The sequence below is a fragment of the Pseudoalteromonas sp. N1230-9 genome, assembly GCF_032716425.1.
GTDB lineage: Bacteria > Pseudomonadota > Gammaproteobacteria > Enterobacterales > Alteromonadaceae > Pseudoalteromonas.
Map to the genome: position 1 here is coordinate 2,297,401 of NZ_CP090419.1, position 57,671 is coordinate 2,355,071.

52 protein-coding genes and 14 tRNA genes (2 of these 66 only partly in view) are annotated in these 57,671 nt (G+C 40.2%); 28 read left to right on the plus strand and 38 right to left on the minus strand.

The window, feature by feature from the left end; genetic code table 11:
• The 7 genes from LY624_RS10670 to LY624_RS10700 all read right to left on the minus strand — a co-directional run.
• Window positions 1-67, minus strand: a tRNA-Glu gene (locus LY624_RS10670); it reaches 9 nt to the left of the window's first position.
• 78 nt (window positions 68-145) lie between these two features.
• Window positions 146-221: transfer RNA gene (locus tag LY624_RS10675), tRNA-Glu, on the minus strand.
• Window positions 222-390: 169 nt separating this feature from the next.
• Window positions 391-466 (minus strand) — tRNA-Glu (locus tag LY624_RS10680).
• A gap of 78 nt (window positions 467-544) precedes the next feature.
• A tRNA-Glu gene (locus tag LY624_RS10685) sits at window positions 545-620 on the minus strand.
• 78 nt (window positions 621-698) lie between these two features.
• Window positions 699-774, minus strand: a tRNA-Glu gene (locus LY624_RS10690).
• Between the two features lie 129 nt (window positions 775-903).
• A tRNA-Glu gene (locus LY624_RS10695) sits at window positions 904-979 on the minus strand.
• A 39-nt stretch (window positions 980-1,018) separates the two neighbouring features.
• Window positions 1,019-1,094: transfer RNA gene (locus LY624_RS10700), tRNA-Ala, on the minus strand.
• A gap of 647 nt (window positions 1,095-1,741) precedes the next feature.
• Here LY624_RS10700 and LY624_RS10705 point away from each other — a divergent pair.
• The 10 genes from LY624_RS10705 (at window position 1,742) to LY624_RS10750 (ending at window position 7,787) form a co-directional block, all read left to right on the plus strand.
• Window positions 1,742-1,817 (plus strand) — tRNA-Val (locus LY624_RS10705).
• A 36-nt stretch (window positions 1,818-1,853) separates the two neighbouring features.
• Window positions 1,854-1,929, plus strand: a tRNA-Val gene (locus LY624_RS10710).
• Between the two features lie 26 nt (window positions 1,930-1,955).
• A tRNA-Val gene (locus tag LY624_RS10715) sits at window positions 1,956-2,031 on the plus strand.
• 38 nt (window positions 2,032-2,069) lie between these two features.
• Window positions 2,070-2,145, plus strand: a tRNA-Val gene (locus tag LY624_RS10720).
• A 43-nt stretch (window positions 2,146-2,188) separates the two neighbouring features.
• Window positions 2,189-2,264 (plus strand) — tRNA-Val (locus tag LY624_RS10725).
• 113 nt (window positions 2,265-2,377) lie between these two features.
• Window positions 2,378-2,453, plus strand: a tRNA-Val gene (locus LY624_RS10730).
• A gap of 24 nt (window positions 2,454-2,477) precedes the next feature.
• Window positions 2,478-2,553: transfer RNA gene (locus tag LY624_RS10735), tRNA-Val, on the plus strand.
• A gap of 265 nt (window positions 2,554-2,818) precedes the next feature.
• Complete coding sequence (locus tag LY624_RS10740; RefSeq protein WP_341802967.1) at window positions 2,819-4,453, plus strand: response regulator; 1,635 nt, start codon at window positions 2,819-2,821, stop codon at window positions 4,451-4,453.
• A gap of 23 nt (window positions 4,454-4,476) precedes the next feature.
• Entirely contained in the window at window positions 4,477-5,841 is a 1,365-nt protein-coding gene (locus LY624_RS10745) for an extracellular solute-binding protein (protein ID WP_341802968.1), read from the plus strand.
• A 74-nt stretch (window positions 5,842-5,915) separates the two neighbouring features.
• Window positions 5,916-7,787 (plus strand): ATP-binding protein, encoded by a 1,872-nt coding sequence (locus tag LY624_RS10750; protein WP_341802969.1) that lies wholly within the window; start codon window positions 5,916-5,918, stop codon window positions 7,785-7,787.
• On the opposite strand, the gene msrB is transcribed toward LY624_RS10750, so the two are convergent.
• The 11 genes from msrB to LY624_RS10805 form a co-directional block, all read right to left on the minus strand.
• Window positions 7,784-8,227 (minus strand): peptide-methionine (R)-S-oxide reductase MsrB, encoded by a 444-nt coding sequence (msrB, locus tag LY624_RS10755; RefSeq protein ID WP_130150679.1) that lies wholly within the window; start codon window positions 8,225-8,227, stop codon window positions 7,784-7,786. The genes LY624_RS10750 and msrB overlap by 4 nt on opposite strands.
• Before the next feature lie 64 nt (window positions 8,228-8,291).
• Complete coding sequence (locus LY624_RS10760) at window positions 8,292-8,735, minus strand: hypothetical protein (RefSeq protein WP_341802970.1); 444 nt, start codon at window positions 8,733-8,735, stop codon at window positions 8,292-8,294.
• 1 nt (window position 8,736) lies between these two features.
• Complete coding sequence (locus tag LY624_RS10765) at window positions 8,737-9,228, minus strand: DUF2919 domain-containing protein (RefSeq protein WP_130150677.1); 492 nt, start codon at window positions 9,226-9,228, stop codon at window positions 8,737-8,739.
• The gene (locus LY624_RS10770) at window positions 9,228-9,572 is read right to left on the minus strand and encodes a DUF3392 family protein (RefSeq protein ID WP_062569962.1); all 345 of its coding nucleotides are present in this window, start codon (window positions 9,570-9,572) and stop codon (window positions 9,228-9,230) included. The genes LY624_RS10765 and LY624_RS10770 overlap by 1 nt, the downstream gene beginning before the upstream one ends.
• The gene (ligA, locus tag LY624_RS10775; RefSeq protein ID WP_130150675.1) at window positions 9,565-11,586 is read right to left on the minus strand and encodes an NAD-dependent DNA ligase LigA; all 2,022 of its coding nucleotides are present in this window, start codon (window positions 11,584-11,586) and stop codon (window positions 9,565-9,567) included. The genes LY624_RS10770 and ligA overlap by 8 nt, the downstream gene beginning before the upstream one ends.
• A gap of 84 nt (window positions 11,587-11,670) precedes the next feature.
• Window positions 11,671-12,411 (minus strand): cell division protein ZipA, encoded by a 741-nt coding sequence (zipA, locus tag LY624_RS10780; RefSeq protein WP_130150674.1) that lies wholly within the window; start codon window positions 12,409-12,411, stop codon window positions 11,671-11,673.
• Between the two features lie 36 nt (window positions 12,412-12,447).
• Window positions 12,448-15,849 (minus strand): chromosome segregation SMC family protein, encoded by a 3,402-nt coding sequence (locus LY624_RS10785; RefSeq protein ID WP_341802971.1) that lies wholly within the window; start codon window positions 15,847-15,849, stop codon window positions 12,448-12,450.
• Window positions 15,850-15,909: 60 nt separating this feature from the next.
• Window positions 15,910-16,641 carry an RNA methyltransferase gene (locus tag LY624_RS10790; RefSeq protein ID WP_063706992.1) on the minus strand — a complete coding sequence of 244 codons (732 nt, stop codon included), beginning with the start codon at window positions 16,639-16,641 and terminating at the stop codon, window positions 15,910-15,912.
• 118 nt (window positions 16,642-16,759) lie between these two features.
• Window positions 16,760-17,206 (minus strand): flavodoxin, encoded by a 447-nt coding sequence (locus tag LY624_RS10795; RefSeq protein ID WP_105175164.1) that lies wholly within the window; start codon window positions 17,204-17,206, stop codon window positions 16,760-16,762.
• The gene (gene truC, locus LY624_RS10800; RefSeq protein WP_341802972.1) at window positions 17,193-17,966 is read right to left on the minus strand and encodes a tRNA pseudouridine(65) synthase TruC; all 774 of its coding nucleotides are present in this window, start codon (window positions 17,964-17,966) and stop codon (window positions 17,193-17,195) included. Before truC ends, LY624_RS10795 begins: the two co-directional genes overlap by 14 nt.
• A 1-nt stretch (window position 17,967) precedes the next feature.
• On the minus strand, window positions 17,968-18,282 hold the full coding sequence (locus LY624_RS10805; RefSeq protein WP_341802973.1) for a YqcC family protein: 315 nt from the start codon (window positions 18,280-18,282) through the stop codon (window positions 17,968-17,970).
• A 106-nt stretch (window positions 18,283-18,388) separates the two neighbouring features.
• Here LY624_RS10805 and LY624_RS10810 point away from each other — a divergent pair, with 106 nt between their 5' ends.
• Entirely contained in the window at window positions 18,389-19,417 is a 1,029-nt protein-coding gene (locus LY624_RS10810; RefSeq protein WP_341802974.1) for a DUF3549 family protein, read from the plus strand.
• On the plus strand, window positions 19,418-19,717 hold the full coding sequence (locus LY624_RS10815; protein ID WP_062569953.1) for a DUF3301 domain-containing protein: 300 nt from the start codon (window positions 19,418-19,420) through the stop codon (window positions 19,715-19,717).
• A gap of 656 nt (window positions 19,718-20,373) precedes the next feature.
• On the opposite strand, the gene LY624_RS10820 is transcribed toward LY624_RS10815, so the two are convergent.
• A complete protein-coding gene (locus LY624_RS10820) occupies window positions 20,374-21,021 on the minus strand; it encodes a GNAT family N-acetyltransferase (protein ID WP_371353856.1) in 648 nt (215 codons plus the stop codon).
• A 146-nt stretch (window positions 21,022-21,167) separates the two neighbouring features.
• Between LY624_RS10820 and LY624_RS10825 the strand changes: the two genes are divergently transcribed.
• From LY624_RS10825 to LY624_RS10835, 3 genes are all read left to right on the plus strand, one after another.
• Entirely contained in the window at window positions 21,168-21,398 is a 231-nt protein-coding gene (locus LY624_RS10825) for a DUF2789 domain-containing protein (RefSeq protein WP_036969581.1), read from the plus strand.
• A 154-nt stretch (window positions 21,399-21,552) separates the two neighbouring features.
• Window positions 21,553-21,819 (plus strand): hypothetical protein, encoded by a 267-nt coding sequence (locus LY624_RS10830; protein WP_062569950.1) that lies wholly within the window; start codon window positions 21,553-21,555, stop codon window positions 21,817-21,819.
• Entirely contained in the window at window positions 21,819-22,592 is a 774-nt protein-coding gene (locus LY624_RS10835; protein WP_341802975.1) for a Zn-ribbon-containing protein, read from the plus strand. Before LY624_RS10830 ends, LY624_RS10835 begins: the two co-directional genes overlap by 1 nt.
• 61 nt (window positions 22,593-22,653) lie before the next feature.
• On the opposite strand, the gene syd is transcribed toward LY624_RS10835, so the two are convergent.
• Window positions 22,654-23,193, minus strand: coding sequence for a SecY-interacting protein (gene syd, locus LY624_RS10840; protein ID WP_341802976.1), 540 nt, complete (start codon window positions 23,191-23,193; stop codon window positions 22,654-22,656).
• Between the two features lie 59 nt (window positions 23,194-23,252).
• Between syd and queF the strand changes: the two genes are divergently transcribed.
• Window positions 23,253-24,098: an NADPH-dependent 7-cyano-7-deazaguanine reductase QueF gene (gene queF, locus LY624_RS10845; protein WP_341802977.1), complete on the plus strand. Its 846-nt coding sequence runs from the start codon at window positions 23,253-23,255 to the stop codon at window positions 24,096-24,098.
• Window positions 24,099-24,159: 61 nt separating this feature from the next.
• Here the strand turns inward: queF and LY624_RS10850 are convergent, their stop codons facing one another.
• Both LY624_RS10850 and LY624_RS10855 read right to left on the minus strand, forming a co-directional pair.
• Window positions 24,160-25,194: an isoaspartyl peptidase/L-asparaginase family protein gene (locus LY624_RS10850; RefSeq protein WP_237118256.1), complete on the minus strand. Its 1,035-nt coding sequence runs from the start codon at window positions 25,192-25,194 to the stop codon at window positions 24,160-24,162.
• Between the two features lie 125 nt (window positions 25,195-25,319).
• On the minus strand, window positions 25,320-26,024 hold the full coding sequence (locus LY624_RS10855; protein WP_130150662.1) for a SapC family protein: 705 nt from the start codon (window positions 26,022-26,024) through the stop codon (window positions 25,320-25,322).
• Window positions 26,025-26,270: 246 nt separating this feature from the next.
• On the opposite strand from LY624_RS10855, the gene LY624_RS10860 reads away from it, so the two are divergent.
• Window positions 26,271-26,981: a DUF6445 family protein gene (locus LY624_RS10860; RefSeq protein ID WP_341802978.1), complete on the plus strand. Its 711-nt coding sequence runs from the start codon at window positions 26,271-26,273 to the stop codon at window positions 26,979-26,981.
• A gap of 34 nt (window positions 26,982-27,015) precedes the next feature.
• Here the strand turns inward: LY624_RS10860 and LY624_RS10865 are convergent, their stop codons facing one another.
• From LY624_RS10865 to pgi, 5 genes are all read right to left on the minus strand, one after another.
• On the minus strand, window positions 27,016-28,530 hold the full coding sequence (locus LY624_RS10865) for a tryptophan halogenase family protein (protein ID WP_341802979.1): 1,515 nt from the start codon (window positions 28,528-28,530) through the stop codon (window positions 27,016-27,018).
• A 76-nt stretch (window positions 28,531-28,606) separates the two neighbouring features.
• A complete protein-coding gene (locus LY624_RS10870) occupies window positions 28,607-31,201 on the minus strand; it encodes a TonB-dependent receptor (protein WP_341802980.1) in 2,595 nt (864 codons plus the stop codon).
• A 607-nt stretch (window positions 31,202-31,808) separates the two neighbouring features.
• Window positions 31,809-32,519: a 6-phosphogluconolactonase gene (gene pgl, locus LY624_RS10875; RefSeq protein WP_193987536.1), complete on the minus strand. Its 711-nt coding sequence runs from the start codon at window positions 32,517-32,519 to the stop codon at window positions 31,809-31,811.
• A gap of 5 nt (window positions 32,520-32,524) precedes the next feature.
• Window positions 32,525-33,997, minus strand: a complete 1,473-nt coding sequence (zwf, locus tag LY624_RS10880) for a glucose-6-phosphate dehydrogenase (RefSeq protein ID WP_341802981.1) — start codon at window positions 33,995-33,997, stop codon at window positions 32,525-32,527.
• A 262-nt stretch (window positions 33,998-34,259) separates the two neighbouring features.
• Entirely contained in the window at window positions 34,260-35,906 is a 1,647-nt protein-coding gene (gene pgi / locus LY624_RS10885) for a glucose-6-phosphate isomerase (protein ID WP_341802982.1), read from the minus strand.
• Window positions 35,907-36,259: 353 nt separating this feature from the next.
• On the opposite strand from pgi, the gene LY624_RS10890 reads away from it, so the two are divergent.
• A complete protein-coding gene (locus LY624_RS10890; RefSeq protein ID WP_130150655.1) occupies window positions 36,260-37,288 on the plus strand; it encodes a LacI family DNA-binding transcriptional regulator in 1,029 nt (342 codons plus the stop codon).
• 101 nt (window positions 37,289-37,389) lie between these two features.
• On the opposite strand, the gene LY624_RS10895 is transcribed toward LY624_RS10890, so the two are convergent.
• Window positions 37,390-39,645, minus strand: coding sequence for an aminotransferase class V-fold PLP-dependent enzyme (locus LY624_RS10895; protein WP_341802983.1), 2,256 nt, complete (start codon window positions 39,643-39,645; stop codon window positions 37,390-37,392).
• Window positions 39,646-39,774: 129 nt separating this feature from the next.
• Window positions 39,775-40,845, minus strand: coding sequence for an AI-2E family transporter (locus LY624_RS10900; RefSeq protein WP_341802984.1), 1,071 nt, complete (start codon window positions 40,843-40,845; stop codon window positions 39,775-39,777).
• 366 nt (window positions 40,846-41,211) lie between these two features.
• Here LY624_RS10900 and LY624_RS10905 point away from each other — a divergent pair, with 366 nt between their 5' ends.
• Genes LY624_RS10905 through LY624_RS10925 form a run of 5 tightly spaced genes read left to right on the plus strand, consistent with a single transcriptional unit; the run spans window position 41,212 to window position 44,747 of the window.
• The gene (locus tag LY624_RS10905) at window positions 41,212-41,877 is read left to right on the plus strand and encodes a hypothetical protein (protein ID WP_130150651.1); all 666 of its coding nucleotides are present in this window, start codon (window positions 41,212-41,214) and stop codon (window positions 41,875-41,877) included.
• Between the two features lies 1 nt (window position 41,878).
• Window positions 41,879-43,339, plus strand: coding sequence for a beta-barrel assembly-enhancing protease (locus LY624_RS10910; RefSeq protein ID WP_130150650.1), 1,461 nt, complete (start codon window positions 41,879-41,881; stop codon window positions 43,337-43,339).
• A 54-nt stretch (window positions 43,340-43,393) separates the two neighbouring features.
• Window positions 43,394-43,741, plus strand: a complete 348-nt coding sequence (gene arsC, locus LY624_RS10915; RefSeq protein ID WP_062569933.1) for an arsenate reductase (glutaredoxin) — start codon at window positions 43,394-43,396, stop codon at window positions 43,739-43,741.
• Window positions 43,741-44,295, plus strand: coding sequence for an NAD(P)H:quinone oxidoreductase (gene wrbA, locus LY624_RS10920; RefSeq protein WP_062569932.1), 555 nt, complete (start codon window positions 43,741-43,743; stop codon window positions 44,293-44,295). Before arsC ends, wrbA begins: the two co-directional genes overlap by 1 nt.
• Entirely contained in the window at window positions 44,292-44,747 is a 456-nt protein-coding gene (locus LY624_RS10925; protein ID WP_130150649.1) for a DUF2069 domain-containing protein, read from the plus strand. Before wrbA ends, LY624_RS10925 begins: the two co-directional genes overlap by 4 nt.
• 61 nt (window positions 44,748-44,808) lie before the next feature.
• Here the strand turns inward: LY624_RS10925 and LY624_RS10930 are convergent, their stop codons facing one another.
• A complete protein-coding gene (locus LY624_RS10930; RefSeq protein WP_341802985.1) occupies window positions 44,809-46,146 on the minus strand; it encodes an ankyrin repeat domain-containing protein in 1,338 nt (445 codons plus the stop codon).
• A gap of 299 nt (window positions 46,147-46,445) precedes the next feature.
• On the minus strand, window positions 46,446-47,039 hold the full coding sequence (locus LY624_RS10935; RefSeq protein ID WP_062569929.1) for an MlaC/ttg2D family ABC transporter substrate-binding protein: 594 nt from the start codon (window positions 47,037-47,039) through the stop codon (window positions 46,446-46,448).
• Between the two features lie 235 nt (window positions 47,040-47,274).
• On the opposite strand from LY624_RS10935, the gene LY624_RS10940 reads away from it, so the two are divergent.
• Both LY624_RS10940 and LY624_RS10945 read left to right on the plus strand, forming a co-directional pair.
• Window positions 47,275-47,811 (plus strand): acyloxyacyl hydrolase, encoded by a 537-nt coding sequence (locus LY624_RS10940; protein WP_341802986.1) that lies wholly within the window; start codon window positions 47,275-47,277, stop codon window positions 47,809-47,811.
• Window positions 47,812-47,850: 39 nt separating this feature from the next.
• Complete coding sequence (locus tag LY624_RS10945; protein WP_237118251.1) at window positions 47,851-47,988, plus strand: DUF2897 family protein; 138 nt, start codon at window positions 47,851-47,853, stop codon at window positions 47,986-47,988.
• 35 nt (window positions 47,989-48,023) lie between these two features.
• Here the strand turns inward: LY624_RS10945 and LY624_RS10950 are convergent, their stop codons facing one another.
• Complete coding sequence (locus LY624_RS10950; protein WP_341802987.1) at window positions 48,024-49,391, minus strand: YjiH family protein; 1,368 nt, start codon at window positions 49,389-49,391, stop codon at window positions 48,024-48,026.
• A gap of 71 nt (window positions 49,392-49,462) precedes the next feature.
• Window positions 49,463-50,524, minus strand: coding sequence for an outer membrane protein assembly factor BamC (bamC, locus tag LY624_RS10955; RefSeq protein ID WP_130150644.1), 1,062 nt, complete (start codon window positions 50,522-50,524; stop codon window positions 49,463-49,465).
• A 372-nt stretch (window positions 50,525-50,896) separates the two neighbouring features.
• On the opposite strand from bamC, the gene LY624_RS10960 reads away from it, so the two are divergent.
• Together LY624_RS10960 and bcp are read left to right on the plus strand one after the other, a co-directional pair.
• Window positions 50,897-51,430, plus strand: a complete 534-nt coding sequence (locus LY624_RS10960) for a glycine cleavage system protein R (RefSeq protein ID WP_130150643.1) — start codon at window positions 50,897-50,899, stop codon at window positions 51,428-51,430.
• A 10-nt stretch (window positions 51,431-51,440) separates the two neighbouring features.
• Window positions 51,441-51,920, plus strand: coding sequence for a thioredoxin-dependent thiol peroxidase (gene bcp, locus LY624_RS10965; protein ID WP_130150642.1), 480 nt, complete (start codon window positions 51,441-51,443; stop codon window positions 51,918-51,920).
• Window positions 51,921-51,991: 71 nt separating this feature from the next.
• Here bcp and queE read toward each other — a convergent pair whose 3' ends face one another.
• Entirely contained in the window at window positions 51,992-52,657 is a 666-nt protein-coding gene (queE, locus tag LY624_RS10970; protein WP_130150641.1) for a 7-carboxy-7-deazaguanine synthase QueE, read from the minus strand.
• A gap of 145 nt (window positions 52,658-52,802) precedes the next feature.
• On the opposite strand from queE, the gene queC reads away from it, so the two are divergent.
• Window positions 52,803-53,459, plus strand: a complete 657-nt coding sequence (gene queC, locus LY624_RS10975; RefSeq protein WP_058586246.1) for a 7-cyano-7-deazaguanine synthase QueC — start codon at window positions 52,803-52,805, stop codon at window positions 53,457-53,459.
• 40 nt (window positions 53,460-53,499) lie between these two features.
• Here the strand turns inward: queC and LY624_RS10980 are convergent, their stop codons facing one another.
• The 4 genes from LY624_RS10980 to LY624_RS10995 form a co-directional block, all read right to left on the minus strand.
• A complete protein-coding gene (locus LY624_RS10980; RefSeq protein ID WP_341802988.1) occupies window positions 53,500-55,674 on the minus strand; it encodes an exonuclease domain-containing protein in 2,175 nt (724 codons plus the stop codon).
• Window positions 55,675-55,738: 64 nt separating this feature from the next.
• A complete protein-coding gene (locus LY624_RS10985) occupies window positions 55,739-55,927 on the minus strand; it encodes a DUF3185 family protein (RefSeq protein WP_341802989.1) in 189 nt (62 codons plus the stop codon).
• A gap of 64 nt (window positions 55,928-55,991) precedes the next feature.
• Window positions 55,992-57,398 (minus strand): sensor histidine kinase, encoded by a 1,407-nt coding sequence (locus LY624_RS10990; protein ID WP_341802990.1) that lies wholly within the window; start codon window positions 57,396-57,398, stop codon window positions 55,992-55,994.
• On the minus strand, window positions 57,398-57,671 hold the final stretch of the coding sequence (locus tag LY624_RS10995; protein WP_130150638.1) for a response regulator transcription factor. The gene runs 401 nt beyond the window's last position; the window shows 274 of its 675 coding nt (coding positions 402-675); the start codon falls outside the window, past its right edge — the gene reads right to left on this strand; it ends in the stop codon at window positions 57,398-57,400. Before LY624_RS10995 ends, LY624_RS10990 begins: the two co-directional genes overlap by 1 nt.

Here is a 57,671-nt window from a genome sequence, read left to right on the forward strand (position 1 = left end):
CAAGGGGATTCGAACCCCTGTTACCGCCGTGAAAGGGCGGTGTCCTAGGCCTCTAGACGATGGGGACACAAAATGTGTCACTAGGACAACTGAATAGTTAGACTCGATTCAGACGAGCTTTTAATAACACAACACTTTTAGTAAGTGGCGTCCCCAAGGGGATTCGAACCCCTGTTACCGCCGTGAAAGGGCGGTGTCCTAGGCCTCTAGACGATGGGGACACAAAATGTGTCACTAGGACAACTGAATAGTTAAACTCGATTCAGACGAGCTTTTAATAACACAACACTTTTAGTAAGTGGCGTCCCCAAGAGATTCGTACTCTTGATAACGTCGTGCATAGATTGCGCGGTGTTCACCGTCCCACTACACATAACCTACTTAGATAAGTGGCGTCCCCAAGGGGATTCGAACCCCTGTTACCGCCGTGAAAGGGCGGTGTCCTAGGCCTCTAGACGATGGGGACACAAAATGTGTCACTAGGACAACTGAATAGTTAAACTCGATTCAGACGAGCTTTTAATAACACAACACTTTTAGTAAGTGGCGTCCCCAAGGGGATTCGAACCCCTGTTACCGCCGTGAAAGGGCGGTGTCCTAGGCCTCTAGACGATGGGGACACAAAATGTGTCACTAGGACAACTGAATAGTTAAACTCGATTCAGACGAGCTTTTAATAACACAACACTTTTAGTAAGTGGCGTCCCCAAGGGGATTCGAACCCCTGTTACCGCCGTGAAAGGGCGGTGTCCTAGGCCTCTAGACGATGGGGACACAAAATGTGTCACTAGGACATTAAATGATAGTTTGACTCATATCGGAGTTAAGGTTACTAAAATAACATGCAAGTACTCGAGACTAACATATTTATTTTCTTGGCATTGCTCACTTACTTAGAGTAAGTGGCGTCCCCAAGGGGATTCGAACCCCTGTTACCGCCGTGAAAGGGCGGTGTCCTAGGCCTCTAGACGATGGGGACGCAGAAAACTGCAACCCTAGGACAAACACTATGCAAATCTGGTGGAGCTATGCGGGATCGAACCGCAGACCTCTTCGCTGCCAGCGAAGCGCTCTCCCAGCTGAGCTATAGCCCCGACTTGCATACACACTACCAATTAACCTTGGCTGTGTATCGCTGAGTGCGGGGCGCATTCTATGCAGCCCCCCAAATAAAGTCAACAGTTTTTTATCGATGTTTATTTAAATGATTTAAATTTCAACAAGCTGACTAAATAACAGGCCATCGAGAAGATATTTTAAACACTTTGACAAATATCGATACCTTTTCATGATCAATGCGTGAGTTTGCATTGTCGATGCTCTTACTCGTCTGTATACGTAGTTATAAAAGGTATACATTTATATGCAAAATAAGATTAAGAAAAAATAGCCGTTAAAATAGCACTCTCCCCTACTGGGCTGCTTAACACTTTTAATGCAGCTTAGATTATCTGGTTTCAGAGCCCTCACTATTTTTTATAATTTGGGCAAACTAGCTATAACCGAGCGATCTTTTCGTATATATAAAAAGTAAAATATAAAGTTGAGCCTTTTATTGCTTACTTATCATCTAATAAATAACTAAAACTGTGCAATTGTTCATCAAAACACACACAAAGCCCATGTGATTGTTTATAAAAGCTGCACCTAACACATTTTTACTCATTCAAGTGTTGACACATTTACAACTCTATCTATAATAGCGCCCCACAACAACGCAGCAATGAGTTGTTTTAGATATGGGTCGTTAGCTCAGTTGGGAGAGCATCGCCCTTACAAGGCGAGGGTCACTGGTTCAAGTCCAGTACGACCCACCATTATTCACTAATGGTATTCATATCTAAATTCTTAATGGGTCGTTAGCTCAGTTGGGAGAGCATCGCCCTTACAAGGCGAGGGTCACTGGTTCAAGTCCAGTACGACCCACCATTAAGAAAATATGCTGTATGTAATATGGGTCGTTAGCTCAGTTGGGAGAGCATCGCCCTTACAAGGCGAGGGTCACTGGTTCAAGTCCAGTACGACCCACCATTTTAAAAATGGTGTTTCATATTACAAAAAATCTAAATGGGTCGTTAGCTCAGTTGGGAGAGCATCGCCCTTACAAGGCGAGGGTCACTGGTTCAAGTCCAGTACGACCCACCATTAAATAAATTTTGATGGTGTTTTCATTTAGATTAATCTTCGCGGGTCGTTAGCTCAGTTGGGAGAGCATCGCCCTTACAAGGCGAGGGTCACTGGTTCAAGTCCAGTACGACCCACCATTTACTTTTTGAAGAAAAGAGCATCGCAACTCTTTACAACGGAAAGGCTCGGTGGTTAAGTTCAGTAAAGCCCACCATTATCAAATAATGGAATGCGAAGAAAAAGATTATATGGGTCGTTAGCTCAGTTGGGAGAGCATCGCCCTTACAAGGCGAGGGTCACTGGTTCAAGTCCAGTACGACCCACCATTTAATCTTAAAAAATTTATATGTGGGTCGTTAGCTCAGTTGGGAGAGCATCGCCCTTACAAGGCGAGGGTCACTGGTTCAAGTCCAGTACGACCCACCACATATAAGCCCTCTTCATAAAAAAATCTTTACACATTTAAAAGCATCGCCACTCTTTACAAAACACAGGCTCGGTGGTTTGGCTCCAGTACGACCTAACACATATAAACATTTAACAGCTTTTCAATACCTGAAATTTAAATACTGAATTAAGCCATTATTTAGCATGAATTATCAGTCCTAATTATACTAAACCTGCAAATTGCCTTGTCAGCAGCTAGACTGTTTATTATAGTCACCTTTAATATCACTCGGTCGCAAGTCCAATGCCTACAAAGATTTTTTCGAAAGCTAAAATATTAATAGTGGAAGAGCAGCCGCTAGCTCAAAGCTATATGAAACAATCTCTTGAAGGGTTAGGTTTTCGTCAACTTCGCTTTGCTGAACACGCAATAGCTGCCAAGGAGCAATGCCAAGTTGAACAGTTTGATTTAATTGTTTGCTCATTTAATTTAAGCAAACACCAAGATGGTTATCAGCTCTATGAAGAGCTAAAAGTAAAACGTTATATTAAAAGCTCAACTGGGTTTATTTTTATTTCAGCAGAGACAAGCGGCTCATTAGTTCATAGTGTATTAGAACTACAGCCCGATGACTTTCTTGTTAAACCATACACAATTTACGAACTCAAAAACCGTATCGAAAAAGTACTCATGCGTAAATACCATTTACAGCGTGTGTACCAACTAATTGATGACGATAACGACTCTAAAGCAATTAAGCACATAGACGAGCTATTACAAAATAAGAGTAATACTTATAGTGCTATTTTGTTACGGTTAAAAGGTAATGCCCTACTCCGCTTAAAGCGTAATGAAGATGCAAAAGCTTTCTTCAAGTCAGTACTCAATATTCAAAAATTTACATGGGCTAAAGTGGGCTTAGTTGAAGCGCTTATCGCGAATAACGAACATATTCTCGCTCAGCGTATGCTCAAAACGATGTTACAACGCAATGAAACTCGCTTAGTCGCACTCGATTTACTCGGTCGCTTGGAGGTTAAACTAAACCAATTTGACGAGGCTCAAGCTTTCTTCAGTCAGGCTGTTAATATTGCTCCCCGTAATATTTCTCGCCAAAAAGCACTCAGTCACGTTTCCTTGCTTAATCATGATTATGAGAAAAATTACCTAACACAAAAAGACATTGCCAATTACGCGAAACACTCTATTCATGATCACCCTGATGTTTATTTAAATGCCGCACGCGCAGGCATCGACTTTGCGCTTACGACAGATCAAAGCGATCAAGTTAATCGTATCTCAAGGCAAACTAATCAATATTTAAATGATTTAAAGCAGCAGTTTCCGAACAGTAATAACCAAACTCAAATTGATGTTTTAAATGCACGATTACACTACTTAAAAGATGAACATCAAAAAGCAAAAGCACTGATTGAACAGCTTGATGAAAGTGATACGCAAATTCGCTCCGTCGACGGAGCACTTGATAAAGCAAAAGCTTTTCACGAACTTGGCTTTCATAACAAAGCACAAATGCTTTTTAATCAAATAATTACTCATTGCGAGCGACACCCATCTGTCAGCGACCCTGTTTATGTACGCTATATTCAACAGCAACAAACAGAGCGTCGTGACATCAAAATGGGTCCGAAAGAATTAAACAATCACGCTGTTTCGCATTTTAATAAAGGTCAGCTCAATGTTGCACTCGAAGCATTTACACAAGCTTTTAGAGTCATGCCTAAAAATGCCAGCATTGCTCTAAATCTATTACAGTGTTTATTTGATAACAATGGACAAGGTCAATCCTTCAACCTTGTACTTGCCAAAAAATGTTACCGCTTGCTAAGTAAGCACGCGCTTGAAGATGAGCAAGCCGCGCGTTTTGAAAAAATAAAAGCCCGCGCAGCAAAAATGAACCTACAGCTTACTGATTAAAAACTGATTTACAGGGGCTTCTTTTGAAAACGTATTTAAAACACTTTCTTTTTTTAATCACTTTACTGGGCGGTATTAATACGAGTGCCTCATCAGAGCTACAACACTGGCAACAAGCAAAGATCAATTGGCAAAGTGAAGCTGGTAGCCATATAAACATATTAGCTGATGAGCAGCCTGCTTTTATGGCTTTAAAGCCTTATATTCCTCTATTCGAGAAGCTAACTGGTATTTCTGTCGGCTTTCACCCACTTGAGCAATCTCAAATGCGTATTAGACGCCACCAAGATTTAAGTGAAGGGCTTGGTTTATATGATGTTCACCCAATGGGAATTACTTTTTTAGGTGAAGCACAAAGTCATGGCTGGATTGAGCCCTTAGCACCCTATTTAGAAAATCCACTAATTACCGATAAAAGCTGGTATCAATTAGAGGATATTAGTGAACGAAGTCTTGCGCTCTGCCGCATTAATGGCGCACTGTATTCACTTCCTTTTGATTTTTCTGCGCCAATTTATTTTTATCGAAAAGACTTATTTACACGTTTCAATCTTAAAGTCCCCGATACGTATGCAGATCTATTAAAAACAAAAGTAGCATTACAACGCGCTATTGATACTGATCCTCAATTAAAGGGTATGCACGCATTTGCCTCTCGCACCTTACCTGGTGCAGGATTAAACACATGGACTATTTTACCTATTATGCGCGCTTACGGTGCACAGGTAATTAATGAACATGGGGAATCAGAGTTTGATCGCCCTGAAACAGAAGATGCCTTAAAGATGTATCGCAATTTAGTAACTGGCTATGGCACACCAGACAATAGCCGGCTTTTACATTTTTATGAGTTGCGAAACCAGTTTAAGCAAGGAAAGCTCGCATCCGCTTTTTTAGCCTCACATTTCTACAATGAAATTGATACAGCGGAAGAATCCGATATTTGGAATAAATGGGAAGCGGCCCCTTTACCAGCGGGCCCTGTTGCGCGAGAAACCTCTCCTTGGGCTTGGGCGTTTACAATTAATGCTCATTCAAATAATAAAACAGCTGCGTGGTTATTCATTCAATGGGCGACAAGTGAACAAACAGCCTCATTATTAAGTACTGGCGGCTCGCCCCCACGAAAAAAAGTATGGCACGAAAAACTGTTCACTCTTGTCAACAAACCTGGCTTTAATAACACTATGCTATGGGTATTTGATCACGCCACACCAGATCGCTTACAAGCAGGCATGGTTGAATTTCCGGTTATCGGAAAAGTCATTTCATATACATTTAGTCAAATCTTTTATGGTGCAGATATTAAAGAATCAATAAAAGCCACCCATGCTAAAATTAACGCCGATATGAAGCAGTTAACGTCAAACAGAGCGGTTCAACAATGAGAGTCAGTATTGCTCATAAAATTTTGATGATTATAGGTTTTACCATCACTCTAATTTTGGGGGTGAGCACTTCTATGCATGTAGTTGAGTTAAAAGAACAGACTTTACTGAATATGAGTGAGAAAGCCGATGCGATCGTTTCACCTATGCTCTCAGAAATCGACAATTTAACGACCGATAACACCATTGGCAGTTGGGTTTTAAAGATTCAGGGGATCACGTTAAAGAATATCTTAAAAAACAATACATTTGATGATCTTCAAACCATTTATTTTATTGATCAAAATAACTTTATTGCAGCTCACCCCGACACATCTAAAATTGATACGCTAGAAACAAATCAAGTAATACTCAAGCAACTTAAGCCAAATCAAAATACCATCGTGCCTTTAGATCAACAATACGCTGTTGCCGTACCCATTGATAACCATCAAGGTGAGAATATAGGTTACGTTATTGTGACCTTTTCAGACAAAGACTTGGCCCTAAAAACAAAATCAATCATTAGTAATGCAATATCTTTATTTGCAATTTACCTACTTGCTGCGATGATCATTGCCTATATCATCATCAGGCGAATTATCTTACAGCCTGTAGAGCAACTTGTAGAGTTTTCTCATGCTGTTACCACAGGTGATTTAAACTGCCCTATCAATATTAAAAGCCAAGATGAAATTGGTACCCTAGCAAGTGGCTTTAAGATGATGCGCGCGGCGGTAAGGCAGCAGATCAACAGCATGCATGAACAACACAGTCAATTAGAAGAAACCATCGCTAAGCGCACACAAGAATATATTGATGCGAAGGAGCAAGCTGAACAATCTAATCAAGCCAAAAGCCGCTTTTTAGCAAATATGTCACATGAGTTAAGAACACCACTCAATGCGGTGCTTGGGTTTAGCCAATTACTACAAGACAGTGAAACAGACAAAAACAAGCGTCGCTACTTAGAAGCAATATCAATTTCAGGTAGTTCACTACTCAATGTTCTTAATGATATTCTTGATTTGTCAAAAATTGATGCTGGAAAAATGCAACTTGATATAGATCGCGTCGAGATCCCGACTATCTGTCATGAATTAAACATGATGTTTTTGCAATTAAGTGCCCAAAAAGATCTCGACTTTAAAGTGACAGCTCACCCTGGCTTCAAAACCCCCGTATTACTTGATAGCAATAAAGTACGCCAAGTACTGACAAACTTAATCAGTAATGCGATTAAGTTTACCTCACAAGGGTGTGTCGATGTGTATTTCGACTTCAAGCCTCATGATGATGAAAGTCATATCGATATTGCTATTCATGTTAAAGACACGGGCAAAGGCATTCCTAAAGATCAGCAAGATTTAATCTTTAATGACTTCGAACAAGTTCAAGGTCAGCGCAGTTCAGAGTTTGGGGGAACAGGCCTTGGATTAGCAATTTCACTACGTTTTATTAAATTAATGGGTGGCGAGTTATCGGTATTGAGTGAAAAAGATAAAGGCAGTGAGTTTATTGTATCAATTCCTAATGTTGAACTTGCGGAATCAATGGCCGAGGTAGAGCATCGTAACTACCCTGCTATTTCAAGCTACCACTTTAACCCTGCGCGTATTTTAATTGTCGACGATATCCCCTACAACAGAGACTATTTAGAGTCATTTTTATCACGTTGGAGTTTTACTATAGATACCGCTATAAATGGAGAAGACGCACTTAAAAAGATAGAACAACAGCAACCGGATTTAATAATCATGGATTTAAAAATGCCGGTAATGGGTGGGCTAGAAGCATGTCAGTTAATTCGTAGTGACGACCGTTTTAAACACATTCCAATTATCGCAGTAACCGCATCCTCGTTAAAAGATGAAAAGGCACAATCGAATATTCTAACTGACTATATAATCAGTAAACCAATATACCGAGAGCACCTTATCTTTATTATTGCCCAGTACTTAGATTAGTCGCATTTTTTCATGGCAATAGCATTCATACAATAACGAAGGCCGCTCGGTGCTGGGCCATCAGGAAAAACATGGCCTAAGTGCGCATCGCACACATTACAAACCGCTTCTATACGTTGCATTGCGTGGCTGTTATCCACAATATAAGCAATACTTTCTTTACTGCTTGGTTGCGTAAATGAAGGCCAACCAGTACCACTGTCAAATTTTTCATCTGCGTCAAACAGCAAATTATCACAGCATACACAAGCGTATTTACCAGGTTCGAATAAAGTACATGAATCGGAGCTGTGTGGGCGCTCTGTTCCTTTTAAACGTGTCACATAAAAGGTGTGTTCATCTAACTGTGACTGCCACTCAGAGGCGCTCTTTTCGACTCTGCGCGGCGGAGTCGGATTACCAGTTTGTGCGAACGTTAATATATCTTGCCAAGTTAACATAAGGCCCCCTCAAGATTTAAAGTATGCCAAGACACTACATCAAAAAGCTAAGGCTCGGCAAGCCTTAAGATGTTATTGTAATTTTCTGCCGTTCACGCGCTGATAAAATGATATGAAGATGTGAAATTATTTCAGCTTTAGAGACACTCAGTACTGCATGCAACCGTTGTGAGTTAATGTCTTCGATAACAATACTTCCCTCACCGACACTGATTGTTTTGATTTGCCCTATTAACACAAATTCGGCTTTACGTTTAAAATCAAATAATCCCGCTAGGCTTATTAAAGCAAGCTGATTAACATCTCGCTTGATTAACTCTTCAACTGGGTTTCTGTTTTTAAATAAAGGAGTAACTCGGTACAACGCAGAGCTTGTTATCACACACCAAAAAATAACAAACAATGAAAAAAGAGCACTATTCCACAGTGGTGTGACAAGCCATAAAAGCAGTAAAACGAGCGAAATTGCCACTGAAATTTTAGCTAATAGCTTATTAACACGAAGCATTTTATTCTCCTTTTTTAATAATTGGATCAGGCCAATCATTAAAAAATACGCTGAGGTAACGACTTTTCAGTAAGTACAACAACACCCATAATACAATTACCATTTGACACGCTAGAAACAATGAAAATTGATAATGACTATGCGCTGCTTGATATGTAAGCCAGCCTAGATCAATAATTGCACATAAAATTAATGGCCAACGCATAAAACGCCATATGCTTGCGAGTCGCTTTGCGCTATCAGGGTTATCTTGTGGTCGTCTTAAACAAAATATAACAGCAGGTAATAAAGCAATGGCCGCAATACCGATAGAAAAAAAGAAATCAGACTTACTGCTAAAAAATAACGACATAATATCTAAATCAGGGCGACGACTCAGCGCCGCCATAATCCAAATAAAGTAACTGCGTAAAAGTACTAATAAAGATAAATGAAAAGCTATAGGCGTTCTATATGCTCCGTATTTATCCCAATATTCAGGCCCATAACGCATTACAGTTGATTCTTTCTATCAGCGATAATACCCAATACTAAGAAGGCAGCTGTGAGTGTCAAAGCCAACCATTTTACACCCAACAGCATAAGCAGCTTGCTCAAGTAAGGGGTAATAAATACAACCAATAACCCCATACCGAACCCTGTGACTAACACAAAACACAGAATACGTATAATGAAGTGACGACGTGCCACAAAACGCTTTGTTATTTTAATGATATCGTCCGCATAGAGAGATAAAAAACAAACCACTAACAATAACGAAATATTATATAAGTGAGGCTGCAACCAATGACCTAGAGTTAATGCAAGCGACGACATTGCCTGTAAAAAACTATCCATTGTGTTCACCTAGTAATGCGATTAAATCGGCTTCAGTTAAAATATCAATTCCTAAATCTTGTGCTTTAGTCAGTTTAGAACCGGCTTTCTCACCAGCAATTAACGCATCTGTTTTTGCTGAGACACTTCCCGATACTTTTGCACCTAATGCCTGTAAACGCGCTTTTGCGTCATTACGGTTAAGCTCACTTAGCGTACCTGTTAGAACATAAGTCAGCCCTGCTAATGGCTGCGCATCTTCACTTGGAGCACTCAACGCAGGCCAATGAATGCCCTGCTCTATAAGTGCATTAACAACGTCCATGTTATGCTCTTCACTGAAGAAACCACGTACATGTTTAGCAACAATCTCACCAACATCACTGACTTCGGTCAATGCATCAACGCTTGCTTGAGTTATTTTTTCTAGGGTTAAAAAGTGGTTTGCTAAGTTTTGTGCTGTCGCCTCACCCACTTCGCGAATACCTAATGAATATAGAAACTTGGCTAACGTTGTTTGCTTAGCGTCTTGCAATGCGTTGACTAAATTCTTAGCAGACTTAGGTCCCATACGCTCAAGTGATTCAAAATGACCCTGCTTAAGGATAAATAAATCAGCAGGCGTTTTAATCAGTTCACGGTCAACTAACTGGTCAACAATTTTGTCACCTAAGCCATCGACATCAAGCGCTTTACGTGACGCAAAATGCTTAATTGCTTGCTTACGCTGCGCTTGGCAAACTAAACCACCTGTACAACGAGCTACCGCTTCGCCTTCAATGCGCTCCACATGCGAATCACAAATTGGGCAAGTAGCTGGAAATTCAATCTCTTTGGCATCGTCAGGGCGGCGCTCAAGTACAACCTGCGTAATTTGTGGAATAACATCACCTGCACGGCGAATAATCACGGTGTCGCCTATTTTAACGCCCAATCGGGCAATTTCATCGCCATTGTGAAGCGTTGCGTTAGACACAGTGACGCCGCCTACAAAAACGGGCTCCAAACGAGCAACGGGGGTAATTGCACCGGTGCGGCCTACTTGAAACTCAACATCGAGCAGTTTAGTTACTTCTTCTTGGGCAGGAAATTTAAAAGCAATTGCCCAGCGTGGTGCACGTGCAACAAAGCCCAAACGCTCTTGTAATTTTTTATCGTTTACTTTGATCACCACGCCGTCAATTTCGTATTTTAATTGTTCGCGACGAACTAAAATATCTTGATAATAGTCGAGCGCGGCCTGTTGACCTTCAACCAGCTTTGTTTCAGGGCAAAGTGGTAAGCCCCAATCCGTCAACTTAGCAAGTTGTTGGTAATGATCTTCCGGTAACTGACCATCAGCAACCAAACCTGTGCTGTAGGCATAGAACATTAATGGGCGTTTTGCTGTTACTTTAGAATCTAGTTGGCGTAAGCTTCCTGCCGCTGCATTACGAGGGTTAACAAATACTTTTTCACCACGCTTTTGAGCTTCAGTATTAAGCTTTATAAACCCAGCGGTATCCATAAATACTTCACCGCGAACCTCAAGCTCTGCAGGAATATCATCACCACGTAACTTAAGCGGCACATTTCGAATCGTTTTTACGTTCTGGGTAATATTTTCACCGACCATGCCATCGCCGCGAGTGGCTGCTTGTACAAGCACGCCATTGCGATAAATAATTGATACGGCTAAACCGTCAAGTTTTGGCTCACAACAAAATGTCAGCTCGTTATTATTCATAACACGTTCTTTAATTCGGCGATTAAAGGCTGCAAATTCTTCCTCAGAAAACGCGTTATCAAGTGACAACATAGGTACTCGGTGCGTTACTTGCTCAAATTTATCAAGTGCTGCACCACCCACCTTCTGGGTAGGTGAATCAGGGCTTTGAAATTCTGGATTCGCTTGTTCAAGTGCACTTAGCTCACGCATTAAACGGTCGTATTCTGCATCAGGAATACTGGGTGCATCCAGCACATAGTAATTATGGTTGTGCTCTTCTAACTGGGCACGTAATTGAGTAATTTGCTCAAAGATAGGGCTGGACATGAAAACCTCAAAAATCTACATAAAAAAGCCACTTAAACGAGTCATCGCCAAGTGGCCTAAAATACAAAAAATGTGCAACGACTATTATGCTGAAAAGCTTCTTACTTTCTCAACATACTCTCTCACACTGTCAACCGTCATTTCTTCACGGTTGCTATTTAAAATAGTTGCACCAAATTCATCAGCAAGTTTTTTAGCTGCGCTGTGCAACATATTAAAGGCACTTAAGCCATCGCCTTCACATGGTAAGGTCATAAATAAGCTTACCCCTGCGGTACTAAATTGTTCCATATTATCAATATCGAATGTACCAGGGTTATACATATTCACTAATCGGAACAACACAGGCCCCGTACCCGCAGGGTCTAGGTGACGATTAAAGAAGCCTTCTTCTGAATATTTGAAGCCAAGCATATTAACAGCAGGTAGCAATTGGCTGCCTTCCATCGATAAACCTTCAGGCATTTGCAAGTGAACAATAATAAAGTCAGTTGGTTGCACTTCTTGTTGCGGCTCATCAGTAACAGATTCAACCTCTGATGGCTGTTCTTCTTCGACTGGCTGCTGCTCGATTTCAGGCTCAAGCTCGCGCTGCTCATTCTCAGCACTAAAGCTTAAATCACCAAATTCAGGTTCATCGCGTTCTTGAACAACAGGCTCTGGTGTATCTTCGACACTTGGCGTCGGTTCGTTAGGTTCGACCCGATCTTGCTGCGTAACCTCTGGATTGTCTTTTTTCCGTACAGACCAAAGTCCGTGTATTAATAAACCACCAATCACAAACACACTGATTACGATTAAAGCCCATCTTAATTCTTCGGCCATCCCCTCACCTTTATTATTTGATCTGCCTAACTAAATTTATGCATGTGCCATTTGCACTGCTTGTTCAATATCTACAGCAACCATCCGAGAAACACCGGGTTCAGCCATAGTTACACCAGTCAATCTGCCTGCCATTTCCATGGCAATTTTATTATGACTAATATAAATAAATTGCACCGATTGTGACATCTCTTCTACCAAACGGCAAAAACGACCCACGTTCGCATCATCCAATGGCGCATCCACTTCATCTAGCATACAGAATGGAGCTGGATTGAGCCTGAATATTGAAAACACCAATGATAATGCGGTCAGCGCTTTTTCTCCACCACTAAGCAGGTGAATTGTCGAATTTTTCTTGCCTGGTGGCCTTGCCATGATGCTCACCCCACTTTCCAGTAGATCATCACTGGTCAATTCAAGGTAAGCACTACCGCCACCAAACACTTTGGGGAATAACTCCCCAAAGTCAGTGTTTACTTGTTCAAACGTCGCCTTGAAACGATTTTTTGTTTCTCGGTCGATTTTTTGAATCGCCCCTTCCAGGGTATTTAATGCTTGTGTTAAGTCATCAAGCTGCTGATTTAAATAATCGCTACGTTGTTTAGCCTGCTCAAACTCATCTATTGCCGCTAAATTCACCGCGCCGAGCTCATTTAAAGCTTGCGTGGTTTTTGTAAGCAAAGTTTGCATGCTATTTAAATTGGCATTGTCAGGCAGTTCTTCAAGTACTGTTTTTAAATTTTGTTGCAGTTCTTCAAGTGGCTCTAAAGCCGCTTGTGCTTTAACGATTAAACTTTGCTCATCCAGTGCCAATGCTTGCAGCTGCTCTTGCAACGTCACCAACTCAGATTGCGATGATTTCAGCGCTATTTGCTTATCAGCAAGCTCCTTTTTAGCTTGACTCAATGCCGCTTGCAAGTTTTTCAGCTCAACGTCACTTTGTTGATGCTTTTCAAGCAATAGCATAATTTGCTCTGCTACTTCTTCAAGCGGTATCACTATCTCTTCTAGTTGCTCGGTGAGCTCTAATACAGCTTCACTGGCAGCACTTTGGGCGGCATTAGCATGCTGAAGTTTGGTTTCGCTAAGTTGACACTCACTGCGAGCTTTTTGTTCGGCCAAATTTGCTTGATGTGCTTGCGTTTTATATTGCTCAAGCTGAGAAGCCACTTGGCGATAGTTGTTATTTGCCTCAGTTTGTTGATGTTTCGCCTGCTCTAACTCAGTTTCAAGTTCTAACTGCTGCTCTAACAATTGCTCAAGTAAAGTCTGCTGCGTTTGTTGCTGTTGGTCGGCATTTTGCTTTTGCTCAGCCAGTAACGTTTGACGCTGTTGTAACTTAACACGCTGGTTTTGCCACTGCGTTTGCTGCTCTAGCAACATATCGCGGCGAGTACTGGCCGATGCAATCTGCTGAGCCGCTTGGTGAATTCGTTCTCTGTATTGCTCTTTGTCAGCGGTGAGCGTTTTTTTATGTGCTAGATGCTCATTTAACAATTGCTGCTTAGTTTCTAGTTGCTCGTTGAGCTCTTCATCTAACTGCTGTGCATCGCTAAGCTGAGCATGTTTTAAAAGCAAAGAATTGTCGGTGTCTTTATTAGCACCGGTATGAAAGTTACGACCATGTATACAGCCTTCTTCATCAATCACTGCCAGCCAATATGGATCCGCTAAAATAGCGTCATCAAAACAAGGTTGAAATGCAAACCGTGCTAATAAGTCAGGGTAAGCACCCGATTCGATATAATTTGCTAATGACTCTTTTGGTAGCTCAGCATTATTAGTTACAGACCAAACACTATTAGGCTCTTTATGTTGACTGACCTTTAGATGCTCAAGGCCAAGCAAAGCTTGCTCAACTAACGGCTCAAAGCCAGCAGCCACTTTTAACTGTGCTAATAAAGAAACACTCCCGCTGTCGGTTTGCTCTGATAGCAAAGAATTAAGCGCAGCTATGCTGGCTTTGTTTTCATTACTGTGTTGTTGAACCCGTTTAAAGTCTTGCTCTAAGTGCTGTTGCTCTTTATCCGCTTGTTCTAGACTCTGAGTGAGCTTATTTAGCGCACTTTGTTGCTGCGCAAGCTCTTTTGTCAATGTTTGAATATGCAGGTGTTGCTCAGCAATTTGCACTGCAACTGGGGTCGCTTCTAGCTCACTAATTTCAGCGGCAAGTTGTGTCTGCTGGGTTTCAAGTTGTGCAAGAGTCTGGGCAAAGTGAGCCTGTTGACTCTTTGCAACATTAATATCACTACTATGAGCTTGATTTTTCTGTAAGGTGCTTTGATATTGCTCATTGGCACTTTGCGTTTGTTGCTGCTGCAGAGCGACTTGCTCTTCAACCTCTGCAACTTGCTCAGCGCACAGCAAACTTTGCTCAATCGCTTCTTGTAGCTGCTCTTGTAAAATGGCAGCAGAAGCGTGTTGCTCTTCTTGCAGCTCTTTATTTTGTAAATGCAATTGTTGCTGTTTGATAAGGTTTTGGCTAAGTGTTTGCTGTTGCTGCTTTAAACTGATCTGTTGCTGTTCTTTGCGGGTTAACTCTGTATGAGTTTGATGCTGAGCTTGCTGGGCATCTTGCAGTTTCTGCTGCTCAAGTTGCACCTGATTTTCAAGACTTGCTAAAACATCATCGTGGCCAGAATGCGCTTCTCTAAAGAACTGAATTTGCTCTTTAAGTTTATTGATTTGCTCAGCTTTATCAATTTGTTGTTGGTGTAACTTCTGCCACTTCAAAACCGCAATTTTCCCTTTTAAGGTACGTTCTGTGGCTTTTAGCTCTCGGTATTTTTTTGCATCGACTGATTGCACTGCAAGCTTATTGAGCTGTGTTTGCAACTCTTGCCTTACATCAAGCAATCGTTCAAGGTTTTCGCGGGTACTTTTAATGCGTGTTTGCGTCTCACGACGACGCTCTTTGTATTTTGAAACTCCCGCAGCTTCTTCTAAAAACACACGTAAGTCAGCCGGTTTGCTCTCTATTAAACGCGAGATCATGCCCTGCTCAATAATCGCATAGCTGCGCGGGCCAAGACCCGTGCCTAAAAAGATATCGGTAATATCACGCTTACGGCATTTACTGCCATTTAGAAAATAAATTGACTGACCATCTCGGGTCACTAAGCGCTTGATCGCCACTTGGTTTCGATCAGCAAAGGTATTCGGTAGATGGCCACTGGTGTTATCAAACACCAACTCAACAGAGGCTTGTGAAATAGGTTTTCGATTAGTTGAGCCGTTAAAAATAACATCGGTCATGGCATCGCCACGTAAGTTTTTAGCTGAGCTTTCACCTAGCACCCAACGCACTGCATCGATGACATTTGATTTGCCACAGCCGTTCGGGCCGACAACACAGGTCATCTGATCAGGAAATGGGATCTTAGTGGGTTCAACAAACGATTTGAAACCCGCTAATTTTATGGTGCTTAAGCGCATCTAATTGTTTTACCGATTTTTATTGTTATTCTTCAATTTAACCCATTTTAGGGTAAAAGGTTAAGCGTGGCGCTTAAAATTATCTAAAATAATACCCGTTGCCATTGCTACATTAAGCGATTCTGCTTGGCCATAAGCCGGAATAGTGATTTTATCAGTAACTAAGCTTTCGCAATCAGCACGAATACCATGAGATTCACTGCCCATTAGTAATACGGCATCTTGCTTTAGAGCAGTTTTGTGAATGTTCTCACCTTCTAAAAATGCGCCATACACAGGAAGGTTTAAACTAGGTAAGTAACTGGTTAAGTCGGTTTGTGTGACACTCACACGAGCAAATGAACCCATAGTTGCGCTGATGGTTTTCGGGTTATAAGCATCGGCACTGTCTGTGCTGGTAACAATATGCTTAATACCATACCAGTCAGCAACACGAATAATCGTGCCCAAATTACCCGGATCCGACACACCGTCAAGGGCTAAAATAAGCCCTGATGTTGGTAATGCTTGCTGGCTTGGCATATCAACAACAGCAATGGCGGCGTTGTTACTAACAAGCGTACTGGCTTTAGTTAGGCTGTCTTCGTCTGCTTCAATGACTTGATGGGCTGCAAGCGCTGTTTGATGCGCAGAAATAAATGCAGGAGTCGCAAAAATATGAGCAATACTTAAACCACTGTTTAGTAATTCAAGTACATTTTTTTCGCCTTGTACAAGGTACTGATTGTATTGCTTACGGTATTTCTTTTGACCTAATGCACGAATTAGTTTCAGTTGGTTTTTTGAAATCATAACAGCCTCATAAAATGATGGTTTAGTATATCAGATTCTGTACTCGAAAAACCAAGGGGAAAGTGCCAATTGCTTATTCAATCAGCACTTTTAAGAGACACTAGCTAATTAATAGGCATTAACTAATTTTCGTCAGCCATTCATTTAACCATGGCTCAGTAACAGGCCAAGGCTCAAAATCTTCACAGGCATCAATTTCTAAACGATGACCAACAGGTTTTGCCTGTAAATCGCGAAACAGCTCATCAAAACTGCGACCTGCACCACAAAACGTATCGCCATAGCTGCGGTCGCCCATAGCAATAATGCCGTATTGCTTGCCTGTTAACAGTGGGAATTGATCGTTTAATTGGCTGTATAAAGCGATTAAGTTATCAGGAATATCACCCTGACCCGTCGTTGATGTGATCACTAAAATATGTGACGCAGCCAGCATGTCATCAACCGTGCCATTTTCAACTAATTGCGCTTGATGCTCTGACTTTTCAATAACTTCAATAACTTGCTCGCTTAAACGCTCAGCACCGCCATAGACACTGCCGACAAAAATACTAATGGTTGCCATAATAATCCTTTTCTTCTGTTGGCCAGCCAAGTTGCTGGCAAATCGTTAACATTGCATCGCCTAATGGCGCTCTAATTGTTATTGGTTGCTTGCTATAAGGGTGCACAAACTTTAATTCAGAGGCAAATAACATTAAACGACGAAGCTGAAAATGCTCTCTAAAAAATTGATTATGCTGATTATCACCATGATTCACATCACCAATAATTGGCAATGATAAATGTTTTAAATGACGACGAATTTGATGTTTGCGGCCAGTTTTAGGAAAACACTCCACCAGCGAGTAACGAACTGTTGGGTACTTACCAATTGGAATAGGTAAGCTTGCTTGGTGCAGGCAATGAAATAGCGTTTGTGCTTCTTGCGGTGCTTTATTTTGATCAGCAAACTTATCGGCAATTTTATCAAGCTCTTCTTTTAAAGGTTTATCTAAGAAGATTGATTCGTTTAAAAAGCCTCTTACTAAAGCTAAGTAACGTTTTTCAATTTGCCCATCAATAAATAACTGGTTCATATCACGGGCCGCTTCTGAACTTAACGCAAACAGTAATACGCCTGAGGTTGGTCTATCTAACCGATGTACAGGAAACACGTGTTGACCAATTTGGTCACGCAGCATTTGCATCGCAAATTGGGTTTCGTGTTTGTCTAAAAACGAACGGTGAACCAATAAACCGGATGGTTTATCAATCGCAATGTAATTGTCATCGCGGTACAGAATCGTTAACTCGTCAAATTGTGGCTTAACAATCTCTTGCATCTTAGTCATCACTCAAAAGTTGATCGAGTCTTTGTAAAACACTAATCACATCATTAGCACCGCTGTGTTGTGCCAGCATCATTTCAGCCATAGGCGCAATTGCAAAATTACGGGGTAAAGGCTGGGCATGTGTGATTAAGGCATGCATTTTTTCAAGAAAAACAAATTGCAGCCATTGCTCAAAGGCCATGGTGTCATGACAAAACGGTACACTAGAATTGAGTGCGCTTGGGTCAATCGATGTTGTTTGCCAAAGTGAATGGCGTTGTAATGTTGATTCTAATTCGCGCAGCAGCGCCAAAGTCTGTTGATGCATTGTAAAACTCTTAATACCTTTGTGCTTAGTATACCCTGTTCCAAGGCGCCATGGTATGGCGTATAATTCGCGGCTTATATAGATTAATTACGGTAATTGAGATTTTATGACTGAGCAGATCGCCACTTTAGGGCAACTTCTGGATGCAGCAGGTACCACTTGGCGTGCCTTCGATATTGGCAGACACATCACGAAATTAGACAAAAAACAATTTCTTGCCATTGAAGAAACAAAAATCCCTTACCCTTACCCGCTTGCTGGTCATGCTTGGCTTGCTATTCAATTTTGGGATGTAAAAGCGTCTAAAGAACCTTATGTATGGTTTTTAAAATTTCCATTAGATGAGCAAAGCCGCCTAGTAAGCGCAAGCCGCGACCATTTCGCAAACATGGTAATTGAAGCTCTTGGTACAGAAATTACCGGTGAAAATGCCGAAGGCAAACTTGATAACAACCCGTATGTATTTACGCCAAACGCCAACAAGCTAGCGGCATTTAATGCACAGGTTAAATGTTTACTTAAACAAAGTGCTTCACAGTACTACGAATATGCTCAGCTGTATTTCTCAGGCAAACTGGGGTTTGATAATTGGCAAAGTGTTGCAGTACAAGGTATTGCTGATTTTGCGATGCGTTTAGATAACGACAACAATTTAGCAAATCTACAAGCCGCTTGGGGGCAATTACCAGTCGAAGTATTACAGCCGCTAAGTGCAATGCTTGAACATGTTGCAATCGAACCCGTGTTTGCAGAGCAATTATTAGCCTATGGTTTAAACGCCATAGAGCATAAAGACGACATCGCCCTTGTTGCAGCCCTTAGAAGCTTATCAAAAACACCAGCGCAAGGTTTAACTGCGCAACTTGTTGATGCTGTATTACGCTCTGATATGAACACCCAATCAGATGTACTATTAACGATTGCAGGGCGTTGTTTTAGCACACTTGAAGACCCAGAACGCTTACATGTGTTTATGGATTGCTGTGCACACCACACTGAAATTGAGCAACTGTTTGTGAGTATTTTCACCGATTTAGTTGCAATTCCGAGTATTCGCCCTCACTTACTAGGTTTATTAAGACTAGAAAATCGAAGCGAAACACTCGCTCGAGCAATTGGAAGGTTATTTTCGTAAATGGCAGGCTTGTGGACACTCATTATCATTGGCAGCATCATCTACTTTTTTTGGTTAAACAGAAAAGTAGCCGAAGCAGCTAACCTCCATGCACAAAGACAAATTGAGCAATTAAATGTGCAATTGATGAGTGTCGCTTGTAATAAACGCCGACTTGGCATTTTAAAAAGTGGGAAACCGGGTATTAAAAGTGAGTTTATTTTTGAGTTTTCAAGTGATGGGCAAAGCGTATATCAAGGCGTTTTGATCATGGAAAACGAATTGCTTAAGAGTGTAGTGATACCACCGCACAAAATTTAAATTGCGTGTAAACGAAGTAATTTTGATTGCGAAAAATACAAAGCCCAGAAAGAACTAAGGCGTAGCTACTAGCCACGCCCCAATCTTGCTACTTCCATGATAAAGTATCCCTACTCTTGCCGAAGCTGCCGTTTTTTTCTATCCCCTGAACGGGTATACATCCAGATACACCCACCATGCAACATCATGTCGCATTTAACACATCCCAGTGCCGTCCTCTTGCCATCAATGGCTATCCACTTCGTTTTCCAAACGCTCCTTTAGCTTCCTGCTAAATAATCCCTTGCTCAATCCTTTTCAACCGCTCCGCGGTCGTACTGCATCCTAGCAGTTTCCTTAGTCGTCCTTGCTTCCCTTTTAAATTGTCCTTTTGCTTCCTGCTAAGCATCTTTGCTGAATTGCCAGCGTCCTAATCCTTGGCATCAGTTCATTCATTGAACCTGTGTCGTCTTGACATGATTAAGTTTAGAGAAATAAGGAAATCAGGATAGGTACAAAAAGCAATTTTTTTGCGTTCATATTAAAGTAAGATAAGAGAATTCTTTAAAAAACATTAAGATAAGTAAAATTGGGTACAAAATTTGAGTGTTTATTCTGATAATACTTACAGCAATGTGAGATAAGTCTCACATTGCAATTTCCAAAACGTCCGTTGGTTATTTTGCGCTCTTAAACATAAGGTCACCATTAACCTGATTAAAGCTTAGTGACTTAAATATTTCAAAGCTCTCCGAGGTAAAAAACTCGCGCTGTTCCGCACGTGTCACAAATACAGCGAGACCCGATGTATTAGGACTGCTTTGTAATAAATCATCAAGTCCTCGTAGTAAATAACGCCCAAGGCCCTGCCCCTGAAAGTGCGGGTCCACGGCAATAAAGGCTAAAAATAAATAAGGTGCTTTTTGCGATAATGCTTCTCGTATTGTGCGCTCTTTTTCAATCAATTGATTGGTTTGCAAATACCCTGCACTAAGCATTAATTTCAAGCGCCAGTGCCAGTAACGTTCGGCTTGAAGTTCACTGTTTGAGTCAAAAACACACGCAACGGCTTTCAATCTTTTTTGAGAGTACAACCCAATTAACGGCTGCTTTTCTTGCCAAAAGCTGGCCAGTTCTTCACGCACAAGGGCTCTGAGCTTACTTTCGTATTTAGTGGGGCTATCTGGTTGATATCCAAGTACATTCTTTAACACAGGGTCATCATAATAAGCTTGGTAAATAAGACTTGCAGCTATACTGATATCTTCAGCACTGAGGTATTGCACACTGAATGTGTCGTGTTCGGCTATCGTTGTCATACTCATCCTTTATTTGGCTTTATTATTTTTACCACTAGACTATATATATACCTAAGCAAAGCTAAAAACAAATTCAGCGTAAGTTAAACTGACATTCTCCATTATTAATTTTAAGCAGTAATAAATTATCACCATACACAAGGAGTAGAACTATGGATACGACAAAACATGATATTTCAACCCTCTTCGCACAACTTGGTTTACCAAGTAAAGAGAGCGAAATAGACGCTTTTATAGCCTCACATCAATTGTCAGATACAACTTTGTTACAGGAAGCTCCGTTTTGGGATGAAGCACAGCAACATTTTCTAGCCGAGTCGTTAGCTGAAGATGGTGCATGGAGCGAGGTGATTGACGAATTAGACGCAAGGTTACGCCAGTAGCTTTCGCTCCCTTATTTACACACTAATATACCTAATTTTAGCGTGTAAATAAGGAAATTAATTTCACTCCATCTCTATTATTGCTACCATACACGCGCACTGTGGCCCATACGCTACGGTGCTTTTTAGTCTTTATTAAAGAGTTTATACAAAAATGAATGCCGTTGTATTTGATGCAATTAAAACCCTTCTTGATGAAGGTAAAACCCCAACAGTTGCCCTAACAAAAAGTAAGCTAGCAGAACCTATGCCGATGCCAGTAATTATTGCAGCTGTAAGCCAATATAAAAACAATCCGGATTCAATTAAAAATTTCATTAATAACCCATCAAATGAGAAACTGAGTACACCAAAAGAAAGTCAATTGGACCGTATTGAAGCAAAATTAGATAGGTTATTAGCACTGCTTGAGAAAAAATAATGTTTGTTGTCGATCTGACTTTTGATTGCTACCAAGATACCACCCTAGAGCTTGCTGAGCAGGCGATAAACCGCTTAGTCAATGCGCTTCGTTTTAACGGCCAGATTATTGGGGATGAATTTCCTACAGTTTTAAAAGATGGATTTTTTATCACCCGCGTGATGTGTCCGACCGAAGATGCAATGCATCCTCTTAATAATAGCCCGTTTGTAAAGCACAGTATTGAGCAACTACACACTGCGGGTTTACTTGCACCAAAAGTTAAAGTGATCGGCCAAGACATTCACTCAAATGGCGCAGACATGTGCCATGATTCGTCGTGCTATATTTTATACACTACCTATGTGCATACCTGTAGCCCTGTTTATTGTGGTGATGACTTTTTACCTGTGCCGTTATTCCGCATTCCTGCAATTGCCAATGGTGATTATAAAACACTGATAAAATGGCAAGAAGACTGGCAAGCCTGCGATCAAATTCAGATCAATGGTGCAACCCGCTGTGAATTTCCCGCTCTTGAGGAGCTAACCAGTATCAACAGTGATTTATACCGCCGTGGTCGCGATATCACTAAGCGTATTAGCTATCTAACAAAGAAGCCAGTTTATTACTATTTGTATCGCGTTGGTGGAGTCGATAAAGAATCAGAACTTGAACGTCGTTGCCCTAGCTGTAATGGAGATTGGAGACTACCCGAACCATGGTTTGGCTTATTTGATTTTCGTTGCGAGCCCTGTGGCATTGTTTCGAATATCTCGTGGGACTTTCAATAACTCAATAAAGACAATAACCTACTACACAAAAGGGGCAATCGCCCCTTTTTACTTATTAAGTTTACACCGTTACTTTATCTAAAAAATCACTGATGCTGTTTGCGAGTACGTGATGTGGCTTTTTACCCACATACTCTAAGCAAACCTCCCCGCTTTCAACCAGTACAGTAATAAGTAAATCATCTTGCTCTGTAAGACCAATAAACACCGTTTCTGGCTGCTTTAACTTACGTTTCATGAGTACATGGCCAGTAATATTCTGCTGCAAACGGCTAAAATCATCTTCATTCCATGCTTGCAGCAACTCAATATGATGATCGTCGATACGAACTAGCAAGTTTCCTGCATACAGGTGACCAAATAACACATCCAGCTCTTCAGGAAAATTAAGCTCTAAAGCATTTGCTAAATCATTTAAAGATCCCTTGGGCTGTTGCGCTGCTGCTCGCCACTGAATAAGGCCTTGCTCATCAACATCACCTTGCTCACACGGGCTAGGCCATGCTTCATCATGCTCAATAACAGGTAACCTTCCCGTGCGCTCTAGGCATTTTTCACTAAATGCTTGGTGTAGTTTTTCTAGTTTTAAAGAAACGGACATACTGCGAAACTCATTAGCTTTGGGTATAATGTCGCCATTGTAACCACAAAAGTGTAAAGATGACAGATTACAGCAGCTCTCCCGAATTAAAAGACAGTGTGCTTGGTAAATCAACTGAGTATATAGACACCTACACACCTAGCTTATTGTTTCCTATTGCCCGCAAACTTAATCGTGACGCATTAGGTGTTAGCGAAAATAACTTACCATTTAAAGGGCAAGATATTTGGACTGGCTATGAGTTATCGTGGCTCAATAATAAGGGTAAACCAATGGTTGCTGTAGCGACATTTGTGTTTCCTTGCCAAAGCAGTCACATCATTGAGTCAAAATCATTCAAGCTGTATCTGAATAGTTTTAACCAGACACGCTTTGCAGCTATTGAAGACGTACAGCAAGCTCTTTCTAGCGACTTATCTGCCGCCGTGAATGCGCCTGTCGTCGTCACTTTATATAAAGCTGACGATTATAACTGCTTGCCATTTACCGCGTTACCCGGCGAGTGTATTGATGATATTGATATCGAAATCAACAGTTACGATATTGACGCAAGCTCGCTTCGTCACAATGGCAATGACGTTATCTCAGAAACACTACACAGCCACTTGCTAAAATCAAACTGTTTAATTACCTCACAGCCAGATTGGGCAAGCGTGATTATTCGCTACAAAGGTCAAGCAATCTGCCATGAAGCCTTATTAAAATATTTGATTTCGTTTCGTACTCATAACGAGTTTCATGAGCAGTGTGTAGAGCGTATTTATTGTGATTTAATGCAGCAGTTAGACCTTGAAGAGCTTGAAGTGTATGCCCGCTATACACGCCGCGGAGGTTTAGACATCAACCCTTATCGCTCAACGAATCAAGACGAAACGCCCTTTAAGGTGAAAATTAATCGTCAATAAGTAAACGACAATAAAAAACCGAGTTGAACTCGGTTTTTTATTGTCAGGCAATTACGAGTAATTATTCGTCTTTAAAAATACCCACATACGTTGGTGATGTATTTGATTTACTCGCACGATACATACCCGCAGTATTAAACGGTAAGCTGATATTGCCTTTAGCATCAATGATGATCACGCCACCTGTGCCGCCAACAGGCATTAAAACATCGTGAATCACTTCGTTACCCGCCTCAACAATCGTTTTACCTTGGTATTTTACACGCGCACAAATGTCAGCTGCCACATTATAACGAATGAAGTACTCACCATGCCCTGTCGCTGATACTGCACATGATTCGTTTTCAGCAAACGTACCTGCACCAATTACTGGCGAGTCACCAACACGGCCAAAACGTTTTGCCGTCATACCACCGGTTGAAGTACCTGCGGCGATATTGCCATTTTTATCGAGCGCAACGGCACCGACGGTGCCCATTTTATAATTAACTGGCAGAGCTTTATGTGCAGCTTGGTAATCTTTACTGGTTACTTTTTGCTTATCTAATTTTTCTTTAGCTTTTAAAAGTGCTTCATAGCGATTTTCTGTATCAAACAAATTATTTTCAACCAAAGGAACACCTTGCGTTTTTGCAAAATCTTCAGCCCCTTGACCACTCAGCATCACGTGCACTGACTTTTCCATCACTAAACGAGCAAGGTTAATTGGGTTTTCAATGTGTTTAATGCCTGCAACTGCGCCAGCTTGTCGATTACGGCCATCCATTATCGAAGCATCTAATTCATGCGCGCCATCATAGGTATACACGGCACCACGACCTGCATTAAAAAATGGCGAGTTTTCAAGTACATTTATAGCTGCTGTAATTGCATCTAAGCTCTCACCGCCCTTCTCTAGCACTGTGTAGCCAGTTTCTACTGCCTCTTTTAATTTTGCCCGATAGGCTTTTTCTTGCTCTGCTGTAAAGCGGCTTTTTTCTATGGTGCCAGCACCACCATGAATGGCAATAGCAAACGGCTGCTCTGCGCTGTAAGTTGGAACACTGAGTGACAATGCGCTGAGCGCAATAGCTGAGGTGAGTAATGTTTTTAACATAATGGGCACTTATATTTATTTTGGTGATAAGCCCAATGTGAATAATTCGTCGGCAATTTTCAAGTATTACCCGATGAAAGAAATAAAAAAAGCGCCAAATGGCGCTTTTCTTTAGCAGTTTAAAATTATGCTTTAGCAGCTTTTAAACGTGCTAGACGTGCTACTTGATGAGTAGACGTTAAGAATGAGTAGATAGGCGCTAAATAGCCACGCTTACGAAGCTCAAGGAACTCTTCATCGCTTAATGCGTTTAGCTTTTTCTCATCTACAAGGTAAATACCACTGATGTCTTTTTTCTCACCTTTGATATCTACAGTTAATGTTTGCGCAACTAAAAGTTCTTTATCAGCTAAGAACTTAGTGAATGCGTCTGTTACTTGAGAAAACTCGATGAAAGAAACAAGTGCTTCTTTACGACGTTTAAGGTATTCAGTCTCTTCACCATTTTCGAAAAGAGCATTACCCGCTTCTTCACTTACAAGTGGGCTTGCTTCGTCAATAACAATACCAAATTGGTCACCCTCAGGGTGTTTTACTAGACCAAGAGGATAACGTGTCATCGCCATAGGTGCGAAAGCGGCTGTCCATTTGTCATCTTCGATAAATAAGTTTTCGCCTGGCTCCAGACCAAAAATCGCAACAGCTTGGAATTGACCTGATTCATTATTTTTAACAAAAGCCATTGGAAATTCATTTGCGATACGTGCAAATTCGTGGGCAACCACAGGAACTAAATGCTGAGATTTCATGAACTCGACATGGATGCCGTTTTGAATTTTAGTGTTGGCATGTTTTTCGTTATGTAAAGGCTGTACTTGTTGCTCCGCCATGATACTGCTCCATTATAATTTTATATATGTTTTGCTGTTAGTGCCCAAAGCCTATCGGTTTTAGACACAAAAAGGAAGTGAAAATTTTGTGGCAGATTGTACATTATTTTTTAACACAAATAATTACTCAACAACGGTTAAAAAACAGCCTAGAAAAGCGGTAAATTAAGGCAAAATCTCCTCGCCTCTAACTAATTATTTTTGTTAGTATATTCATTAATGATGAGGAATTTACTGAGCATTTAAATGGAAAGTTATCAATTAAATAAAAACTATAAAGTGCAGGTAATCAATATTGAAAGTATTGATGAAAACATCATTATTATCGATGATTTTTTAAGCCACCTTCAAGGTGTTTATCATTTCGCATCAAACGTCGCATACTTTCAACCTATCGGCACAGACGGCACCTTGTACCCAGGAAAACGCGACGAAATGCCAGCGCCTTATTACCGAGTGTTTGAACAACTATTACAAAGCTTAATAACGGATGGTGTTATAGATTCTGGAAATAACAATCTCTATTTGCATAAATGTAAGCTCTCGGTCGTTACGCAATCTGCTAATGAATTACATGTCATGCAACGCATGCCACATATTGATTCAACAGATGATAAAACGTTTGCTGCCGTACATTATTTATCAAGTAAAGAATGGGGTGGTACAGGTATTTATAAATACAAACCAACAAATACAATTAAAATTACCGCTGAAAATCAAAATATCGTTCACGATATAATTAAAAATGTACAACAACATGAAAGTACACATCAAGGCTATTTAGATGAAAGTACGGAGCTATTTGAAAAGATTATTGATATAGAGGCAAAACCAAACCGTGTGGTACTTTATAAAAGCAACCTGCTTCATAGTGCGGCCTTAAAAAACAACCTACCATATAGCCAAGATATTAAAAATAGCCGACTCTCTATTTCATCGTTTTTTAGAATTGAATAAGTGGCTTGTTAATTAAAAGCCACTTATTTGCTGTTTACTGTTTTTGCATTCCAAACTTTTTAATTCTCTCGAGCAGCGCTCTGTGTGTTGGAAGCTCATCTAGCAACTGATTAACTCGTTGCTGCTTTAATGACGTTAATTGCTCAAAACCGCACACAGTATTTAGTGTGTCTGATGCAGGAAAGTAGCGCATTCCAAACAGCACATACAAGTAATTCTCGAGGTCGAACAAATCAAATTTACTTGCAAAGTCTTCTCTATTTGGCGCAAATCTTTGCCAACGCGCTAAGTTATTTTTCAATTGCTGTGATAGTTGCTCATCTTTACGGTTATCAATCCAGAACTCAGAATCGGTTCTGTCTGAAATACAGTAATGCATTTTTATAAAGTCAAACGTCTGCTCCCACACGTAATTAACATGGCGATTGTAGTCATTAATCACTAATGCAATATCCGCTTTACAGCGAGGAAAACGCTTTGCTAGTAGGTTAGCAGAAAAGTCAGCGATTAAAATTGCAGTGGCTTCGAGTGGTTCTACAAACCCTTGAGATAGACCAATGGCGACACAGTTTTTATGCCACATTTTTTCCCTTCGCCCTACTTTCATGGGAATTTTTCTGGGGGTAAGGTGGTTAAATTTTTCACCTAAATATGTGTGTAATTTGTCTAACGCTTTTTGTTCAGTCATATATTTAGATGAATACACAAAACCAACACCTCTTCGCTGTGTGAGGGCAATATCCCAAATCCAGCCTGCTTGATGCGCGGTTGCAATTGTATAGGGAGGAATTTCATCATCTGGCGAGGTAGGAACTTGTAGAGTGATCGCAGTGTCTGTAAGTAGGCAAGCTGACTTATCTAAGAACTCAACTCCCAGCTTGTTGCCAAGAATTGCTGCAGAAAAACCGGTGCAATCAATAACAAAGTCAAATGCCATTGCCACATCATGTTCATCAACTAAGTGTGTTATGTAGCCTGCATCATCTACTACAACATCTTTTATATCTGCAAAATGATGTTTTACAGAAAAAGATTGCTCTGCGTGACGACTTAAAAATGCAGCAAATTTTTTGGCGTCAAAATGATAAGCATAGCCATTAATGCCCATAAATTCTGGGGTAGTAATCGTCTTGGGTGCCAAGTTTTTTTCACAACATAAGTGCTGCTTTGAAACAAACGAAGCATAGTCAGACGACTCATTTGAAGCAAGCCAAGCATCTGTTAGTTGCTCACCGAAAATATGAGGATGATCAAACAAATGATGATAAAAGTTACTGCCATGTTTTGTTTTATCCAACCAATTAACAAACTTAATTGATTGCTTAAATGTCACATCACATTCATTAATAAAATCGCTTTCGCTAATACCAAACTTTTGTAATGAGTTTCGCATTGAAGGCACTGTACCTTCGCCAACACCGATTGTAGGAATAGTCGGTGATTCGATTAAAGTAATATCAATGTTACTTCCTTGCAGAGACTGCCCTAAATGATTAGCAGCTAACCAGCCTGCGGTTCCGCCACCAACAATTGCGATTTTCTTTATCATTATTAACTCGCTTTCATTTACTCACAAAAAAGCCCAGTACAAACTGGGCTTTAATAGATTCGTTATCTAATTAAAATTAGAAACGAAGCGTAACACCTAGCTTGTAGCGTGCTTCACCTTCAAAGCTCCATGCTGGGTAGCCATTGCGAAGCTCTGGAACCACTTCAGCATCACTTGGTGCAACACCAATTTGAATGCTGTCTTCTTCAGTTAAGTTAACAGCTTCAAATGTTACATCAATATTATCAGTTACACTGTAGTTCGCACTGAAATCTAATGTACCGTACGATTGGTGCTCACGGTTACCATAGAAACCAGGAAGCTCACGTATCATGTACTCTGAACGCCAGTTATAAGCTAAACGCGCTGAGTAAGTATCTGTTTCATAGTAACCCACTAAGTTTACTGTATGCTCAGATGAATCAGAGAATAGAGGAATTTGATCTGGGTAATTTTCAGCCTCAGACGGTGCATCTACAAACGTATAGTTAACTGAGTAACCAAAACCACTGTCAAAACCATCTTGAATTTGTAGCTCGATACCTTCAATTTGACCGCCAGTTGCATTCAACTTAGTTGAAAGAGTCCAGTTATCACCTTGTGTATCAGGGTCAAATACACCAATCTGTTGGTTTAAGATTTGACTAGATGTAACAAATGAAGTGATGTCTTTAAAGAAGTACGTCGCACTTACCATACCATCACCATCAAAGTACCACTCGATGCCTAAATCGGCCTGAGTTGCTTTGAATGGGTTAAGACCCACATTACCTTTTGTTAATACTTCGTTACCTGCAGTGCCATCTGAATAACCTGCAAATGAAGACGCAGAGAACATATCTGTATAGTTAGGACGTGCAATAACTTGTGCTGCAGAAGTACGTAGAATCACATCTTCAGCGATATCAAAAGCAATGTTAATGCTTGGTAAAATATCGTTGTAGCTCGCTTTATCTGTGCTTAATGTGCTTTCATAAGTACCGTTGGCAAAGCCATAGTAGTCAGATTCAGCATCTGTAGAAATATAGCGTAAGCCAAAGTTACCACGAATAGATTCTGCAGAGAATTCTGCCATTGCATACACAGCAAAGTTTTCTTCTTCAATTGTACCGTAGCCTGAACGATATACATCTGAGTCATTATCAAAGCTAGCGATAGAAGCGTACGCATCAGTTACCATTTTGTCGAAATCTGGCTCAGGAAGTGTGAAGCCTGCACCTGATGACATAGTACCTGAGAAGTATGTTTCACCATCACCTGTAGGTAATACATCAACTAACGTTGTTGAGTAAGTCTCTTGTTTAACTTCGTGATCAGCCCAGCGGAAACCTGTTTTAATAGCTGTAATCGCACCAAAATCTACTGGGAAAGTAAGATCTAACTGTGCATAGGTTTCTTCATCTGTATTAGGTTGCTTTTTAAGTGCCCAACCAGCTGGAGAAAGTGGACCTGTAAAATCTGACGGTTCAAAGTATTTGTTATTGATATCAATTTTAATTACTTCGCCAGTTGCATCGTAAGTACCCGCATAATCAGATGGTAAGCCAATGAAGTTACCGTAGTTTGCTGTTAAGTCTGTACCACCTTCTGATTCAGTAGTACCGAAACGACCTTTTAATGTAAAGTTTTCACCTTCATATTTAAGGCTAAAATCAGCTGTATCTGATGTCATGCTCGCAATACGCGCCCATGTTTGTACCCAACCTGGATTTGCACCTTCGCCAGTACGACGGTAGAAAGTACACGTACCTGATGCATTCGTTTGTTCACACGCTGCATCTTTATCGTCAGGGAACATCACGAAGTTTGAGGTATTTGCGTTGTTTGCATCTAACTCTAGGCTCATGATATTCAAGCCTAATTCTAGATTTTCAGTTGGACGATACTGGAATGTAGCATTTAATGCTGTACGCTCACGCTCTTGTTGGAAAGTGGTAGGAACAATGTCACCCCAACCAATTAGTGACTCAATACCATTACGTTGATAGTTCGTTTCTGCCCATGAAACTGAACCTAGAACACCAAATGTTTCTTCGTCATTTTTCCAGCTAAATAAACCTGAGATTTGCGGGTCAGTTTCTTCAGAAATCGTACCGTAATCTGCTTTAGCACTTAAGAAAGTAGTACCAGCATCAAGGTCTAGTGGTTTGCGTGTATTAACAATAACAGTACCACCTACACCACCTTCAACGATGTCAGCTTGTGAAGATTTATAAACCTGGATTTCACCTACAAGCTCAGGTGGTAATAAAGTGTAGTTAAAGCTACGGTCGATAGACTGTTGGTCGTACCAACCAGTTGATGCCACTGTTTGACCGTTTAAAAGAGTACGTGTAAGTTGGCTAGATGCACCACGGATCGATACTTGCTGGCCTTGACCGAACTGACGGTTAACTGCAACACCCGAGATACGACCAAGCGCTTCACCTACGTCACCATCAGGAAACTTACCCACATCTTCTGCAGAAACAGCATCGACAACGCTGTCAGCAAAGCGCTTTGTATTCATTGACGCTTCAAGTGAACGGCGAATACCGCGAACTTCAATAACTTCAACGTCCTCTTGAACTTTTGTTTCATCTGCCGCATATGCAGCACCAGTGAATCCGGCACTCATTACAAGACCGATATTAACTGCTAATAAGCTTTTCTTAAAATTTTTAGCTAACACAGGATTCCCCTTGAATCATTTTGTTGGTTTTATATCACTTCTGCCCAGTGATGATGACAACGCTGTCATCTAGTAACAAACCATACACTCTAAATTACATTTGTGCTACATCTTTTTGGCTGTTTTGTGCAAAAAATTTACAACAAAATAATTAAGATATTGAAATTAATGAAATTTAATATTGAGCATTTAAGAATTGTTACATTTAAACGGCGCAAATATAACATGAGATTTAAAGTATATGAAAAGCATAGTTGAGAGTTTTTAGGTACAAAGCACCTATTTTAAGCAATTTTTGTAAGCTTTACTTTCCAGAGGTTAATTATTAGCCATAACCAAAAGTTATAAAAAAAGACTTAACTAACAATCAATTAGTTTTAAATTGGAGTGTATTTTTATAACTACCCCAACATTGATAAATTTTATTTAACTTTTTCTGGGCAGAAAGCGTTAAAGGGGTTGAGAATAAAAATCAATACTAATGACAGCGTTGTCATTTTTAAATTATAACGAGCATATTATTTAATGTCTAATGCTTTTTGTTCCTTATTTAAATAAAAAAGCGAGCCTCAAGCTCGCTTTCGTTTAATGTTTTTAAAACAAGTAATTATGGAGCCCAATAAACTTCAATATTAATTGTTGGGTGATTCAAAACAGCGCGTAAAGGCATGTCTGCAACAGCCCCGCCCTGCTTTGCTTGTTTATACACTTCAAGCTTTTCTTCGCCACTGATTAATAACTTAACCACTTTAGAATCAGCAATTGCAGCAAGTGTTAATGTCATACGCTCAGTTATCTTACCTGTAACATCACTTTCAATAGCATTAATAGCGCAAACTAAATCATTTGTAGCTAAACCATGCTCTAAACCTTCAGCATGTGGGAAAAGAGAAGCAGTATGGCCATCTGGCCCCATACCTAAAATTGTTACATCAAAAGGACGCTTTAAAGATTGGTATGCTGCTTCACATTCAGCAACACCCTTTTTTGCAGTCGCTGCGCTATTTTTCATCGTAATGAAGTTAGCTGCTGCGCCTTGGTTTTGTAATAACGTGCTTTTGATAAATGCTTCATTACTTTTTTCATGTGATGCATCAACCCAACGCTCATCAACCATAGCAACATCAATATTTGCCCAATCAAGCTCAAGGTTAGATAAGTGTTTGTACGCAGGCGCCGGTGACGAACCACCCGATACCATTAATACAGCACGGCCATCTTGTTTAATGCCTGATACTAAACTTTGCTCTAAACTTGAAGAAAGCTCAGCTGTTAACTCATCTTTAGTCGCAAAGAATTTTTCAACAATTGTTGCCATCGTATTTACGCCTTATCGCCAGTGTTAAACCATACATGATTATTTTCATCTAGTAATTCATCAGCATCTTCTGGACCCCAGCTACCTGCACGGTATAACGAAGGAGCGCCTTTTTCTTGCCAACGTTCGATAATCGGATCAATCCACTTCCACGCTTGGCGAACTTCATCACGGTGGATAAATAGTGATGGGTTATTAGCAGCCGCATCAAGCATTAAACGTTTGTATGCATCAGAATGGAAACCATTACTGTATGCTTGAGACAACTCAATATTCATTGTCACAGGCTCTAACTGCATTTCTAAATTATCAAGACGCTTTGACATAAGCGTTAATTGAATTGTTTCTTCTGGTTGCAGGCGGATCACTAAGCGGTTTGGCTCAATATTACCAACGTTATCGCTGTATACATTGTGAGAAACTTTTTTATACTCAACAACAATTTCAGCACAACGCTTTTTCATACGTTTACCAGTGCGAAGATAGAAAGGAACACCTGCCCAACGCCAGTTATCAATATGCGCACGAATAGCAACAAATGTTTCTGTTTTACTTGCGCCTTCGTTTAATTCTTCTAAGTACCCTGGCACAATCTTGCCATCTAAATTACCAGGTACATATTGGCCTCGAACAATATTTGCATCAACGTCTTCAGCAACAAGCGGACGTAGTGATTCAAGCACTTTTAGTTTTTCTGTGCGAATGCTATTGGCTGTTAATTTGTTTGGCGACTCCATTGCAACAAGACAAAGCAGCTGTAATAAATGGTTTTGTACCATATCACGAAGTGCACCCGCTTTATCGTAGAAGCCAGCACGACTTTCAAGGCCCACTGTCTCTGATAGACTGATTTGGATATTATCAATCGACTTAGCATCCCAAAGATTTTCAAACAATGAATTTGAAAAGCGCAGGGCCATTAAGTTTTGTACCGTTTCTTTACCAAGGTAATGGTCGATTCGGAAAATCTGTTCCTCAGTAAAATACTCGGCAATTTTTGCATTAATTTCTTCCGCGGATTTACCACAATAACCAATCGGCTTTTCAACAACTACACGGGATGTGTCTGTGATTAGACCTTTTGATGATAAAATCTCACAGCAGCTACCGTACACAGCTGGCGGTAGTGACAGATAAAATACACGAGATTTATCAGCTTCGTGCTCATCTAAGATATCTTTTAACTTATCCCAATCAGCATCTGCTTCTGTAACATTAGTCACAACTGGCACTAAATAAGCTGAAAATGCTTTCCAGTCTTTGGCGTTATATTCACCCTTGGCAAGAAACTCTTGTAACGCTTTATGCGCTGTTTCGATGTATTCTTGTTGTTTACTTTGGTCACGTACCGTAGGGAGAATGCGAGAACCTTGAGGCAGGTTGCCCTCTTGATAAGCGCGATACATTGCAGGTAGTAATTTGCGTAACGCAAGATCGCCACCGCCCCCAAAAATTACGATATCAAATGGATTTAGCATATATCACTCTCTACATTGGCAATGCCATGTTTTCACTTTGTGCAGTGTGGCAATGCGAATTGTTATTTGGATGATTGGCGATGTTTAAAACATTTAACAAAGCCTATTGAATTTATGTAAGTAGCTTACTCATTGTTCTTATTTTGGCTGAAGTAAATGAGTCTTAGGGGCTCTGTAAATCCTCTCACAAAAATACAGGCCCTAAGAACTCCAGCGCTACCCGTTCAAAGGTATTTGGTTTACAGCTAATGCTGCGAATCTTTTACTGCTTACGATGTGTTTTATAGTAAGCGATCAGTCCATTGGTTGAGCTATCGTGTGGGTGACTCACTGCGTCATCAAATAGTTCAGCTTCAATTTTAGAGGCAAGTCCTTTACCTAGTTCAACACCCCATTGGTCAAATGAACAAATCTCTAAGATAATGCCTTGGCAGAAGATCTTGTGCTCATAAAGCGCAATTAAGCGACCCACTGTTTTTGCATCCACTTTGTCTAGTAACATTGACGTTGTTGGGCGGTTGCCTTGGTGAATCTTATGATTCAGTAATTCTGCAATTTCGGCTTCCGATTTACCTTTCGCGGTTAAATCAGCCGTTACTTGCTCTGCATCAACGCCTGCCATCATGGCTTCTGTTTGAGCAAAGAAGTTTGATAATAAAATATCGTGGTGCTTGCCAACATTCACTTGCGGCTCAATAGAGGCAATAAAATCAGCAGGCACAATTACATTACCTTGGTGCAAACATTGATAAAATGCGTGCTGACCATTTATACCAGTCATACCCCAAATAATAGGCACTGTCGTATAAGGTACTGTTTCGCCAGCAAAGTTTACATGTTTACCGTTACTTTCCATTTCACCTTGCTGTAAATAAGCAGGTAACATATGCAATGCTTGGTCGTACGGTAAGATTGCTTGCGATGTATGACCTAAAAAGCTGGTATTCCAAACACTTAATAGCGCCATTAATAGCGGTACGTTTTGTTCAAATTTAGCCGACTTGAAATGTTCATCAACTTCAAACGCACCTTCAAGGATCTCTTCAAACGCTTCGAAGCCTAAATACAATGCGATTGGCAATCCTATCGCACTCCACAGCGAAAAGCGACCACCGACCCAATCCCACATTGTGAATACGTTTTCATCTGCAATTCCAAACGCGGCTGTCTTTTCTAAATTAGTGCTCACAGCTACAAAGTGTTTGGCAATGTGCTCTTGTGCTTGCGCCGATTGTAAAAACCATTCAACCGCTGACTTTGCATTGGTCATGGTTTCAGATGTTGTAAATGTTTTTGATGAAATAACAAAAAGCGTTGTTTCAGCACTTAACCCTTTTAATACAGAGGCAATCTGTACGCCATCAACATTTGAAACATAATGAACTTTCAATGTGTCATCGGCATAGGCTGCAAGTGCCTCAGTGGCCATTTGTGGGCCTAAGTTTGAGCCGCCAACACCAATGGCCACAACATCTTTTACGGCCTTACCTGTGTAACCTAACCACTCACCACTGCGAACCTTATTAACGAACTGCTTCATTTTTGCGAGTTCGTTGTTAACGTCATTCGTTACATTATCGCCATCAACCATAACAGGTGTATTAGCGCGGTTACGCAATGCAGTATGAAGTACGGCGCGATCTTCGGTGATATTAATTTTTTCACCGGTGAACATTTTTTCACGCCATGAGCTGATATCACATTCATTCGCTAGTGCAATCAGCTGCTCGAATACTGTTTTATCTATATGTTGCTTTGAATAATCAAATAAAACACCTGGGATTTGAGCGGAAAACTGCTCGAAGCGCGAGCTGTCATTGGCGAATAAATCTTTAAGATGAATTTGTTTCATCTTTTTTGCACTGTCACTCAATGCTTGCCAACTAGCTAACTGCGAACGGTTGCTCATAAATGAAATCCCCTAAAAAACTTGCAACAATTTGATATGTAACTATCTTTTTAATTAAAAATGAATAAAGACAGCAATTAAAAACACGAAGTTGGTTAACACTAAGTTAAAATGACAACGCTGTCAATGTTCTACTTTTACATTTTATAGTCGAGATAATAGCGCAATTTTTCTCTTTTGACACCGGTATCATAAAAATTATCTCAATTATTTTACTGCTAATTTGTTTGAACATTCGATACACTAAACAACTTATATTAAATATTAATGTATTTATTAAAAATTAAAGTGCATGGGCTAACCACCTTTCAGTATTATTATAATACAATTTAAACTAACTATAAAGTAACAGTATGAAAGTAACAATAAATGATGTAGCTAAGCTTGCGGGGGTTTCCATGAAAACCGTGTCGCGAGTCATAAATAAAGAGCCATCGGTTAGAAAAAAAACCTACGATATCGTCATGGACGCTGTTAATACGCTTAACTACCAACCAAACTTAGCAGCTCGTAACCTTGCCGGAACATCCTCTTTCACTGTTGGCTTAGTTTATGACAACCCAAATGCATACTATGTTATCGATATGCAAAATGGTGTTTTATCCCGCTGCAAGGAAGAAGGTTATGAGCTGGTTATCCATCCATGCAATTATCTCGACAGCAACATGGAAGATGACTTTAAAACCATGATTAAGCGTTCTCGCTTAGCCGGCTTAGTGCTAACCCCTCCTTTATCTGAGCAAAGTAGTATTATTGATATGCTCGATGAAATGGGGATTCATTACGTTCGTGTGTTATCTGGCCGCCCTACTGATGAAGAGCAAGATACCTGCATCTTTGTTAATGACTATGAAGCCGCTTACGAAATTACCTCTCACCTATTATCGCTAGGTCATACTCATATTGGCTTTTTATGTGGTGATAAAGAGCATAAATCAACAACAGAACGTTTAGAAGGTTATCAAGCAGCATTAAAAGATCACAATATTGCCCTAAATGATGAGCTAATCTACGAAGGCCAATATTCGTTCGAGTCAGGTGTTGAAGGTGCGAAAGCACTCTTGGGAACCGATAATCCGCTACAAATAACGGCTCTTTTAGGCGGAAACGATGAAATGGCAGCTGGTGCCTTATTTGCGTCACGTTTAATGGGAATTGAGATCCCTGAGCAATTGTCTATTACAGGATTCGAAGACTCGCCTTTCTCGCGTCAAACATGGCCAAAACTGACAACAGCTCATCAAGCCAATGATGTTATATCTCAGCACGCTGCTCGCCTATTATTTAGAAAGACACGAGGGGCACGGAACCAAGACAAAGAGATCATCACGACATTTACCCCGTCATTAGTTGTTCGTGAAAGTTCAGGGCCAAAAATCTAACGATTCAATACTGTTACGAAAAAGCCGCATTAACATGCGGCTTTCTTATACTAACCCACTTAATTAAATGATTAAGTATTAGTGCGAACTGGTATTGTTCGCTACAGTAAAGCTAAGCCACCATTTAGGTTATAAACATTCTCAAAACCTAATTGAGATAAGTTATTTGCAGCTTGTTTTGAGCGGTTCCCACTGCGACATATTAAGATATAACAATTACATTTATTTAGATGCCCCTGCATAATCTCATTAGCCATGCGGCTAAGTGGAATATTAATCACGTGAGAGTCATCAATCTTAAACTGCTCTGCGATATCAACAACACTATGCTCATAAGGCTCGCGCGTATCGATTAGATAGGTGTCCTTTTGGCAAAGCATTGCTTTTGCTTCTGTTGATGTAAGCTGTTTCATGGGCGCGCTTTCTAATGTTTCGACATAACCGCACAACGTATGATTTACAGCTTGCTTTTGCTGATCGCTTTGTTGCTTTAGCTCAATAAACTCGGCGTCAGAAATCTGCTCGTTGAGCAATTTTGTTAATAGCGGATTTGTCGACTGCTGAACCTGCCAATCCATTGCGAAGCACTGTTGATAATCATGACCAGAGCAAATCACTGTTTTATCATCTATGGTATTTGCAATGTACTTTAATGATTGAGCCATCTGAGCGGCATCACCACCTTCAAGTGAAGTATTACCTAAGCCCCCAGGTAAAATTAAGTCTCCACAAAAACAATAACTAATAGCTTTTGTTTTGTTATCTTTGAGCAAATAACTAACACTGTCTTGACTGTGCCCTGGTGTAGCGACTTTGCTCAAACACATATCGGTTAGTTCAATCTGTTCGGCCTTAACTGGCCAGCCTAGTGCATCGACTTCACCAGCAATACAGTGTTCACCCAACTCTTTACTCAATAAACATCTTGCAGAAAGTCGCTCTTGATGTTGATGGGTGTCTAAAATAGCGTGAACTGTTAATCCTTGTGTCGCAACCATTTTTGCTAAACGCGGAATAAGCTCAATAATAGGATCGATAATCACCGCATGCTTGTTACTATCAACATATAACCAGCAGCACGCAGCTTGATGTCGTAATTGAGTTAGACCAATCGCACACACCTCATGCTGTGGTGTTGTACTGTCTGAAACAACTAAACAGTTTGCTTCAAGAATCGGTTTTAATGAACGAATTTTCTCGCACGCATAATCAATTTCTTGCTGGCTTGCTGCTGGACCAAACGACATGCGAATGGCATTCTCACTTTGCCAATCAGATGCGCCCATAGCATCGAGAACAAAACTACGATTCGCCCCTGAGCTACATGCAGACCCACCACTGACACGAATACCCGCAGCATCAAATAAATCCATCACTTCTTTGCTTGTTAACTCATTAACCGCAAAGTTTAATGTTGTGGGTACTGAGCATGCAAAGCGGTGATTAAATGTAATGTCACCAAAAGTATCCACTAATGCTGCATGTAACTGCTTGCGATAAGCATCTAGCTGCTCAATAGGTTTAAAAACATTGTCTTCTTTATCTAACAACAATGAAAAAAGTTTATTTAACCCTGCAATACCCGGTAAGTTTTCTGTGCCTGAGCGCATGCCACTTTCTTGGCCACCTCCAGCTATAAATGGCGTATATGCACTACCCTTGCGAATATACAAAACACCTATCCCTTTGGGTGCATATAGCTTGTGCCCTGAGAATGGTGCGTAATCAATTGTCGTTTTACTGAGTGATAAGTCCGTTTTTCCTAGTGCTTGTACACAATCTACCATCCAAGCAACATCCGTATTTTTACTGCGGATCACTTTTTCAATTGCTGTTAGGTCTTGGAACACACCAGTTTCATTATTCACTGCCATGGTACAAATCATTAACGCGCGCGCCGCATGCCTAGCAATAAATTCGTGATCTAAAATGCCATTTTTATCAACGGGGATCGCAAGAACTTCAGCATTAATATCTAGCACTGTATTCCAGTGCTTAAGCGTATTAGGAACCGCTTTATGCTCTGTTGCACCATAAAGCAATACTGGGTTATCTATTTTATGATGTTTTGCGGCAATTAAAGTCGATACAACAGCCGTCTGAATACCTTCTGTTGCGCCTGAAGTAAACAAGATGTCACCATCAGTCGCCCCAATTACATCACGGGCTTTACGGCGAGTTTGCTCCAGCAAGTGCTTAGCTTGAATACCTGTAATGTGAGAACTTGACGGATTACCAAAGCAAACTTGCATTGTATGAGAGACAATATCAGCAATTTCAGGAAGTACAGGTGTCGTTGCATTTGCATCTAAATAGATTTGCTGATTTACATCATCGGAGAAAAAAAAGTTAGCCATTAAACGCACCATATTACTAAAAGATATATCTTATAACGTATTTTACATTTTTACCGTGTATAAGAGTAATAATCAATTAAGCAGTAAAGTGCGTTTTCTATACTTTTTAATGCTAAAGAACTGGCTGAACTATTTGCTCTCTATCAAATGTTCCTGCTTGCTCGACCAAGCATTTATTAACGCTTTGACAAGTGACGCTAAAGGAATAGCAAAGAATACTCCCCAGAACCCCCAAAGCCCACCAAAAAACAGCACTGCAACAATGATAAACACAGGGTTTAAGTCAACAGCTTCAGAGAATAATAAAGGGACCAACACATTGCCATCGAGCGCTTGAATAATGCCGTAAATGATCAATATAGTCCAAAACTGGGTCTCCAGACCAAATTGAAACAACGCCACAGCAGCAACGGGGATTGTTACCAATGCCGCTCCCACAAACGGAATAAGTACTGAAAGCCCAACAAGCACACTGAGTAATGCTGCATAACGTAAATCAAGCACAGCAAAGGCAATAAAAGAAGCTGTACCAACAATCAAAATTTCAAACACTTTACCGCGGATGTAATTCATAATCTGCTGATTCATCTCTTGCCATACTTGCAGGATTAAACGACGTTGCTTAGGGATTAAACGCTCAGCACTTTTAATAAGATCTTGTTTATCTTTAAGCATAAAGAAAACTAACAGCGGGACTAAAATTAGATAGATCAACCATGCTGCGACATCTTTTAAAGAAGTAAGCGAGACAGATAGAACAACTTGGCCAAACTCAATAACCTTCGTCTCTACACTACTGACAATAGATTTAACTTGATCTGTTGTGATCAGATTGGGGTAGTCTTCAGGCAAATGCATTAAAAAGGCTTTTCCTTGTTCGACCATGTGCGGGGCTTCTTGCACTAAATTACTTGTTTGCTGCCATAAAACAGGCCCCATACCAATAATGATCATTAACATTAAGCCACTAAACACCAACATCACCAACACAGTGGCTGTAAAACGTTTTAAACCGAGCTTTTCTAAATGAACAACAGGCCAATCAAGCAAATATGCAATCACCAATGCAACGAGCACAGGTACAATTAATGAGCCAAAGAAATAAAACAATGCAACTGTTGCTATTAAAAGTAATAACAGCGTAACTGAATGAGGATCAGAAAACTTATTTTCGTACCAAGCTTTAACGTATTCAAACACAAACAGGCTCCACTGTTAATTCGCCTAAATTTAGGTCAAGTCTATATTGATAATGATGTTTATCTAAAAAACGCAGCATATCATGATTTGAATGGGCAACATCAAATGCAAAAATGACTGTTTGCTTCGTTAATTGTGCCTTTTTTAGCCCTAATTTAAACTGAACAAATTGTTGCGGGCACTTAAACGGCCTCAAATCACATCTCAACATAACGAGACTATCCCGTAATAACTATGAACAATTGGTATAAGCTTTATACATTTACCAAAATAAGGTCGCTAGAATGAATCATAATTCATTTTTTTCTTAAAACACGCAAAACAATAGTTTATCCTTATTTAATAACTGGTAGTAAAGGAAACCTAATGCCTGGCACGCATAATAAAGCGCAATTACCTGCTAATCCAACTCTTAAAGAAATAAATTGGTATAAAAAGCAGATTAACTGGGGGGAGCTACCTCCGTTTTATCACATGGTTGCGTCCTCTGTGAGTGAATCTGAGGGGATTTTAAACCATGGTTTTGATAATGCAGTGAAGCGCCTTATTGATACAAGCAATTGGAATCTTGATACACTTGATGGGCACGTAACCAATTTAGGTGAAATTGTTTGTGAAAACAAACCCAGAATAGCGTTACATCAAAGCTTTACCGAGCGTGGTTTTGAGTTATGGGCTTCGCCATATGCCAAAGATTCAATTGTTGATCAATATGTCAAAGGTAACCGCTTTATGGAGTTTAAGGTATGGGATCCCATCACAATGAAAAACCTTATTCGCATAAATCAGCTACACAAATTTATTGCCTTTTACTTTGAGCGTGGCGATAAGGCCGACAAAGCCCTTATTCTTCATGCGCATAAGGTTGTGCATAAAATCATAACTTTTTTACAACGCGAGTTGAACGTTGTTAAGCTAGGTGGAGTCACAATAAAAGATTTCTATCAATTATGTGAAAAAGATAGCCGTGCATGTAGCGACGAAATAGACCTTGCTAAAATCATGCTTGGTGAGCAGATCAAAAAGGAATAAAATGCGATTTAAATCAGCCTTTATAACACTGTGCAGTGCATTACTCACAATCGTGGTTTTGCACAGTGAGCCGTTGAAGGCGCAAACAAATTTTAAACTTCCCGATTTAGGCACCTCGGCACTGCAAGCACTTCCTATTGAAAAAGAGCAAGCAATTGGTGAAGTAATGATGATGCAGATCCGAGGATCATCACCTGTTGTTAATGATCCCGTACTTGACGAGTATCTCACAACTTTAGGTCGTCGCTTAGTTGCAAATGCCAACGATGTACGTTTTCCGTTTTCTTTTTTCTGGATTAACAACTCTGAGATTAATGCATTTGCATTCTATGGTGGCCATGTTGGTGTTCACACTGGGCTTATTGCTCAAGCTGATAACGAAAGCCAATTTGCGTCAGTGTTGGGCCATGAGATAGCGCACGTAACACAACGTCATTTAGCGCGTAGACTCCAACAACAACAAGACAATAGCGCTTTAACAATTGCAGGTATGATTGCAGGTATTTTAGCAACAGTTGTCTCACCTGATGCAGGTATTGCAATTATTTCAGCAAACCAAACACAAGCCGCATTTAGCCAACTCACTCACAGTCGTGCTGCAGAGCAAGAAGCTGACCGTATTGGTATGCAAACCCTTAACAATGCCGGCTTTGATCCGCGCCAATCAAGCGAGTTTTTAACTAAACTAGCTGCGCAAATCCGTTACAAATACAAGCCCCCTGCTTTTTTGCTTACTCACCCATTACCCGAAAGCCGCGTCTCTGATGTACGCTTAAGAGCTGAGCAATACCCTAAAAAGCACTTCTCAGATAGCTTAGAATTCAATTTAGCAAAAAGTCGTGTTATTGCTCGCTATTATCAAAAGTCTGAAGCTGCTGAGGACCTCTTTCGAAAATTAATGCGTGAAAATACTGCGTATGGCGATACTGCTCTAAAATATGGTTTAGGGATTAGCTTATTAGACCAGAAAAAACTCGATGAAGCTGCCAGTGTACTTGAGCCATTACGCAAAAAAGATCCTAAAAACTTATTTTATATCGATACCCACACTGATCTACTTATTGCGCAAGGTAAAGCAGATGAAGCAGTAGAATATTTAGCAAAATTAAATATTGATAGACCAAATAATCAAGTTATAACCCTCAACTATGCTAATGCGGCTATTGAGGCTGAGCAATACGACGTTGCAGAGCAAGTTTTAAAAACCTTTTTACTTGCTAAGCCTGATCATAATTTAGGTAAAGAATTGATTGCTAACGTTTATAAAAAGCAAAAAAACTTAGCGGCGTATCATGAAGCACATGCTGATGTTTTAGCGCAATACGGTGCCTACTTAAAAGCAGCTGACGAAATTCAAAAAGCATTAAATTTCGTCGAGCCAGAAGAGCTAGTGAAGCAGCAACGTTTAAAAGCATTGCTTACACAATATCGTCAACTACAAAAAGAGCTAGCGAGACTTTAAGTCTCGCCTTGCTTACCCTAAAATAAGCTAAATTATTAAATTAGAGAACACTCCATGTCTGTGACTATTTATCATAATCCGCGTTGTTCAAAATCACGTGAAACGCTTGCCCTTTTAGAAAGTAATAACGTCCAACCTAATGTGGTTGAGTATTTAAAAACACCGCTTGATGAGCAACAAATCGCCACGCTAGTAACGCAACTTGGCTTTACCTCGGCACGTGAATTAATGCGCACAAAAGAAGACATCTACAAAGAGCTTGAGCTTAAAAACGAACAAGACGAAGGCAAGCTAATTGCGGCGATGGCGGCAAACCCTAAATTAATAGAGCGTCCTATTGTAGAGCACAATAATAAAGCTGCGCTTGGTCGTCCACCTGAAAACGTATTAAGCGTACTTTAATGTCACTTAACATTGTTGTGTTATACCACTCAAGTCATGGCTCTGTAGAAGCCATGGCCCACGAAATTGCAGAGTCAATTGAACAGCAAGGTGCAACAGCCTTACTGCGCACCTTTGTTAAACGCCAAGCTCACGATATTGTCATAAGCAAAGACGACCTTATTCATTGTGATGGTCTCGCCTTTGGCACCCCTACCCGTTTTGGTATGATGGCATCACAAGCGAAAAGTTTCTGGGAAACAACCAGTGATCTGTGGCTAAAAGGACAATTGATCGATAAACCAGCCTGTGTTTTTTCGTCATCAAGCAGTATGCATGGTGGTAACGAAGCAACCTTACTTAACTTATCATTACCTTTATTACACCACGGCATGATGTTACTAGGCGTGCCATACGATGTGCCCGAATTACTGAGCACAGAGACAGGTGGAACCCCATACGGTGCAACACATGTTGCTGGTACTAACAATAGTAATGTTCTCAGTAAAGATGAAATGAAAATTTGCCACAGTGTTGGAAAACGTTTGGCGCAGATTGCGAGTAAACTACAATGAGCACAAACTCAGAAGTAACCCCCCCTATTGCCAAAAAACCGATTACAAAACGTTTTCAGCGATTTGCATTAACCGGTTACATTGGCTTATTAATTTTAATGCCTATTTGGTTATTCCTAATTGCTCCTAGGGAAGGCCATAGTAATGCCTTTATATTTGTTGTTTATATAGTGCCATTACTCTTACCATTAAAAGGAATTATTCAAGACAAGCCCTACACATATGCGTGGGCTAATTTTATTGTCATGTTTTATTTTATTCATGGCTTTACACTACTGTGGGTCGCCCAAGATCAACTCATTTGGGTACTGTTAGAGTTAACTTTTGCTAGCCTCATGTTTATTGGTTGCACGTATTATGCGCGCCATCGTGGGCAGGAATTAGGGTTAAAAATACGTAAACTCAAAGAAGAGCTTGCTGAGGAAAAAGCAGCCCACGAGCACGACAAATAGTCACACCATGTGTTTAGCACAGTTACAAATAAAAATGGCAACTATAAGTTGCCGTTTTTATTTAAACCAATTCGGATAAAGTTGCTAATGCAACAATACTGGCTAACCCCACTTGAGCAATCAAGCTAAACAATGAGAATAATCTCAGTAAGAATAAACCCCAAGGATGGCGTAAATGTGGATAAAGTGCGCAACGCTTTAAGCTCGTTGCAAAAAAGAAACACAAAATAGCCACCAAAGTGAAGCTCAGTGTTAATTCACTTTTTATTGCAATACTGTCATCAAAAAAGAAGAATAACTGCATTGGCAGCAACAAGGTAACAATTGCGTGGAGAAGGTGCACTTTCTTAACACGATCAAATTGCCCCTCTGGTGATAATTCTTTAATGCCAAATTCACGCTCAAGACATTTTACAAGGCTATCTGCTTTTATACTCACCGCCAGGCGATAGCAGCTTAAACCATCGTTATTGCGTACACGATAATCAAAACCTTGTTTTAGTAATAACACTAGTAATGGTTCATTTTCAGCAAGCACGGCATAGTGTAATGCTGTATTACCTTTTATATCCTGAATCGTTTTATCTTGATGCTCCAGCAAAGTCTCAACAACATTGACGTAGCCCTTCTCTGTAGCCCACATAAATGCTGTTTTGCCGTTTTCATCTGCCAGTGTGCCCGTTGCTCCTTGCTCAATAAAACGTTTTGCCATTGTTTGCTTAGCACTCTCATGGCTTAAGTGAGCTAACAATGCTTGCTCAAGAAGCGAAGCTGAATCGACATCCGGCGAAACTAATTTTAATAACGTGAAATAATCCTCACCAAGGGCGACTTTTTCTGCGGCAAGTTCTGTTAATTGCTCAAGTTCAGTAACTGAATCAGGTATAAAACCACTGAAACGCTCTCTAAAATCAACTTCAGTCCACAGAACTAATACATCATCCGCGGACATTTTCGCACCTTGACTTAACACATGTTCAATAACAGTAAAATAGCGGCGGTTAAATAATTGGCGAATGAGAGTAATTGGCGTTTTAACCGCAGATTGCGCAAATGCACTCGCATATTGTTCCAATCGTTGGCAAAGCATCAGCACAAGCGTTTCAGGCGTGTAATCGTTTTCATAAAAGTGAGACTTCATTGCATTGATATAATGCTGCGCAGCCTCATCAAACTCAGAAATATGCTGAAAATAACATTCCTCAAATGGCTCAAGGGGTGTTAGCCAAGAAAGATAATAGATAGGAGGTAATACAGTCGTGCATACACCATCGTCTTCATTGGTAGATTGGCATGCAGGCCAAGCTTCTAACGCATCTAAAATATAGGCCCCATTTTGTTCGACTAATCCTTTGATCAGTAACGGGTATTCCTTTGGCCAAATCAGTACATTTTCCATTAAAAAAACACAACTCCGCTGCACATTATTAGATGTCTTATTAAGCTACAAATTATGCCAAAATTTAACTGACACTGCGCTTAATATCACGACCAATAAAAACAGTATCTAATGATACTAAGGTAAGAAGAAAAGTGCCTTAATTCTACCACAGAGGTTAAGAGGTGCTAGCGTAAAGTCAGTGATTTTTAAAGAAAATAGAAAAGCAGTAGCACATGGATACACTGACTGCTTGGTTGGAGACTAAATAAACCTAAACTTACTGAAAATATGTCTTTAACGTAAGTCTAGGTCTAAGCCTATTTGCTGGCTAATTCTTGAGTAACTTCGTCAATACCAACTTGGCTGATACGTTGCAAAACCTCTTTTTGCTTAGCACTCAGTAAAGAAATCCCTTCAGCAACGATATCGTACACTTTCCATTGCTTATTCTTACTCTGGCGTAGCTTAAAATGAAGGTCTATAGTTGGCGCATTCTCATCCACAATTTGTGTTTTAACGGTCGCGTAGTCACCATCGACTAATTGTGCTTGATCAAAGATAACTTTTTGACCTGTGTATTTCATTAACGCACCAGCATAAGTAACAGTTAAATAATGCTCAACCGCTGAAATAAAGCTAACAGCTTGCTCACGGCGCAACCCTTTAATATGCTTGCCAAGCAACTTATATGAAACAAACTTAATATCCATATGCGGTAGCAAACGTTTTTCAACAATGTCTGCCATGGCTTGTGAGCTTGCATCACCTTTTGCGTTTACACTTGCAATGTCTACAAATAAATCAGCGGTCACTGACTCTAACAACTGTTTTGGAGAATTCAGTTGGCTAGCAAAGACACTTGAAGCAAATAGCGCAGTAACAAGTAAAAAGGCGTTAATTAATTTGGTCATGATATGCACTTACCGTTGAAAATTTGAGCCAATATACCGATATTAGCCCCAAATAAAAAGAAACAATCCGACACCTTTTTAATGCCAAATCCGCACCAATCGATTTTTGTTTTAGTTTTCAGTTAATTGCTAAAAAAACTAAGTAAGTGCACAGTAGATGTGTATTTTTGCACATTGAAAAGCCCCCTTGGCCACCCCTATTTACATGCTCATAGTCACTATGAGAAGTCCCGATATGAAAACTACACACATTTTAAACGCCCTAACATTCGTTATAACAGCTAGTTTAACAACACCTGCTTTTGCAAATTCAAATCATGGTTATGCCATTGACTATATTCAAGGCGAAGGAGATGTGAAAGGGGTAAAACTTGCTTATCAATATCACATCCCCCAAGAGCAACTCCCTTTTCAGCATGCACGCCTCTACTTCGAATCAAGCTTTAATATTTGGCAATATGGTAAAGAAAACAACCATCAAACTAACCTAGTTTTAGCCATGTCTCCTGTTATTCAATATCCTGTTTTTAGTGTTAAAAACATCCCTGTTTCAGTGGAGTTCGGGATTGGCGTCTCTTTGTTAGATGACACCCATTTTGCAGGTAAGAACGTTAGCACTCACTACCAATTTGAAGATAGATTAGGGCTCGTCGCAGACTTAGGTGATAATACTAGTTTAGCATTAAGATACTTACATTATTCTAATGCGGGCTTCAAAAGCCCGAACCCTGGCCTTGATTTTATATCTCTGTCTTATGCTAGACGCTTTTAAGTGCTACTATTTATCAAAATTGACTAGTTGGGTTTGAGCATGGAAACATGGCAAAAAATTGCAATTGTTGTTGCGGTTTTCGGCGTTGTTATTGGTAACCTCGCCTTATTAAAACACGCTGCAAAAATGGATTTTAAAAAACCACAAAACGATGATGATAAAAAAAGCCCTGATTAGTTATCAGGGCTTTATAATAATACCTAAAGACTCACTCAGACCAACCAATGAGCCATTAAAACGATAACAGGCAGTGTCACTAACGTTCTTAAAATAAATATCAAGAACAACTCAACGATATTCACAGGGATTTTACTACCCAGTAATAAGGCACCTACTTCAGACATATAAATTAATTGCGTCACACTCATTGCCGCAATAATGAAACGCGTTACATCACTTTCAATACTACCTGCGGCTAAAATAGACGGAATAAACATATCAGCAAATCCCACCATAATAGTTTGTGCAGCAGCTTCCGCCTCTGGTACCTGCAATAGTTCTAAAAATGGTACGAATGGTTTACCCATATACTCAAAAATTGGCGTATATTCGGCAATAATAAGCGCAAATGTACCCACAGCCATAACCACAGGTAACACAGCAAAAACCATGTCAAGGGCATTGTGAATCCCCTCTTTTAAAGTACCAAAGAAACCTGGCGCAGTTCTAGCCTTTGCAAGTGCAACATCAAGCGAGTGCGTTATCAGTGTTTTTCCTTCTGGCACTGCTTCTGCATGCTCATCAGGTTGAGTACCATCAACATATAAATCTTTCTTAAAACGTAAAGGAGGCAAGCGAGGCACGATAAGTGCGGCAACAAAGCCAGCTAGACACACAGTCAAATAGAAAGGAGCAAATAAATGCTCTAATTTAACTTGGCCAATTACAACTAAGCAAAAAGTTATTGATACAGCAGAAAAAGTGGTACCAATAATCGCTGCTTCGCGTTGGGTGTAATGTTTATCTTCATATTGGCGTGCAGTCATCAAAATTCCCACACTACCGTCGCCTAACCAAGATGCTACACAGTTAACTGCGCTGCGCCCTGGCACACCAAATAATGGTCGCATTACTTTCGTCAATAAGGTGCCGACAAGCTCTAACAGACCAAAATTTAATAATAGAGGAAGTAATAACCCTGCTAATATAAATACTGAAAACAACACTGGAAGCAGATCATTTAGAACTAGAGCTCCCGTATTTTTGGAAGTAATCATTTCAGGCCCATACTGGGTATAGGTCAATAGTATAAACACCATACCGAATAGGCGAACACTGAGCCACAACCAACTTACGTCAAACAAATGCTTGATTACAAACACCTTTAAAAGTGCTTTCGGCTGAAATAATTTAATAACTAAGGAAAGCACACCCGTTATACATACAATAGTGGTTATTAAACCTAATGCGAATGGTGCTATCCATTGCTGAACTCCCTTTGCCATCACAGCAATAGGAATAGTCATTGCCTCACCTATGGGCACCGGCGTCATAAACAAAAAGACACCTATAAGTGAAGGAACGAAAAAGGTAAACAAAGTTCGCAAGTTACTGCGATTTGCAGTGTTTAAGTTAGACATATTTTCAACCTGTAAAAACCACAAAAAGAGCGGTGAGGCTCTTTCTGTGGTGGTTTTAACTTTTATAATTATTAAATATTAATACCGCGCTGGCGCAGCGCATTTTCTAGTGCTTGTTGTAGGTCATTCATTGTACCTGGCTCTAATGTAGTTCCTTCAGAGTCCATCCACGTCAGACTCGTACCGCCTTCATTTGTGCGACTTACAAGTATTTGGTATTGGCCATTTTCGATTGGTAACTCTGCTAATTCTTCACCCCAAATTGAATCCCAAACGCTTGACTCAGGCTTCTTGTAATCAGCCGTAATCAAACCTCTTTCTTGGTCAATTTCAACAATCGTGAAAGATAAACGCTCTAAGAAGCCAGAAAAACGATCAAATACCACAAAGTAATCTTGTTCAGTCACTAATGCAGCGTTGCCTTTGTTATCAAATCCCATTTCAAGAGAAATAATACCTTGCTGCTTACGCATTTCGACTTCAAGTTGACGATAACGGTAATCAAACTCAGCAATTACTTGATTAAGCGCTCGTACTTCAAGCTGTTGCTTTAAAAGTGGCGTAAGCTCTTGCGAGTCACTTTTAAAATCAACCAATTTGCTGCTTAATGATGCCGTACGCTGGTGAGATTTTTCTTCAATTGTAAACAAGAATCGCTGTTGTGAAACGTCTGCTTCATCTTCCCAAAACCAAACATCTTCTGGTTTGATGATGCTATACCAATCAGTCTCAATACTGCCAAGCAACTTATCTTCCTTCGTTGCGCGAGTATTCTCTTCATGTAATACAGCGTTAATTGAGTCCCAAATAAACTCGTCTAAGTCAACAATGCCGTCGTTTTTGTCAAAGTATACGCGAGCATCTTTATCACCCTCTTCTACCCAGCTACCCTGAGCAATAGTGATAACTTGTGCGGGTGGACGATAATTTTTTGCTTCTGGATCGTTGTCATATTGAGCAACATCCATTTTATAGGTCAGATCTTGAGCTGGCTGCGCAAGTCCTTCAGGCGCTTTAACCGGTTCGTTAGCACGATAATTACGTTTATGATGTGCTTCGTCAGTAAAGACACCGCACCCTGTTAAACTAACCATTACGCTTACTGCAAGCGCCTTTGAGATCCAATACTGCACAGATATTTCTCCTTAGCAAACCCTTAATTTTTTTAACAAATGTATGAGTGGGTAATGCCGATTTGGTTCACTGTAAAATCATTTTTGACTTTACATTTTTTGTTTTTATGCAAAAAACCCTAATCAATATGGGTTAGCGCGTAACCACTATGTTTGCTTATCGCCTTGCAAAATTTTAACTATGGTACTTTCAGATGCCCCTAAAAACAAGAAAGAGCGTACTTTATTAATGGCTTAATTAATCACCGCTATCGTCTATTCGGTAAATTATGTTAAACTTCGCCGCCGTGCGGTATTAAACTCACGTGAAATCAAAGCTTATTCTGGCTTATATCCGTTGGTATTTATTAATTACTAGGTACTTAAAATTCCATGACTGCTTTTACGAATCATCAGATAGTGCTCACTGCGATCGGTGAAGATAGACCGGGTATCGTTAGCGAACTAACTCAACTAGTGAGTGATTGTCATTGCAATATAATCGACAGTCGAATTGCTATTTTAGGCAACGAATTTACCTTCATCATGTTATTAGCTGGTGACATGTCGGCAATTAGCCGAATTGAACATACATTGCCAACTAAAGGGATGGAGCTAGGCTTATTAACCATGATGAAACGCACAGCAAGCCATGTGGCAAGTGAGTTTTGTGCAGGTTACACACTCGAATACACAGGTATCGACACACCAGGAACTCTCAGTAAAGTGACACGCTTTTTTGCTGATAACAATATCAGTATTTGCTCATTAAAATCAGATACATTTGATGACGATGAAGATGTGAAAATGCGTTGTGAACTAGAGTTTAATATTCCAGTAGAAGTTGATATTGATAAATTTAAAGTTAGTTTTGAAGATCTTTCTCGTAGTTTGAACGTAGACTATATTTTCAGACGCATTCGCTAAGGAGCTAAGCATGAACAAAATTAATCCTCTTCAAGCAGGTGATACAGCCCCAGCTTTTAGTTTACAAAACCAAAATGATGAAACAATCACACTCGCTGAGCTATTAAAAGAGCAGCAAGTGCTTGTTTACTTCTATCCAAAGGCATCCACTCCAGGGTGCACAGTACAAGCTGAAAACTTACGTGATGAAAAAGCTGAGCTTGCTAAATTAAATACACGTGTTGTTGGTATCAGCCCTGACCCAATCAAACGTTTAAAGAACTTTGAAACCAAAAAAGAACTTAACTTTGATTTATTAGCCGACGAAGATCATGCTATTGCTGATGCATTTGGTATTTGGGGTTACAAAAAGTTTATGGGTAAAGAGTACGAAGGTATTCACCGTATTAGTTTCCTTGTAGGCCAAGACGGTAAAATCAAACACGTATTTGATAAGTTTAAAACTAAAGACCACCATCAAGTCGTGCTTGATTATTTAGCTCAAAGCTAATAATTGAACTGAGTATAAAATACAAAAGCGTTGCCATTGTGCAACGCTTTTTTGTTCTACAGAGTAATAAACTAACTAATTCCCAAATATTTATGTACTTGTACTGACAGGCGCCAGTTTTTAGCGATACAGGTCTCAATAGCCAGTTTAGTTGCTGAGGTTTTTTGGCTAATTGGTTGCAGGTACACTAAACGTGGGTTCACTCCTGTTTTTAAGAATAAGTCTTCAAGTTCTTCAACGTGCTTTTGCATTGCAACTGGGTGTTTAATTTCGTCTGCACGTTGCATGGCACTGCGTAATACGTTGTAGCCACCACGCATATTAATTTTTGGTGATACAGTCACCCATGTCTGCTCTGGGACTAAAATTTCAAATGTGCCGCTGGTTTCAATTTGAGTTGAGTAGCCATTTGCGTGTAATAATTCACACACTGGATTTAAGTCGTACATGCAAGGCTCACCACCGGTGATCACCACATGTTTTGCGTTGTAGCCACGTTCTTTAAATAGCGCTAACACTTGCTCAGCCGTTGCTTCTGCCCAATGATCTGAGTCGGCTTTTTTCTCAACCGTGTCATCTAAGGACACTTTATATACATTATCAACATCCCATGTTTGCTTTGTATCACACCAAGCACAACCCACTGGGCAGCCTTGTAAACGTAAAAAGATTGAAGGTGTACCTGTAAAACTTGCTTCACCTTGAATTGTTTCAAACACTTCGTTAATTTTGTACAAAAGACATCTCACTTACGACGCAACGGTATAAAATACATACCATCAAAAAACCAAAAACACGCGCAAAAATTGTTATTTAGGCCCGAGCCGTGTAGTATATCGCGCCCTGAAGTAAACCTCTATCAAAAGTAAGAGCAAAACAGATATGACGCAAAAAGTAGTTGTGATTTATTCCGGCGGTATGGACTCATTTACCGTATTAAATAAAGCCCTGCAACAAGGCCATGAGGTATATGCCCTGTCGTTCGACTACGGCCAGCGTCATGTTAAAGAGCTTAAAGTAGCTGCTCAAGTGTGTGAAAATTTAGGTGTTTCTCATAAGATTGTTGATATTTCAGCTATTAACCAGTTAATTGGTGGCTCATCTTTAACTGATGATATCGAAGTACCAGAAGGTCACTACGAAGAAGAAAGCATGAAGAGCACAATTGTGCCTAACCGTAATATGATCTTACTTTCACTTGCAGTGGGTTATGCGGTGTCTTTAAAAGCAAGCAAAGTCTATTACGGCGCGCATTCAGGTGACCATGCAATTTATCCAGACTGTCGCCCAGAGTTCGTACAAAAAATGGATGATGTTTGCCGTATTGCCAACTATGACGCTGTGGAAATTTTCAGCCCGTATTTAAATAATACCAAAATCGATATTTTGACAGACGGTTTAAAAATGGGTCTTGATTATAGCCAAACGTGGACATGTTATAATGGCCGCGACAAAGCCTGTGGCAAATGTGGTGCTTGCCAAGAGCGTTTAGAGGCTTTTGCATTAAATAACGTTACCGACCCTATCGAATACGAGTAATCTTATTTTGGATGGGACAGATTAAGTTTAAAAGGCGAGTTTAACTCGCCTTTTTTGATTGTGTTTGTTGGATCAAATTTAACAGCTCTGCAGTGGCAGTTGCATCAGCTAATGCTCTATGGTGGTTAGTTAGATTCAGTTCAAAATGAGCCGCCAAGTTACCGAGCGAATAGGACTTAAGCTTTGGAAATGCTCTTCGTGATTCAACCACAGTACATAGCTTGGGCATTTTAAAGCCTTGCCCAAGTGCAGCGTATTCTTTACGAATAAAGCCATAGTCAAAATTCACGTTGTGAGCAACAAATACACTGCCTTTTAATAGTGAGCGTAGTGTATCGGCTACCTCTTCAAAGCGTGGGGCATCACGGACCATGGCAGCATTGATACCGGTAAGTTTAGTAATAAACGGTGGAATGCTTCGCTCAGGGTTAATTAAGCTTGCCCATTGATTTATCACCTCGCCAGTTTGCACTTGCACAACGGCTATTTCCGTAATTTTGTTATTACCTTGTAGGCCGCCTGTGGTTTCTATATCAACCACGCTGTAAATGCGATTAGGGTCATTAAACCAATTTACCGCAACGATGTTCACAGTAAAGCCGTGCTGTTTTAAAACATCAATACTGACAAGTTGGTTACGTCTTAGTTTGTCGCCTGGGGCCTTTACTTCTTCGAATGTGAGCTTGTCCTCTTTGAGCACCATTAAATCTGGGTAACCATCTTTTAGCTGCTTAAATGTTTTTGTCATTTGCAAAACATGTGACTTTAAATTTTGTAAATCACTGTATTTTATAAGTAATTTTAATGGTTCTAAAACATCACTGTGCCATTGAAATAAACCTGTCGGTGTATCGTAAAACTGCCCTGCCGCTTTACACACATGCTTAAACCAAGCATCACTTGAGGTTAAAAATGCTAACTTTTGTTCTATTTGTTTTTGCTGTGAGTCGTAAAAGTTATCAGCAAGAAGTACTTTGGGGTAAATATCAAATTCGTTGCATGGTGGGTGCGGCGTATCAATAAAAAGTTCTTGCCAAAATGTCAGTGTAAATAAGCTCAACCAAAGGTTATTTTCGCTAAAAAAGACAGTGCATTCCTGTTGCTGATAATGCTCACACACCCCTTGCTCTACGTCACCACGATAAATGTCATCAATGTTTAATTGATGCTCTGTATCAACGAGCATTTGCGTTAAACGCGAGCGTTGTTGTTTATTGTATTTGCGTTGTAAGAAATCCTCTGCAAAATACAAAATGCCATCATCAAGTGGATCGTGAATTATTTGCTCAAGCTTTTGCTCAACCCACTCTTTATCCCCCTCTTTATAGCGCTGGCGAATTGCTAGCTCTTGCGCTTCACTACTGCCTTCACAGTATTCGAGTAACTCACATGCAAACGCTAAATCATGCTCCTTCAACTGCTTATATAAGCGAATAAGTAATTTGTTTTTGATACTCTGGGCTAATTCATCTTCACAGCTAATGGCTAAAAGTGCTTGGGCTAAATTTTGATACTGCGCTGCTGACTCGCTTTGCTTAAACTGCATGCGCAATTGATTTAATTGATACTGTGTTTGTGCTTCGGCCAAGGTTTGAAAACGCGACAGCGTTTTGCTGACATCACCACGTACTTTGGCTATCCCTAAATCACGCATCACAAAGCGATTTTGGTGGTTTATATCACCACCACTCAAGCGACCACTATATAAAAACTCAAAGTACTCGTAATACTGGCTTCGGCTATTCATCACAAATTGACTAAAAAGCGTTTCTAACAGATTACTCGTACGATCGATGTGATCTTTGCATAGTTGAATTAATGCCCCTTTGCTTGCTGACTTTTTAAAAACAACAGTAGATGACATTAGCTCATCATTCGCTAAAAGGCTCACCAACTCCGGCTTAGTTAAATGTTCAAGTACTAAGTCTAAATTTTCACTTGTGGGGTGTGCCACCAGCCCTTGCTGCTTAAGCTTAAAAATAGCACCATGAAGATTGGGGATCTCTTCATAATTAAGTGAGGATATTGCGACAAGTCTGGGCTTACGCGAGTAAATGCGCAATAAGGTACACAAGCTTTGCTCATCAAGTTGAATTAACCTTGATAGAAATAACTGCTGCTTAGCCGTTAACAGGCGTGTGCACTGAGTTTGGATAAACTCTGCAAGTTCAAAAAAGTGACTTAAATAGTATTTTGCTGGTAATTGTTTCTGCATAGCTAACACCACGACTGTATATAAACACAGTATCAGGTATTAGCTTGCTAATTTCAATGTTTGATTACTTAACTTTTAATATGCCTACAACCGCACAGATTGCACCACCTACCATACCTAACCACGCTTCAATCGGTGTATCACCACTTAGCGTACGACTTACTTGCGCGCTGGCAGAGTCATATACGTTATATCCCCACACAGCCAGTGCAACACCAATGAGGATAAGTGCAATACCAATTATTTTACCCATAGTTTTTTATTCCTTATTGTTGTACATAATCAGTGTTGCACATAAACACGGAGGCTGCAAAATTTCACTTTAATATCAAACTAAAGGTAATTGTTTGCTCACTTTGCTCAACCAATAGTTCTGCATCAATAGCTTTCGTTAATGCATTTGCTATCGATAACCCCAGCCCAAAGTTATCATTTGACGTTCGCGCGGTGTCTTTTTGCCAAAGTGGGTCAAATAACTGGCTCATTTCCTCCTTACTTAAAGCGGTTAAGAGCGTATTCCTTACCGTTAAAATGATTGAGCTCCCTGCTCTTTTAGTTTTAATCAACACATATGTACCTTCAGGGCTATATTGCTTAGCATTATTCACCAAGTTGGTAATAATAGACTCAAGCGCAAATATATTACTGATTATGGCCGGCAGGGTTTTATCGAGTTCAAATTCGAGTCTCGATGTATCACCGTTTTCCAACACTCGCATAGTCACCTGATTTAAATCACACGCCTCATTTTTTGGCAAAACCTGATCACTGTATTTATGCAGTAGCAACAAGTTAGAAACAATGCTTTTTAGACGCTGGCTAATGTTTAGCACTTCCGGCTTAAAGTCTTCATTGAGTTGTTGTTCTTTGGGAAAACGAATGGCCACTTCTGCCATATTAATTAACTCTGCAATGGGTGTTTTAAGTTCATGGGCGATATCTGACGTTAAACGTTTCTCACGAAAATAAAGCTGCCTGTTTTCTTGTATGAACGCGTTTAGACTCTCAACAATCGGCTGCAACTCTTTTACAGGCTCTTTAATTACAATTTGAGCACTTTTATCGGCAATACTAAGTAGGCTTATATCTTTGTTGAGTTGATTTAATGGCGCAAGCGATGAATCAACTGACTTACGGACAAAAAGTCGAATAAATACAATGACGGTGACGGTCGTGACAACAAAAATAATATCAATGAGCCAAAGAATAAAGTCCACTTCTTCTGATGAGGCTGCGTACGCTAGGGTAAGAGGCATTTGAACAGCAGACTTATTACTTTCGTAGTTACCCGCTCTTACATGCGATTCAGCCTGAGGAAAAAAGCGAGTATAAATGATTCTACCGTCACGGCCATCGGGCAGTTTAGCAGCAATAATTTTCGATTCGCCAACGCCTAAACTTTGCAATGTAAGGGTCTTTACTTTAAATAAATTAAGGCTTTTAGAGCGCGTAAATACGCCTGTTTCTGTCCAGATTTGAAAATATTCAGGTTCAACCTTACCATCAAACTCTGGCATAAATTCACTTGAAAAGTTAAACGCCAGTCCTTGCTCATCTTCATGTACCAAGGTCATTAACATCCCTGCTTTTGACTGCAGGCCGCGATTAAATTCGTTATCAATCCAGCTATCAACAGCAATATCGGTGGCTAATAAAATACTTAAAACAAGCCCAGTAATAGCAATTGATAAAGTGACAACCAGCTTACTTCGAATTGATTTCATCACTTACCTTGTACTATGTAGCCAAAGCCACGCTTAGTTTGAATGGGAAGTTCTCCACCAGCCGCTCTTACTTTTTTACGGGCAGATGATAAATGTGCTTCGATTGAATTCTTGGATACTAAATCGTATTGACCTGCAATGTAACTACTCAGTTTTTCTGCTGTGATGACTTTATTTTGATTACTAAACAAGCACTCAACTATTTTATACTCGTTAGGTGTTAAGTCGATTACTGTATCGCCCACTTGTAATAATTTAAGCTGCAAGTTAAGC

Excerpts from the sequence above, each read along its gene's own strand:
- LY624_RS10740 (WP_341802967.1), top strand. The coding sequence starts at position 2,819 with ATGCCTACAAAGATTTTTTCGAAAGCTAAAATATTAATAGTGGAAGAG.
- LY624_RS10750 (WP_341802969.1), top strand. The coding sequence starts at position 5,916 with ATGCATGTAGTTGAGTTAAAAGAACAGACTTTACTGAATATGAGTGAG.
- msrB (WP_130150679.1), bottom strand. The coding sequence starts at position 8,227 with ATGTTAACTTGGCAAGATATATTAACGTTCGCACAAACTGGTAATCCG.
- LY624_RS10760 (WP_341802970.1), bottom strand. The coding sequence starts at position 8,735 with ATGCTTCGTGTTAATAAGCTATTAGCTAAAATTTCAGTGGCAATTTCG.
- LY624_RS10765 (WP_130150677.1), bottom strand. The coding sequence starts at position 9,228 with ATGCGTTATGGGCCTGAATATTGGGATAAATACGGAGCATATAGAACG.
- LY624_RS10770 (WP_062569962.1), bottom strand. The coding sequence starts at position 9,572 with ATGGATAGTTTTTTACAGGCAATGTCGTCGCTTGCATTAACTCTAGGT.
- ligA (WP_130150675.1), bottom strand. The coding sequence starts at position 11,586 with ATGTCCAGCCCTATCTTTGAGCAAATTACTCAATTACGTGCCCAGTTA.
- zipA (WP_130150674.1), bottom strand. The coding sequence starts at position 12,411 with ATGGCCGAAGAATTAAGATGGGCTTTAATCGTAATCAGTGTGTTTGTG.
- LY624_RS10785 (WP_341802971.1), bottom strand. The coding sequence starts at position 15,849 with ATGCGCTTAAGCACCATAAAATTAGCGGGTTTCAAATCGTTTGTTGAA.
- LY624_RS10790 (WP_063706992.1), bottom strand. The coding sequence starts at position 16,641 with ATGATTTCAAAAAACCAACTGAAACTAATTCGTGCATTAGGTCAAAAG.
- LY624_RS10795 (WP_105175164.1), bottom strand. The coding sequence starts at position 17,206 with ATGGCAACCATTAGTATTTTTGTCGGCAGTGTCTATGGCGGTGCTGAG.
- truC (WP_341802972.1), bottom strand. The coding sequence starts at position 17,966 with ATGCAAGAGATTGTTAAGCCACAATTTGACGAGTTAACGATTCTGTAC.
- LY624_RS10805 (WP_341802973.1), bottom strand. The coding sequence starts at position 18,282 with ATGCATCAACAGACTTTGGCGCTGCTGCGCGAATTAGAATCAACATTA.
- LY624_RS10810 (WP_341802974.1), top strand. The coding sequence starts at position 18,389 with ATGACTGAGCAGATCGCCACTTTAGGGCAACTTCTGGATGCAGCAGGT.
- LY624_RS10815 (WP_062569953.1), top strand. The coding sequence starts at position 19,418 with ATGGCAGGCTTGTGGACACTCATTATCATTGGCAGCATCATCTACTTT.
- LY624_RS10820 (WP_371353856.1), bottom strand. The coding sequence starts at position 21,021 with ATGAGTATGACAACGATAGCCGAACACGACACATTCAGTGTGCAATAC.
- LY624_RS10825 (WP_036969581.1), top strand. The coding sequence starts at position 21,168 with ATGGATACGACAAAACATGATATTTCAACCCTCTTCGCACAACTTGGT.
- LY624_RS10830 (WP_062569950.1), top strand. The coding sequence starts at position 21,553 with ATGAATGCCGTTGTATTTGATGCAATTAAAACCCTTCTTGATGAAGGT.
- LY624_RS10835 (WP_341802975.1), top strand. The coding sequence starts at position 21,819 with ATGTTTGTTGTCGATCTGACTTTTGATTGCTACCAAGATACCACCCTA.
- syd (WP_341802976.1), bottom strand. The coding sequence starts at position 23,193 with ATGTCCGTTTCTTTAAAACTAGAAAAACTACACCAAGCATTTAGTGAA.
- queF (WP_341802977.1), top strand. The coding sequence starts at position 23,253 with ATGACAGATTACAGCAGCTCTCCCGAATTAAAAGACAGTGTGCTTGGT.
- LY624_RS10850 (WP_237118256.1), bottom strand. The coding sequence starts at position 25,194 with ATGTTAAAAACATTACTCACCTCAGCTATTGCGCTCAGCGCATTGTCA.
- LY624_RS10855 (WP_130150662.1), bottom strand. The coding sequence starts at position 26,024 with ATGGCGGAGCAACAAGTACAGCCTTTACATAACGAAAAACATGCCAAC.
- LY624_RS10860 (WP_341802978.1), top strand. The coding sequence starts at position 26,271 with ATGGAAAGTTATCAATTAAATAAAAACTATAAAGTGCAGGTAATCAAT.
- LY624_RS10865 (WP_341802979.1), bottom strand. The coding sequence starts at position 28,530 with ATGATAAAGAAAATCGCAATTGTTGGTGGCGGAACCGCAGGCTGGTTA.
- pgl (WP_193987536.1), bottom strand. The coding sequence starts at position 32,519 with ATGGCAACAATTGTTGAAAAATTCTTTGCGACTAAAGATGAGTTAACA.
- zwf (WP_341802981.1), bottom strand. The coding sequence starts at position 33,997 with ATGCTAAATCCATTTGATATCGTAATTTTTGGGGGCGGTGGCGATCTT.
- pgi (WP_341802982.1), bottom strand. The coding sequence starts at position 35,906 with ATGAGCAACCGTTCGCAGTTAGCTAGTTGGCAAGCATTGAGTGACAGT.
- LY624_RS10890 (WP_130150655.1), top strand. The coding sequence starts at position 36,260 with ATGAAAGTAACAATAAATGATGTAGCTAAGCTTGCGGGGGTTTCCATG.
- LY624_RS10895 (WP_341802983.1), bottom strand. The coding sequence starts at position 39,645 with ATGGCTAACTTTTTTTTCTCCGATGATGTAAATCAGCAAATCTATTTA.
- LY624_RS10905 (WP_130150651.1), top strand. The coding sequence starts at position 41,212 with ATGCCTGGCACGCATAATAAAGCGCAATTACCTGCTAATCCAACTCTT.
- LY624_RS10910 (WP_130150650.1), top strand. The coding sequence starts at position 41,879 with ATGCGATTTAAATCAGCCTTTATAACACTGTGCAGTGCATTACTCACA.
- arsC (WP_062569933.1), top strand. The coding sequence starts at position 43,394 with ATGTCTGTGACTATTTATCATAATCCGCGTTGTTCAAAATCACGTGAA.
- wrbA (WP_062569932.1), top strand. The coding sequence starts at position 43,741 with ATGTCACTTAACATTGTTGTGTTATACCACTCAAGTCATGGCTCTGTA.
- LY624_RS10925 (WP_130150649.1), top strand. The coding sequence starts at position 44,292 with ATGAGCACAAACTCAGAAGTAACCCCCCCTATTGCCAAAAAACCGATT.
- LY624_RS10930 (WP_341802985.1), bottom strand. The coding sequence starts at position 46,146 with ATGGAAAATGTACTGATTTGGCCAAAGGAATACCCGTTACTGATCAAA.
- LY624_RS10935 (WP_062569929.1), bottom strand. The coding sequence starts at position 47,039 with ATGACCAAATTAATTAACGCCTTTTTACTTGTTACTGCGCTATTTGCT.
- LY624_RS10940 (WP_341802986.1), top strand. The coding sequence starts at position 47,275 with ATGAAAACTACACACATTTTAAACGCCCTAACATTCGTTATAACAGCT.
- LY624_RS10945 (WP_237118251.1), top strand. The coding sequence starts at position 47,851 with ATGGAAACATGGCAAAAAATTGCAATTGTTGTTGCGGTTTTCGGCGTT.
- LY624_RS10950 (WP_341802987.1), bottom strand. The coding sequence starts at position 49,391 with ATGTCTAACTTAAACACTGCAAATCGCAGTAACTTGCGAACTTTGTTT.
- LY624_RS10960 (WP_130150643.1), top strand. The coding sequence starts at position 50,897 with ATGACTGCTTTTACGAATCATCAGATAGTGCTCACTGCGATCGGTGAA.
- bcp (WP_130150642.1), top strand. The coding sequence starts at position 51,441 with ATGAACAAAATTAATCCTCTTCAAGCAGGTGATACAGCCCCAGCTTTT.
- queC (WP_058586246.1), top strand. The coding sequence starts at position 52,803 with ATGACGCAAAAAGTAGTTGTGATTTATTCCGGCGGTATGGACTCATTT.
- LY624_RS10980 (WP_341802988.1), bottom strand. The coding sequence starts at position 55,674 with ATGCAGAAACAATTACCAGCAAAATACTATTTAAGTCACTTTTTTGAA.
- LY624_RS10985 (WP_341802989.1), bottom strand. The coding sequence starts at position 55,927 with ATGGGTAAAATAATTGGTATTGCACTTATCCTCATTGGTGTTGCACTG.
- LY624_RS10990 (WP_341802990.1), bottom strand. The coding sequence starts at position 57,398 with ATGAAATCAATTCGAAGTAAGCTGGTTGTCACTTTATCAATTGCTATT.